46 protein-coding genes, 2 tRNA genes and 1 pseudogene (1 of these 49 only partly in view) are annotated in these 57671 nt (G+C 60.7%); 27 read left to right on the forward strand and 22 right to left on the reverse strand.

Features of this window, described 5'->3' with window-relative positions; translation table 11 throughout:
* Positions 1-37: 37 nt before the first annotated feature.
* Both B3N48_RS06130 and B3N48_RS06135 read right to left on the reverse strand, forming a co-directional pair.
* Positions 38-511, reverse strand: a complete 474-nt coding sequence (locus tag B3N48_RS06130) for a cyclic nucleotide-binding domain-containing protein (RefSeq protein ID WP_296180744.1) — start codon at positions 509-511, stop codon at positions 38-40.
* 93 nt (positions 512-604) lie between these two features.
* Positions 605-2662, reverse strand: coding sequence for a S9 family peptidase (locus tag B3N48_RS06135; RefSeq protein WP_296180745.1), 2058 nt, complete (start codon positions 2660-2662; stop codon positions 605-607).
* Positions 2663-2803: 141 nt separating this feature from the next.
* On the opposite strand from B3N48_RS06135, the gene B3N48_RS06140 reads away from it, so the two are divergent.
* The 6 genes from B3N48_RS06140 (at position 2804) to B3N48_RS06165 (ending at position 7441) form a co-directional block, all read left to right on the forward strand.
* Positions 2804-3310 (forward strand): MFS transporter, encoded by a 507-nt coding sequence (locus B3N48_RS06140; protein WP_296180746.1) that lies wholly within the window; start codon positions 2804-2806, stop codon positions 3308-3310.
* Positions 3311-3450: 140 nt separating this feature from the next.
* The gene (locus B3N48_RS06145) at positions 3451-4227 is read left to right on the forward strand and encodes a class II glutamine amidotransferase (protein WP_296180747.1); all 777 of its coding nucleotides are present in this window, start codon (positions 3451-3453) and stop codon (positions 4225-4227) included.
* 9 nt (positions 4228-4236) lie between these two features.
* Positions 4237-4761 (forward strand): DUF2937 family protein, encoded by a 525-nt coding sequence (locus B3N48_RS06150; RefSeq protein ID WP_296180749.1) that lies wholly within the window; start codon positions 4237-4239, stop codon positions 4759-4761.
* 303 nt (positions 4762-5064) lie between these two features.
* On the forward strand, positions 5065-5817 hold the full coding sequence (locus tag B3N48_RS06155) for a 5-oxoprolinase subunit PxpA (RefSeq protein ID WP_296180752.1): 753 nt from the start codon (positions 5065-5067) through the stop codon (positions 5815-5817).
* Complete coding sequence (locus B3N48_RS06160) at positions 5814-6518, forward strand: 5-oxoprolinase subunit B family protein (protein WP_296180754.1); 705 nt, start codon at positions 5814-5816, stop codon at positions 6516-6518. Before B3N48_RS06155 ends, B3N48_RS06160 begins: the two co-directional genes overlap by 4 nt.
* Positions 6515-7441 (forward strand): biotin-dependent carboxyltransferase family protein, encoded by a 927-nt coding sequence (locus tag B3N48_RS06165; protein ID WP_296180757.1) that lies wholly within the window; start codon positions 6515-6517, stop codon positions 7439-7441. Before B3N48_RS06160 ends, B3N48_RS06165 begins: the two co-directional genes overlap by 4 nt.
* A 143-nt stretch (positions 7442-7584) precedes the next feature.
* Here B3N48_RS06165 and B3N48_RS06170 read toward each other — a convergent pair whose 3' ends face one another.
* Together B3N48_RS06170 and B3N48_RS06175 are read right to left on the reverse strand one after the other, a co-directional pair.
* The gene (locus B3N48_RS06170; protein ID WP_296180760.1) at positions 7585-8763 is read right to left on the reverse strand and encodes a vWA domain-containing protein; all 1179 of its coding nucleotides are present in this window, start codon (positions 8761-8763) and stop codon (positions 7585-7587) included.
* 143 nt (positions 8764-8906) lie between these two features.
* Positions 8907-9749, reverse strand: a complete 843-nt coding sequence (locus B3N48_RS06175) for an AAA family ATPase (RefSeq protein WP_296180763.1) — start codon at positions 9747-9749, stop codon at positions 8907-8909.
* A gap of 193 nt (positions 9750-9942) precedes the next feature.
* On the opposite strand from B3N48_RS06175, the gene B3N48_RS06180 reads away from it, so the two are divergent.
* The gene (locus tag B3N48_RS06180) at positions 9943-10173 is read left to right on the forward strand and encodes a DUF4160 domain-containing protein (RefSeq protein WP_296181629.1); all 231 of its coding nucleotides are present in this window, start codon (positions 9943-9945) and stop codon (positions 10171-10173) included.
* Positions 10170-10676, forward strand: coding sequence for a DUF2442 domain-containing protein (locus B3N48_RS06185; RefSeq protein WP_296180766.1), 507 nt, complete (start codon positions 10170-10172; stop codon positions 10674-10676). The genes B3N48_RS06180 and B3N48_RS06185 overlap by 4 nt, the downstream gene beginning before the upstream one ends.
* 8 nt (positions 10677-10684) lie before the next feature.
* Here B3N48_RS06185 and B3N48_RS06190 read toward each other — a convergent pair whose 3' ends face one another.
* A complete protein-coding gene (locus B3N48_RS06190; protein ID WP_296180768.1) occupies positions 10685-11761 on the reverse strand; it encodes a DUF748 domain-containing protein in 1077 nt (358 codons plus the stop codon).
* A gap of 142 nt (positions 11762-11903) precedes the next feature.
* Between B3N48_RS06190 and cysK the strand changes: the two genes are divergently transcribed.
* The 4 genes from cysK to B3N48_RS06210 all read left to right on the forward strand — a co-directional run bounded on the left by cysK (position 11904) and on the right by B3N48_RS06210 (position 15401).
* Positions 11904-12878 carry a cysteine synthase A gene (gene cysK, locus B3N48_RS06195; protein ID WP_296180769.1) on the forward strand — a complete coding sequence of 325 codons (975 nt, stop codon included), beginning with the start codon at positions 11904-11906 and terminating at the stop codon, positions 12876-12878.
* A gap of 355 nt (positions 12879-13233) precedes the next feature.
* Positions 13234-14172 (forward strand): aspartyl/asparaginyl beta-hydroxylase domain-containing protein, encoded by a 939-nt coding sequence (locus B3N48_RS06200; RefSeq protein ID WP_296180771.1) that lies wholly within the window; start codon positions 13234-13236, stop codon positions 14170-14172.
* A 100-nt stretch (positions 14173-14272) separates the two neighbouring features.
* The gene (locus tag B3N48_RS06205) at positions 14273-14440 is read left to right on the forward strand and encodes a hypothetical protein (RefSeq protein ID WP_296180773.1); all 168 of its coding nucleotides are present in this window, start codon (positions 14273-14275) and stop codon (positions 14438-14440) included.
* A 106-nt stretch (positions 14441-14546) separates the two neighbouring features.
* Entirely contained in the window at positions 14547-15401 is an 855-nt protein-coding gene (locus tag B3N48_RS06210; protein WP_296180775.1) for a DMT family transporter, read from the forward strand.
* Positions 15402-15679: 278 nt separating this feature from the next.
* On the opposite strand, the gene B3N48_RS06215 is transcribed toward B3N48_RS06210, so the two are convergent.
* Together B3N48_RS06215 and B3N48_RS06220 are read right to left on the reverse strand one after the other, a co-directional pair.
* The gene (locus B3N48_RS06215; protein WP_414704208.1) at positions 15680-17290 is read right to left on the reverse strand and encodes a methyl-accepting chemotaxis protein; all 1611 of its coding nucleotides are present in this window, start codon (positions 17288-17290) and stop codon (positions 15680-15682) included.
* Between the two features lie 272 nt (positions 17291-17562).
* The gene (locus B3N48_RS06220) at positions 17563-21036 is read right to left on the reverse strand and encodes a hybrid sensor histidine kinase/response regulator (RefSeq protein ID WP_296180778.1); all 3474 of its coding nucleotides are present in this window, start codon (positions 21034-21036) and stop codon (positions 17563-17565) included.
* A 371-nt stretch (positions 21037-21407) separates the two neighbouring features.
* Here B3N48_RS06220 and B3N48_RS06225 point away from each other — a divergent pair, with 371 nt between their 5' ends.
* The 4 genes from B3N48_RS06225 (at position 21408) to B3N48_RS06240 (ending at position 27463) form a co-directional block, all read left to right on the forward strand.
* The gene (locus tag B3N48_RS06225) at positions 21408-22556 is read left to right on the forward strand and encodes a TDT family transporter (protein ID WP_296180780.1); all 1149 of its coding nucleotides are present in this window, start codon (positions 21408-21410) and stop codon (positions 22554-22556) included.
* A gap of 238 nt (positions 22557-22794) precedes the next feature.
* On the forward strand, positions 22795-24666 hold the full coding sequence (locus B3N48_RS06230) for an MFS transporter (protein ID WP_296180782.1): 1872 nt from the start codon (positions 22795-22797) through the stop codon (positions 24664-24666).
* Positions 24667-24866: 200 nt separating this feature from the next.
* Complete coding sequence (locus B3N48_RS06235; protein ID WP_296180784.1) at positions 24867-25364, forward strand: CesT family type III secretion system chaperone; 498 nt, start codon at positions 24867-24869, stop codon at positions 25362-25364.
* 11 nt (positions 25365-25375) lie between these two features.
* Entirely contained in the window at positions 25376-27463 is a 2088-nt protein-coding gene (locus B3N48_RS06240; RefSeq protein WP_296180786.1) for a hypothetical protein, read from the forward strand.
* Between the two features lie 103 nt (positions 27464-27566).
* Here B3N48_RS06240 and B3N48_RS06245 read toward each other — a convergent pair whose 3' ends face one another.
* Both B3N48_RS06245 and rdgC read right to left on the reverse strand, forming a co-directional pair.
* Positions 27567-28520 carry a bile acid:sodium symporter family protein gene (locus B3N48_RS06245; RefSeq protein ID WP_296180789.1) on the reverse strand — a complete coding sequence of 318 codons (954 nt, stop codon included), beginning with the start codon at positions 28518-28520 and terminating at the stop codon, positions 27567-27569.
* A 656-nt stretch (positions 28521-29176) separates the two neighbouring features.
* On the reverse strand, positions 29177-30097 hold the full coding sequence (rdgC, locus tag B3N48_RS06250; RefSeq protein ID WP_166593397.1) for a recombination-associated protein RdgC: 921 nt from the start codon (positions 30095-30097) through the stop codon (positions 29177-29179).
* A 160-nt stretch (positions 30098-30257) separates the two neighbouring features.
* Between rdgC and B3N48_RS06255 the strand changes: the two genes are divergently transcribed.
* Both B3N48_RS06255 and B3N48_RS06260 read left to right on the forward strand, forming a co-directional pair.
* Positions 30258-30333 (forward strand) — tRNA-Val (locus B3N48_RS06255).
* A 19-nt stretch (positions 30334-30352) separates the two neighbouring features.
* Positions 30353-30429 (forward strand) — tRNA-Asp (locus B3N48_RS06260).
* A 333-nt stretch (positions 30430-30762) separates the two neighbouring features.
* Here B3N48_RS06260 and nirD read toward each other — a convergent pair.
* Both nirD and nirB read right to left on the reverse strand, forming a co-directional pair.
* The gene (gene nirD / locus B3N48_RS06265) at positions 30763-31140 is read right to left on the reverse strand and encodes a nitrite reductase small subunit NirD (protein WP_296180793.1); all 378 of its coding nucleotides are present in this window, start codon (positions 31138-31140) and stop codon (positions 30763-30765) included.
* Positions 31137-33698, reverse strand: coding sequence for a nitrite reductase large subunit NirB (gene nirB, locus B3N48_RS06270; RefSeq protein ID WP_296180796.1), 2562 nt, complete (start codon positions 33696-33698; stop codon positions 31137-31139). Before nirB ends, nirD begins: the two co-directional genes overlap by 4 nt.
* Positions 33699-34352: 654 nt before the next feature.
* On the opposite strand from nirB, the gene B3N48_RS06275 reads away from it, so the two are divergent.
* The 5 genes from B3N48_RS06275 to B3N48_RS06295 all read left to right on the forward strand — a co-directional run bounded on the left by B3N48_RS06275 (position 34353) and on the right by B3N48_RS06295 (position 41029).
* On the forward strand, positions 34353-38153 hold the full coding sequence (locus tag B3N48_RS06275; protein WP_296180797.1) for a bifunctional nitrate reductase/sulfite reductase flavoprotein subunit alpha: 3801 nt from the start codon (positions 34353-34355) through the stop codon (positions 38151-38153).
* A gap of 352 nt (positions 38154-38505) precedes the next feature.
* The gene (locus B3N48_RS06280) at positions 38506-39294 is read left to right on the forward strand and encodes an FKBP-type peptidyl-prolyl cis-trans isomerase (protein WP_296180799.1); all 789 of its coding nucleotides are present in this window, start codon (positions 38506-38508) and stop codon (positions 39292-39294) included.
* A gap of 411 nt (positions 39295-39705) precedes the next feature.
* The gene (locus B3N48_RS06285; RefSeq protein WP_296180803.1) at positions 39706-40155 is read left to right on the forward strand and encodes a YkvA family protein; all 450 of its coding nucleotides are present in this window, start codon (positions 39706-39708) and stop codon (positions 40153-40155) included.
* A gap of 155 nt (positions 40156-40310) precedes the next feature.
* The gene (locus B3N48_RS06290) at positions 40311-40658 is read left to right on the forward strand and encodes a helix-turn-helix domain-containing protein (protein ID WP_296180806.1); all 348 of its coding nucleotides are present in this window, start codon (positions 40311-40313) and stop codon (positions 40656-40658) included.
* Positions 40655-41029 carry a hypothetical protein gene (locus tag B3N48_RS06295; protein WP_296180808.1) on the forward strand — a complete coding sequence of 125 codons (375 nt, stop codon included), beginning with the start codon at positions 40655-40657 and terminating at the stop codon, positions 41027-41029. Before B3N48_RS06290 ends, B3N48_RS06295 begins: the two co-directional genes overlap by 4 nt.
* Before the next feature lie 96 nt (positions 41030-41125).
* Here B3N48_RS06295 and B3N48_RS06300 read toward each other — a convergent pair.
* Together B3N48_RS06300 and B3N48_RS06305 are read right to left on the reverse strand one after the other, a co-directional pair.
* Positions 41126-42094 (reverse strand): annotated as a pseudogene (locus B3N48_RS06300) (EAL domain-containing protein); the annotation flags it as partial.
* A 310-nt stretch (positions 42095-42404) separates the two neighbouring features.
* Positions 42405-44486, reverse strand: coding sequence for a carboxy terminal-processing peptidase (locus B3N48_RS06305; RefSeq protein ID WP_296180811.1), 2082 nt, complete (start codon positions 44484-44486; stop codon positions 42405-42407).
* Between the two features lie 219 nt (positions 44487-44705).
* On the opposite strand from B3N48_RS06305, the gene B3N48_RS06310 reads away from it, so the two are divergent.
* A complete protein-coding gene (locus tag B3N48_RS06310; protein ID WP_296180815.1) occupies positions 44706-45668 on the forward strand; it encodes an NAD(P)H-quinone oxidoreductase in 963 nt (320 codons plus the stop codon).
* A gap of 147 nt (positions 45669-45815) precedes the next feature.
* Here the strand turns inward: B3N48_RS06310 and B3N48_RS06315 are convergent, their stop codons facing one another.
* The 6 genes from B3N48_RS06315 to B3N48_RS06340 all read right to left on the reverse strand — a co-directional run bounded on the left by B3N48_RS06315 (position 45816) and on the right by B3N48_RS06340 (position 51285).
* Complete coding sequence (locus tag B3N48_RS06315) at positions 45816-46469, reverse strand: HAD family hydrolase (protein WP_296180819.1); 654 nt, start codon at positions 46467-46469, stop codon at positions 45816-45818.
* Positions 46470-46594: 125 nt separating this feature from the next.
* Positions 46595-47584, reverse strand: coding sequence for an ABC transporter ATP-binding protein (locus tag B3N48_RS06320; RefSeq protein ID WP_296180822.1), 990 nt, complete (start codon positions 47582-47584; stop codon positions 46595-46597).
* 1 nt (position 47585) lies between these two features.
* Complete coding sequence (locus B3N48_RS06325; protein WP_296180824.1) at positions 47586-48383, reverse strand: ABC transporter permease; 798 nt, start codon at positions 48381-48383, stop codon at positions 47586-47588.
* Positions 48370-49155: an ABC transporter permease gene (locus B3N48_RS06330; RefSeq protein WP_296181633.1), complete on the reverse strand. Its 786-nt coding sequence runs from the start codon at positions 49153-49155 to the stop codon at positions 48370-48372. Before B3N48_RS06330 ends, B3N48_RS06325 begins: the two co-directional genes overlap by 14 nt.
* Positions 49156-49208: 53 nt before the next feature.
* Entirely contained in the window at positions 49209-50015 is an 807-nt protein-coding gene (locus tag B3N48_RS06335) for an alkaline phosphatase family protein (RefSeq protein ID WP_296180825.1), read from the reverse strand.
* 202 nt (positions 50016-50217) lie between these two features.
* On the reverse strand, positions 50218-51285 hold the full coding sequence (locus B3N48_RS06340) for an ABC transporter substrate-binding protein (RefSeq protein ID WP_296180828.1): 1068 nt from the start codon (positions 51283-51285) through the stop codon (positions 50218-50220).
* Between the two features lie 383 nt (positions 51286-51668).
* Here B3N48_RS06340 and B3N48_RS06345 point away from each other — a divergent pair, with 383 nt between their 5' ends.
* Complete coding sequence (locus B3N48_RS06345; protein ID WP_296180831.1) at positions 51669-52388, forward strand: UTRA domain-containing protein; 720 nt, start codon at positions 51669-51671, stop codon at positions 52386-52388.
* Positions 52389-52558: 170 nt separating this feature from the next.
* Here B3N48_RS06345 and B3N48_RS06350 read toward each other — a convergent pair whose 3' ends face one another.
* The 3 genes from B3N48_RS06350 to B3N48_RS06360 form a co-directional block, all read right to left on the reverse strand.
* Positions 52559-53701: a hybrid-cluster NAD(P)-dependent oxidoreductase gene (locus B3N48_RS06350; protein ID WP_296180833.1), complete on the reverse strand. Its 1143-nt coding sequence runs from the start codon at positions 53699-53701 to the stop codon at positions 52559-52561.
* A 9-nt stretch (positions 53702-53710) separates the two neighbouring features.
* The gene (locus B3N48_RS06355; protein ID WP_296180834.1) at positions 53711-54967 is read right to left on the reverse strand and encodes an aromatic ring-hydroxylating oxygenase subunit alpha; all 1257 of its coding nucleotides are present in this window, start codon (positions 54965-54967) and stop codon (positions 53711-53713) included.
* Between the two features lie 302 nt (positions 54968-55269).
* Positions 55270-56226, reverse strand: coding sequence for a LysR substrate-binding domain-containing protein (locus tag B3N48_RS06360; RefSeq protein WP_296180836.1), 957 nt, complete (start codon positions 56224-56226; stop codon positions 55270-55272).
* 114 nt (positions 56227-56340) lie between these two features.
* Here B3N48_RS06360 and B3N48_RS06365 point away from each other — a divergent pair, with 114 nt between their 5' ends.
* Both B3N48_RS06365 and B3N48_RS06370 read left to right on the forward strand, forming a co-directional pair.
* Complete coding sequence (locus B3N48_RS06365) at positions 56341-57045, forward strand: TetR/AcrR family transcriptional regulator (protein ID WP_296180839.1); 705 nt, start codon at positions 56341-56343, stop codon at positions 57043-57045.
* Positions 57035-57671: the 5' portion of a pyrroline-5-carboxylate reductase family protein gene (locus tag B3N48_RS06370; RefSeq protein ID WP_296180842.1), read on the forward strand. 143 nt of this gene lie beyond the right edge of the window; only the first 637 of its 780 coding nucleotides appear in the window; its start codon is at positions 57035-57037; its stop codon lies off the right edge, out of view. The genes B3N48_RS06365 and B3N48_RS06370 overlap by 11 nt, the downstream gene beginning before the upstream one ends.

Here is a 57671-nt window from a genome sequence, read left to right on the forward strand (position 1 = left end):
AAGCTCACTCCCACAGGTGGAAGTGAGCGAACCCGGACTACTCCTGCTGCGCCAACACCTGCCCATCCATCATTCGCAGGCGCTTGGACATGGCGATGGCAATTGCGCGAATGATCTTGGCCGCGACTTTCGGCGCTTCGTTGAGCATCTTGTCCAGCGAGTCCTTGCCCAGATTCAACAGGGTGCAGGCTGAGGCCGCGACACAACTGGCCGAGCGGCGTTCGCCATCCAGCACGGCCATTTCGCCAAACGCCCGACCGCTGCGCAGGGTCGCGGTCTCCACCGGTTTTCCCTCGCCGTTGCGTTTCTGCACCGACACCGTGCCCGAATGGATGATGCACATGAAGGTGCCCGCGTCGCCTTCACTAAAGATCGCTTCGCCTTTGTCGATGCTGCTGATGCTGAAGTAACCCGCTGCCGCGGAAAAGTCCGCCGGGGTGAGTGCGAGGAACAGACCGCAGTCCATCAGCATCTCGCGGATTTCATTGTTCAGTGAGGATGAAGTCGGCATGGCATGTTCTTGTTCAATGTTGAAAAAATGACCTCTGAAGCGGCGCAGGGCGACTGGCTGCCTCGCGCCGCCCGATCGGCCCGGCGGGGGGCCTCAGGCCAACTGCAAGACCTTGAAGATAAAGCCGTATTCGAGCGCTACGTCACGCAATCCCTGATACCGCCCGCTCATCCCGCCATGCCCGGCGCCCAGTTCGGTCTTGAGCAGCAGCAGGTGATCGTCGGTCTTGGTGTCGCGCAATTTGGCCACCCACTTCGCCGCCTCCCAATACTGCACCCGGCTGTCGTTATACCCGGCAATCACCAGCATCGCCGGGTACGCCTGCGCGCTGACATTTTCGTACGGCGCGTAGCCCTTGATCCGAGCGTAGACCTCGGGTTCCTGGGGGTTGCCCCATTCATCGTATTCGGTCACGGTCAGCGGCAGGTCAGGGTCGAGCATGGTGTTGAGGACGTCGACGAACGGCACCTCGGCAATCGCTGCCTTGAACAACTCAGGGCGTTGATTCACTACCGCGCCGATCAACAGGCCCCCGGCACTGCCGCCGCTGATCACCAGTTTTTCGGCCGAGGTCAGGTTTTCCGCAATCAAATGTTCGGCACAGGCAATGAAATCGCTGAACGTGTTCTGTTTGTGTTCCTGTTTGCCACTTCGGTACCAAGCCTCGCCCAGTTCGCCGCCACCGCGCACATGGGCGATGGCGAAGGCGACGCCACGGTCCAGCACGCTCAAGCGTGCGTGAGAGAACCACGGGTCCAGGCTCTCGCCATAAGCCCCATAACCGTACAGATACAGCGGCACCGGCTGGCCGGCCAATTCGCGTTTGACCACAAGACTGATCGGCACCTGCGTGCCATCGGCGGCGGTCGCCCACAGGCGCTGGCTCACGTAGGCATCGGCGTCGAATACGCCAAGCACCGGCGTTTCCTTGAGGACGATTTGTTCCCCGGTGGCGAGGTCCAGCTGTCGCACCTGTGGCGGACGGTTCAGCGATTGATAGCGCAGACGAATCCTGTCGCTCTCGAATTCAAGGGTGTCTTGCACATAGAGGTTGTAGGCCGCGTCCGGCAATTGCACGCGATAGGGCGACCCACCTTGTGGGTGAACTTCGACGATCGGCAGGCCGCCTTCGCGCAGGCTCAAGGTCAAACCACGGGCGTTGAGGCTGAAACCGTCGAGCATCACGCTGTCGCTGTGGGGGATCAGCGTCTGCCAGTCCTTGCGCTCTGGCACGCCGCTCGCCTGCTCAGGCGCGTGGAAGAGGGCGAAGTTGATGCCGTCCTGGTTGCTGCGAATCAGCCAGCTCCAGGCACCGTCGATCAAACCGTGATCCACCGAATATTCATGACCTTCGCTGCGTGGCGCGATGCACACGAACGGCTGATCCGGCGTGCTGGCGTCCAGCACCCAACTTTCGCTGGTGGTCTTGCTGTCCAGGCCCAGTACCAGTTGGCGCTCGGAGCTGGTGCGGTAGCAATGCAGGAAGAAACGTCCGTCCGGCTCGCTGAACACCAGGTCTGCCGAGTCGTTGCCCAGCGTGTGCCGATACAGCTTGTGCGGGCGGTGGGTGTCGTCCAGTTCGCCGAAGAACAGGGTTTGGCTGTCGTTGGCCCAGGTCATGCTGCCGTCGCACGCTTCGAACGGCAGCGCAATGACATCACCGCTGCTCAGTTCTTTGACGTACAGCTGGTAAACCTCTTCGCCGCTGGTGTCGAGGCTGTAGCCCAGTCGCTGGTGATCCGGACTGATGCTGAAGGCGCCGAGAGAGAAAAAGCCGCCATTGGCCAGCACGTTGGGGTCGAGTAGCAGTTCTTCGGCGGTGTCGTCGACGGCCAGTGAATCGTCGGCCGGGCGCGGGCAGCGGTAGTGGCGGGCGTACTCATCGCCCTCAGTGGTGCGGGTGTAATACAGATACGGGCCCCACGGCGAGGGCAGCGACAAGTCGGTTTCCAGGATGCGACCCTTGATCTCTTGAAAGAGGGTTTCGCGCAGGGCCTGCTGATCGGCCAATTGCTGTTCTTGATAAGCGTTTTCGGCCTTGAGGTAAGCGAGGACTTCATCGGTATCGCGATTTTGAAGCCAAGCGTACGGGTCGGCCCCGTCGGCCTTGCGAGCGACAGGGGCGCGGAAATCTGTGTTGGACGATGACATGCTGGGCTCTCTCAAAGGTGAAACAGACCGCTCCGGCGGGTGCCTGCGAAGGCGTGCGGACCGATAACTGAAGCCGGGTAAGCCAGGCTGTCGAAAAGTCGTTATCATAAGCGCCTCTTTACCTGCCTTACCACGGACGTCATGACCGACAACGACTATCTCATTGCCTGGGGCCTTTACGCATTCGCTGCGTTGGGCTGTCTGTTGGTGTGGTTCAAGCTGACCGGCTGGATGTGGCGCTACCTGCGTGAACCGCTTCGCGTGATCGGTGCGGTCCTGCTGTTCTGCCCGACCATCGTCGACCCGGCCAAGGAAATCTACGCCCCGGCGCTGGCCATCAGCGTTCTGGACCTTGGGCTCAAGGTCGGCAACAACGTCTGGCGGGCGGCGCTCGACCTGTCCACTTACGGCGCGATCGCCTTGGGCCTGTACGTCGTGTTTGCGCTGATCCGCTTGCCCTTCCTGCGCAAGAAAAAAGCCCGTCAGGCCCACGCAGACGCCGCTGCCGCACAGGCGGCTGCCGAGCAGAAGCCGCATGCCGACGATGATGAGCCGTTCGCTACGCAAGGCCCTTCACGTTTCGCCAGCCCTGCGGCGCCTGCCAACGGCGGCAATGTTGGCCGTCATAGGGTCGAACCCAAACTTTAAGCGTGGCGAGTACGCCTGTAGGCGCGCGCTCGCCCGCGATGCAGTTCTCCAGACACCCGTGTGGTGACTGGCACAACGATTCGCGGGCAAGCCGCTCCTGCAAAAATGATGTGTGTCGTTGAGCGCACCGGGATCCGAGCATGTGTGAACTTCTGGGCATGAGTGCCAACGTACCGACCGACATCGTGTTCAGCTTTACCGGGCTGATGCAGCGCGGCGGTCGCACCGGCCCCCACCGCGATGGCTGGGGCATCGGCTTCCATGAAGGGCGCGGCCTGCGTCTGTTTCAGGACCCGGCCGCCAGCAGCGAATCGGAAGTCGCGCAACTGGTGCAGCGTTACCCGATCAAGAGCGAAGTGGTCATCGGTCACATTCGGCAGGCGAATGTCGGCAAGGTCTGCCTGTCCAACACCCATCCCTTCGTGCGCGAGTTGTGGGGGCGCAATTGGTGCTTCGCCCACAACGGCCAACTGGCGGACTTCCACCCGACCGCGACGTTCTACCGACCGGTGGGGGATACCGACAGCGAAGCGGCGTTCTGCGACCTGTTGAACCGGGTGCGCGAGGCGTTCCCCGAGCCGGTCGAGATCGAACAGCTGTTGCCGACATTGGTCGAAGCCTGCAATGAGTATCGCAGCAAAGGCGTGTTCAATGGCTTGCTCAGTGATGGCGATTGGCTGTTTTGCTTCTGTTCGACAAAGCTCGTGCACATCACCCGACGCGCGCCGTTTGGCCCGGCACGGCTCAAGGATGTCGACGTGATCGTCGATTTTCAGGCCGAAACCACCCCCAACGACGTGGTCACGGTGATTGCCACCGAACCGCTGACCGAAAACGAAACCTGGAACCGCTATGCGCCCGGCCACTGGAGCCTGTGGCGGCGTGGCGAATGCGTGGCCGAAGGCCAATCCGACTGAGAGGGACCTATGCTGCGAAGCTATCTGCGACTGGTGTTGTTCACGGCAGGCCTTTTGATCGGGGTGCAGATTCCCGGCTTCATCAGTGACTACAGCAAACGCGTCGAAGCGCATCTGATGGAAGCGCAACAGAGCCTGCGCGGCTACAGCGACACGGCCGCGCGGTTCTTCAATGGCGACGTGCAGGCGCTGATTCAGCATTACCGCAGCAGCGACGACCCAGTGTTCCGCACTGACGCCAACAACATCAGCAACTTGCTGACCCGCAGCCAAGTGCTCGATCGCGAATGGATGGCCCTGCAAGGCCCTTGGTATCAGCGTGCCTGGCACGTGCTGACCGCCGCCGATTCGGATATCCGCGCCGAGACATGGAATGGTTACACCTGGCAGGTGCTGCTGTCGCCGGAAGTCATCGGCTGGGGCCTGTTCTGCGCGCTGCTGTTCTCGTTCGTGATCGAGAGCTTCGTGCTGTTCATCGACTGGCTGTTCGTAGGACGGCATCACGTGCGCAAAGTGAATCGGGATTGGCAGTAACGAGCGCGGCCGCTCTTGTGTAGGCGTGAGCTTGCTCGCGCTGCGGAGTGTCAGCTTGGGCAACAGTGTCTGACACTGCGCATCGCGAGCAAGCTCATTCCTGCAGTTCGGCGCCATTCTAGACACCGGACCGTTCACTTTTTCTTATCCCCTGCCTCTGCTTTTATTCGTTGGACGCATCATCCCCGTCCGTCCAAGAATGCGCCTGCACACGACAGGCGCATTTCAACGCTGCAAAGCGACGCTTCCCACGCGTAGACTCTAGCCTCGTCCCCAACCTTCAACCGCACAGGAGATCACCCCTTGGGCCGCCTGTTATTGAATTGTGATATCGGCGAAAGCTACGGCGCCTGGACCATGGGTCTCGATGCCGAGGTCATGCCGTATATCGATTGCGCCAACATCGCCTGCGGTTTTCATGCCGGGGACCCCAGTGTCATGCGCAAGACCGTGGCCTTGGCCCTGAGCCACCACGTCACGATCGGCGCGCACCCGGCTTATCCGGATCTGGTCGGTTTCGGGCGTCGCTCGATGGCCTGCTCGCCGCAGGAGATTCAAGACTTGCTGCATTACCAGATCGGCGCGCTGGACGGCGTGGCCCGTGGCCAAGGCGGCCGGGTCAGCTACGTTAAACCCCATGGCGCGATGTACAACGACATGATGGCCAACCCGGTACAACTGCGCGCAGTCATCGAAGGCATTGCCCGTTATAACGCCGAACTGCCGCTGATGCTGCTGTCCATGCGCGACAACAGCGCAGCGCAAGCCATTGCCGATGAGTTCGGCGTCACCCTTTGGTTCGAGGCCTTCGCCGACCGCGCCTACGACAGCGCAGGCCGTCTGGTCTCCCGCAACTTGCCGGGGGCTGTGCATCACGATCCTGAGCGGATCATCGATCAGGCCATGACCTTGTCCCGCGGCGACGCGCTGATTGCCAGCGATGGCAGCGAGTTGCTGCTTCACGTCCACACCCTGTGCGTGCATGGCGACAACGCCAGCTCCATCGCGGCGGTGCAACGCATTCGCGAAGCCTTGGACCAGACGTCCGCCTCATGAATCTGCGCATTGAAGTCGTCGCGATCGATTGCCTGATGGTGCGCCTGTTCGATGCCATCGATGAAGCCAACATGCCGTGGATGCTTGCCGCCAGCGTGCGTCTACGCGAAGGTTTCGGCGCGCACTTGATCGATCTGGTGCCGTCGTACACCACGCTGATGGTGCATTACGACCTGATGGCGCTGAGCCCGCAACAGGCCCGCGAGCTTATTGCTCAAGCGCTGACTGGGCTTTCCCCCGATGCCGCCAAGGCCGGGAGACAGCATGTGTTACCCGTGTGGTACGACCTCAGCGTCGGCCCCGAACTGACGCTGCTGTCCCGACGTAGCGGGCTGCCGGTGGACGACGTGATCCAGCGTCACAGTCAACGTGAGTATCAGGTGTTCGCCTTGGGTTTCGCCCCGGGGTTCGCCTTCATGGGGCTGGTCGAAGAAATCCTCGCCGCCCCTCGCATCAACACCCCGCGCAAGCGCGTGGCGGTAGGCAGCGTGGGCATCGCCGAGCGCCAGACAGCGGCTTATCCGCTTGAGTCCCCCGGTGGCTGGAACATTCTCGGTCGCACCCCCGCGAAATTGTTCGACCGCGACATCGACGGCTACAGCCTCATGCAACCCGGCGACACCGTGCGTTTCGCACCGATCGATCACGCCGAATTCATTCGTCTGGGCGGAGACGACACTCCCTTGGAGGCCCTGGCATGAGTCTGCTGACGGTCAAAAACAGCACGCCGCTGTGCCTGCTACAGGACGCGGGGCGCTTCGGCGTCCGCCATCTCGGCGTAACTCAGGGCGGCGCGCTGGACTGGGTATCAATGGCGTGGGCCAACCGCTTGCTGAGCAATGCGCTCGACGCCGCTGTCATCGAAATCACCCTCGGCGGGCTGACCTTGAGCGCCGAATCCGATTGCTGTCTGGCGCTGGCCGGTGCCGATCTGGGCGCCATGCTCGACGATCGCTCTGTCGCCCCGTGGCGCAGCTTTTTCGTCCGTAAGGGCCAGCAATTGCGCTTCACCCAACCGGTGTCCGGCGCCCGCGCCTACCTCGCCGCCCCTGGGGGGTTTGATGCCTTCGACGTGTTGGGCAGTCGCGCGACCGTGGGAAGGGAAGGGCTGGGTGGCCTCGACGGAACAGGCAAAGCATTGCGCGAAGGCGATCAACTGCGCTATTGCGGCCTGTCGTTCGAACTGCACACGTTGCCTGATCATCTGATCCCGAACGTCGACGAAGCACGCCCGCTGGACGTCGTCCTCGGCGCGCAGATCGGCCAGTTCAGCGGCCTGAGCCTGTTCGACGCGTTCAACAGCAACTGGACCCTCGACAGCCGCGCCGACCGCATGGGCCAACGCCTGCTCGGCCCGGAGCTGATCTATCAGGGCAAACCCATGATCTCCGAAGGCATCCCCCTCGGCGCCATTCAGGTTCCACCGGATGGCCAGCCGATCGTGCTGCTTAATGATCGCCAGACCATCGGCGGTTATCCCCGATTGGGCGCATTGACCCCGCTGTCGCTGGCGCGACTGGCGCAAAAGCTGCCGGGGAGTGAAGTGCGAATGAAGGCGGTGGTGCAGGAGGTGGCGTGGCGGGAGCAGGTGGAGGTTGTGCAGCGATTGGCCAAGCGGGTCTGAGTCTGGTGCCGGACATGGATTTGATGGGTGGGAGCCGCCTTTTGTGGTGAAGGCGGTGTGTCAGCTGATCTCAATGTCTTTGGCCTGACGCATTCGCCACCAAGGCGGCTCCCACAGTTGATTGCGTTCAGGAAGCCATGGACCTATTTCGCCAGATACCGCATCCCTTCCTCCAACCCCCGCAGCGTCAGCGGATACATCTGGTCTTCGATCAGATCCCGCACGATATTGGTGGACGTGGTGTAAGCCCAGGCGTCTTTGGGGTAGGGGTTGATCCAGATGATTTTCTTGAACTTGGCCATGAAGCGGTGCATCCAGACGTAACCGGCTTCTTCGTTCCAATGTTCGACGCTGCCGCCCGGTTGGGTGATTTCGTAGGGCGCCATGGCGGCGTCGCCGATGAAGATCACTTTGTAGTCGGCGCCGTATTTGTGCAGCAAATCCTGGGTCGAAGTGCGTTCGGACGTGCGGCGCAGGTTGTTCTTCCACACCGATTCATAAATGAAGTTATGGAAGTAGAAATACTCCATGTGCTTGAACTCGGTCTTGCAGGCCGAGAACAGTTCTTCGCAGATCTTCACGTGGGCGTCCATCGAGCCGCCGATGTCGAACAGGAGTAACAGCTTGATGGTGTTGCGGCGTTCCGGACGCATCTGGATGTTCAGCAGCCCGGCATCGCGGGCGGTGTGGTCGATAGTACCGTCGATATCCAGTTCGTCCGCTGCACCCTGACGCGCGAATTTGCGCAGGCGGCGCAGGGCGACTTTGATGTTGCGTGTGCCAAGTTCGACCTGGTCGTCAAGGTTCTTGTACTCGCGCTGATCCCAGACCTTGGCGGCTTTGCCCTGCCGCTTGCCCGCATCGCCGACACGAATGCCTTCCGGGTTGTAGCCGCCGGAGCCGAACGGGCTGGTGCCACCCGTGCCGATCCACTTGTTGCCACCGGCGTGACGTTCTTTCTGTTCTTCCAGACGCTTCTTGAATGCTTCGATGAGCTTGTCGAGACCGCCCAACGATTGAATCTGGGCGCGCTCTTCATCGGTCAGCGAGCGTTCGAATTCCTTGCGCAACCAGTCTTCAGGAATCAGCGCCTGCAGGTGATCATCGAGCTTTTCCAGCCCGTTGAAATAGGCGCCGAACGCCCGGTCGAACTTGTCGTAGTGGCGCTCGTCCTTGACCAGAATCGCCCGCGACAGGTAGTAAAACTCGTCCATGTCGGCGAACGTCACCCGCTGCTTCAGGGCGTTGATCAGGTCCAGCAGCTCACGCACCGAGACCGGCACCTTGGCTGCGCGCATTTCGTTGAACAGGTTGAGCAACATGACGAGGCCCTCAATAAAACGCTTGGCGATAAGTCGGCGAGCTAAGATCAGGCAAGGCGAAAACAAGCGAAGAAGCGGAGTTTAGGCACCTAAATGAGCATTCCGAGCTTGTTTTCAACGCAGCATGATCGACGCGCAACCACTTAGCGAGCGCGACGGCTCATGAAGGCCAGACGTTCGAGAAGCTGCACATCCTGCTCATTCTTCACCAATGCCCCGGCCAACGGCGGAATGGCTTTGGTCGGATCACGCTCGCGCAAAACCGCTTCGCCGATGTTGTCGGCCATCAGCAACTTGAGCCAGTCCACCAGCTCGGAGGTCGAGGGTTTTTTCTTCAGGCCTGGCACTTTGCGCACGTCGAAAAACACGTCCAGCGCTTCGCTGACCAGGTCCTTTTTGATGTCCGGGTAATGCACGTCGACGATCTGCTGCAGGGTGGTGCGATCAGGGAAGGCGATGTAATGGAAGAAGCAGCGGCGCAGGAAGGCGTCCGGCAGCTCTTTTTCGTTGTTGGAGGTAATGATGATGATCGGGCGTTTCTTGGCCTTGATCGTCTCGTCGATCTCGTAAACGTAGAACTCCATCTTGTCGAGTTCTTGCAAGAGGTCGTTGGGAAATTCGATGTCGGCCTTGTCGATCTCGTCGATCAGCAGAATCACCCGCTCTTCGGCCTCGAAGGCCTCCCAGAGCTTGCCTTTCTTCAGGTAGTTGCGCACGTCGTGGACTTTATCAACGCCCAGTTGCGAGTCGCGCAAACGGCTGACCGCGTCGTACTCGTACAGACCCTGATGGGCCTTGGTAGTCGACTTGATGTGCCAGGTGATCAGCTTCGCACCGAAGGATTCGGCCAGTTGCTCGGCGAGCATGGTCTTGCCGGTGCCAGGCTCGCCCTTGACCAGCAGCGGACGCTCCAGGGTGATCGCCGCATTGACGGCCAGCTTCAGGTCGTCGGTAGCGACATAGGCGCGGGTGCCTTCGAACTTCATCGGAAAATCCTCGAACAAGGCGTGGCAGCATGGGCCCGAACGCCGAAAAGAATGCAGCGACTATAACGCGCCCCCCGCCCGAGTGTGAACGCAGACGCTTTATTCAGTCTCTGAATGGCGGGTCGGGGTTTGACTGAAGGAAAAATTGTAACGCGCATTGATGTATCGCCAAATTGGCTATACATTCCCCGCCATGTCGACCAAACATAGATTCAGAGACAAATACAGGATTCAACTGCGGGAAAAGGACCACCTGCCGCCTCACGTTCACCTGACCGGTGGAGGCTTGGACGTTCTGATTTGCCTGCAGTTGGTTGAACCCATGCGCGGTCATGCCCCGGCCGCCGTGCTCAAGGAAGCGCTGGAATGGGTACGGGCTCACCAGTGTGAATTGATGGAGGAATGGAAACGATGGCATCCATGAAACGACCCCGCCTCAAAGCCGTCGAGGCCCTGGCCAATCGCAGGCTGGCGCTCACGTTTATAAACGATCAACGTTTCGTGCTCGACTTGAGCGCAGACATTCGCAGCCACCCTGGCCTCAAGCCTTTGCAGGACACCACTGTCTTTACGCAGGCACAGATCGGCGATGACGGCTGGACCGTTGAATGGCTCGACCCGGACATTCAACTCGGGGCGGACACGCTCTATCTGGATGCTCAGGCTCAGGCAGCCACTGACGAGAACACCCGGATCTTCATCGGCTGGCGTGCCAGAACAGGTTTGCCCCTGGCGCTGGCGGCTGAAGCCTTGGGGGTCAGCACGCGGAGCATTACCCGGTACAGCAACGGTCGCGAAGCTGCACCGCGAACGTTGGCACTGGCCTGCCTTGGGTGGGACGCTCTGCAGGAGCAAGGGCAACGTGGTTTTCTGGTTGCCGAAAAGCGTGCGGCTTACGGTGTCGAGCGGGACAACGAATCGGAGTGAGCGTAGCCTCACTGCGCCTCACTCTTCCCACTGTCATACCGCGTGTTGAACGCCTGGATGAACGCGTTCTGCAGGATCTGCAGGAATGCCTGGAATGCGCTGACGTCCTGTTTGTGGACGCTGCCGCTCAGTTCGACGCGGGTGGCGAACTGGTTTTTTCGCTGGTTCTTGAGCACGGTTTCGCTGGCGCCGACCATCGCTTCCCACACCGAGCGGAAGAAACCCTTGTTCTTGTTCTCGACGTCCTGCTGCCAGTTGAAGATGTCGACGTCCCGCAGCAGCGGTTTGATATAGCCGCTGAGTTGGCCTTTGTTGGCCTGGGCTTCGATGACGATATCGCCGTTGCCGGCATTGAAGTCGAACTTGCCGTAGGCCGCCGCGAAATCGTTCATGCTTTTGAGTTGCAGGTTGGTCGCCCGCAGCTTGAAGTCGAAGTCTTCGAAATTGCTGAACGGGTCGAACGTGGCGCTGGATTCCAGGGGCGCCTCGCCTTGCAGCAGGGCTTTGCCCTCGAAGCGAGCGTCGCGTTTGCCGGCGGTGTCGACCACGTTGGTGAGGTTATAAATGCTGGCGTTAACCTTGTCGGCCTCGATCTTCACCTTCGGCGTAGAGGTGAAGTTGCTGAAGGTAATTTTGCCGTCGGTGACGCGCACCTCATTGAGGGTGATCGGCAGCAGCTTGTTCAGCTGCGCCTGCCAGTCGGTGCCCGCACCGGTCTGGGACTGTTGCTTGTTAGTGCCGCCGTCGACGAAGTTCAGCTCTGGGCTGAGGAATGCGGCTTCGGCGACCACGGCATGGTCGTACCAGAGGGAATGCCAGCTGACCGCAATGTCAATCACCGGCACCTTGAGCAACGGAACCGGCACCTTGCCGTCCACTTTGACGATGTTCAGGCCATTGATTCTGTACGCCCCGCGCCACAGCGCCAGATCGACATCCGCGACCTCGCCACGATAGTCGCCCATGTCGGCGAGTTTTTGATTGAGGTAGTTGCGCACCACGTAGGGCAACGCGAGGTGTATGACGATCAACAGCACAACGAGGCCCACGACTGTCCACAGTGGCCAGCTATAGCGACGTTTCATGGCTGATGTCTCCGGGTTCGGGATGGGGTGACTGCGTGATGTGTTGACTGCTGGCGATGGCATCCGTTCGCTATGACTGGACGCCAGTTATGCCCAGGCTTAGGCTTTGAGCTTTTCCGCCACCTGCACAAAGGACCCGGTCATGAGCCGTATCTACGCTGACAACGCCCATTCCATCGGCAACACTCCACTGGTGCAGATCAACCGCATCGCGCCGCGCGGGGTCACGATTCTGGCCAAGATCGAAGGGCGTAATCCGGGGTATTCGGTCAAATGCCGGATCGGCGCGAACATGGTCTGGGACGCTGAAAGCAAGGGCAAGCTCAAGCCGGGTATGACCCTGGTCGAGCCTACGTCCGGCAACACCGGCATTGGTCTGGCGTTCGTGGCCGCAGCCCGTGGCTATAAATTGGTACTGACCATGCCGTCGTCCATGAGCATCGAACGACGCAAGGTGCTCAAGGCGCTGGGTGCCGAGCTGCTGCTGACCGAGCCGGCGCAGGGCATGAAAGGCGCCATCGCCAAGGCCGAAGCTTTGGTCGCCAGCGATCCCGAGAAATACTTCATGCCCGCGCAGTTCGAGAACCCGGCCAATCCGGCCATTCACGAAAAGACCACGGGCCCGGAAATCTGGAATGACACCGATGGCGCCATCGACGTGCTGGTGGCGGGCGTGGGCACCGGCGGCACCATCAGCGGCGTGTCCCGCTACATCAAGCACACCATGGGCAAGCCGATCAGATCGGTGGCCGTCGAGCCGCTGATTTCGCCGATCATCACCCAGGCCATGGCGGGGCAGGAGATCACGCCCAGCCCGCACAAGATTCAAGGGATCGGCGCCGGTTTCATTCCGAAGAACCTCGACCTGTCGATCGTCGATCAGGTGGAATTGGTCAGCGACGAGGAAGCCAAAGCCATGGCCCTGCGGCTGATGCAGGAGGAGGGCATTCTCTGCGGCATCTCGTGTGGCGCGGCGATGCAGGCGGCGGTGCGTCTGGCCGAGAAGCCAGAAATGCAGGGCAAGACGATTGTCGTGATCCTGCCGGACTCGGGGGAACGTTACCTGTCGAGCATGCTGTTCAGTGATCTGTTCACGGAGCAGGAATTGACCCAATAAACGCCGTGGCGTGTGCTTCGGCTTTTTACCAGGACGATGAAGGCTTATGATGGCGCCATCCAGACCTGCCGAGACGTGACATACGTCATTCGGCAGGGTCGTTGATTGATTAGAATACCCAGCGATCAGGTTGCGATGTCTGTGGGAGCGTGGCTTGTCTCTGGGCCGCACTCGGACGATCGGCGACGCGATGGTCGTAAATCCGGGGCGCACGGCGTGTCAGGCGCGCAGCGTTGCCAGGGTTTGCTGCCGGTTCCCGGCAGATCGTCCGAGTGCGGCCCAGAGACAAGCCACGCTCCTACAGGTGGCTGTTCGCGACAATGGTTCGACATCTGCCTGTTCCAAGGAGAGCTTCATGACCCTTTCTTTCGCTGCCAAAGCGGCGATTCTGCTGCTGTTTATCGGCAGCACGCTTTACGTGCATTTGCGCGGCAAGGCGCGTTTGCCGGTGTTGCGCCAATTCGTGAACCACTCCGCGTTGTTCGCGCCTTACAACGCCCTGATGTACCTGTTCTCCAGTGTGCCGTCCAAGCCCTACCTTGACCGCAGCAAATTTCCCGAGCTGGACGTGTTGCGCGACAACTGGGAAACCATTCGCGACGAAGCGATGCACCTGTTCGATGAGGGATACATTCGCGCTGCCGCCAAGGATAACGACGCCGGTTTCGGTTCGTTCTTCAAGAAAGGCTGGAAGCGTTTTTACTTGAAGTGGTACGACAAACCGCTGCCCTCGGCCGAGGCGCTGTGCCCGAAAACCGTCGAGCTGGTCAGCCGCATCCCCAACGTCAAAGGCGCGATGTTCGCGCTGTTGCCGGGCGGCAGCCACCTGAACCCGCACCGCGACCCGTTTGCCGGATCCTTGCGTTATCACTTGGGCCTGTCCACGCCGAACTCCGACGATTGCCGGATTTTCGTTGACGGCAAGGTCTATGCCTGGCGCGATGGGGAAGACGTGATGTTCGATGAAACCTATGTGCACTGGGTCAAGAATGAAACCGACGTGACCCGCGTGATCCTGTTCTGCGACATCGAGCGTCCGTTGAGCAACCGCTTCATGACCTCCGTCAACCGCAGCGTCAGCGCTTTTCTTGGCCGCGCTACCGCACCGCAGAACACCGATGACGAACGCGTGGGTGGCATCAACCAGGCGTATGCCTTCAGCAAGCGTTTCAGCAACGCGTTCAGTGGCAAGGTCAAGCAATTCAAGCGCGCCAATCCGAAGGCCTATCGCATCTTGCGTCCGGTGCTCGCAGTGGCCGTGCTGACGCTGTTGGGCTACTGGTTGTTCGGCTGATAACTAAACGTTGCATCCAGCACCGTGCGCTGGTTATATTCAGCGCCGGTGTTGAAACAGTTTGAAACACCGACCTCTTATTCCGATGAAGATCAGCGCCATGCCTGCTTCCCACTCGCCATTCGTGTTCGACACTGCAGCCTTCGCTGCGGGTGAGCCGCGTGGGTGCCAGCAAGCGTTCTACATCACGCGTTACCCCCCACCTTCTCCTGTGACCGGCCCGGTCGCGAGCGTTGTCTCGCCGCCCGCCGTGGTTGCGCTTGGCTGACCGACTGCGTTGACGCCGTCGTCTCACGCCTGCCCATCCTCAACAAAACATCCGTGAATCCGGTCTTTGCGCCGGGTCCGATTTTGTCTGAATCACAGGTGACACCATGTTTACCAATAAAACCCTGGTCTCGATGGCCACGACCACGCTGTTCGTCCTGCTGTGGAGCAGCGGCGCAATCGTGTCCAAATGGGGCCTGACCCACGCTTCGCCCTTTGCCTTTCTGCTGTTCCGCTTTTTGCTGGCGCTGATCGCGCTGGCGATTCTGATTCCCACCCTTGGCTACAAATGGCCTGCCACACGCCAGTCCATGGGCTATGCCCTGGCGACCGGCGCGGTACTGCTCGGTGCCTATCAGATCTGTTACTTGCTGGCGCTGGACATGCACGTCGCTCCCGGTGTCATGGCGACCATCATGGGGGTGCAACCGATCCTCACGGCCGTGCTTGTCGAACGCAGCCGTGCCTGGTCGCGGATGTTCGGTCTGGGGTTGGGGCTGGCCGGGCTGATCCTGGTCGTGTTCCAGGGCATCGGCGACGGCGGCTCGCTGGCGGGCATGCTGTTCGGTGTGCTGGGCATGTTGAGCATGACCTGCGGGTCGATCATGCAGAAGCGCATCACCGCCAACCCCCTCGGCACGCTGCCGGTTCAGTACTTCGCCGGCACGCTCGTGTGCGCGGTGTTCGTGCCGTTTCAGCCGTTTCACTTCGAACACAGTGTGGGTTTCTATGTGCCAGTGCTGTACATGGGGCTGGTGGTCTCTGTGCTGGCGACCTTCCTGCTGTACCGGTTGATCGCCCAGGGCAATCTGGTCAATGTCACCAGCCTCTTTTATCTGGTGCCTGCCGTGACGGCGATCATGGATTACCTCATCTTCGGCAACCGGCTGGCGCTGCTGAGTGTGCTGGGCATGATGCTGATCGTGGTAGGGCTGATCTTTGTGTTCAGAAAGGTGAAGTAACGCGTTTTAGCGGCGTACGCTGAGGGCTTGTGTGGAGACGCTATGTTGGCTGGCAAACCGCCTTTGTCCGATCACGGTCCGCACCAAGCCGGCTCTCACAAGGTCGTGCATAGGTCATAGAATCTGTGACCGACGTTGCACTGTGGGAGCCGGCTTGCTGGCGAAAGCGGCATATCAGTCAATTGAGGGGTGAATGACACGACGCCTTCGTCCAACCACGGCCTGCACCAAGCCGCCTCCCGCAGATTCAGCGGTGCATTGCCGCCGTTGAGTGTCAGTCACAACACAAACCGCGTCACCAGCCCGTTCAAATCCACTGCCAGCCGCGACAGTTCCTGGCTGGCGGCGGAGGTCTGGGTGGCGCCGGCTGCCGTTTGTGTCGACAAGTCGCGAATGTTCACCAGGCTACGGTCCACCTCACGTGCCACCAGCGATTGCTGTTCCGCAGCACTGGCGATGACCAGGTTGCGCTGGTTGATTTGCGAGATCGCGGCCGTGATTTTTTCCAACGCCAGGCCTGCGCCGCTGGCCCGTTGCAGCGTCTGCTCGGCCCGGCTGGCGCTGTTCTGCATGGCGTCGACGGTTTTCTGAGTGCCAGTCTGAATGCTGCTGATCATCTGCTCGATTTCCTGAGTGGAGTCCTGGGTGCGCTGCGCCAGCGACCGAACTTCGTCGGCCACCACCGCGAAACCGCGTCCCGCTTCACCCGCCCGTGCCGCTTCGATGGCCGCGTTGAGCGCCAGCAGGTTGGTCTGTCCGGCGATGCCGCGAATCACTTCCAGCACTTTGCTGATGTCTTGAGCCTGCACCGCCAACCCCTGCGCCTCTGTCGACGCGTTCATGACATCTCCCACCAGCCCCTGAATGGATTCGATGGTGTCGGCGACCTGACGATGGCCATGCCGGGTGTCTTCGTCAGAAGCCTTCGAGGCCTCGGAAGTCGATACGGCATTGTTCGCCACTTCATCGACCGCTGCGCTCATCTGGGTGACGGCCGTGGCCGCAAGCTCGATCTCGTCGTTCTGCGACTGCAGGCTGCGGGTGCTTTGGTCCATGACCGAACTCATTTCTTCTGCGGCCGACGCCAGTTGCTGGGAGGAGTCACTGATGCCGCGAATGGTCGAGCGAAGATTCTGTTGCATGACGGCAAGGGCCTGGAGCAACTGCGCAGGTTCGTCCTTGCCGACCGGGGTGAGGGTGGTTGTGAGTTTGCCTGCTGCAATGATTTGCGCGACCTCGAGCGCCTGGCCGATGGGTTTCACGATACTGCGGGTCAGAGCCACTGCCAGCGCCAGCGTCAGAAACAACGAGGCGACGATGATCGCGATCACGATCATCTGGGTGCGCTCATACAAGCGCGCGGCCTGCCTGGCGGCATGTTCCGCGCCCTGTTGGCTGTAGCCGATCAGCGCGCGCAAGTGGCCGTCCAGCTTGCCGCCTTCAGGGGCCAATTCCTCGCTCAGCACTTTGTACGCCTGGCCCTGCTGCTGCGCATCGATGTTCGCGATCACTTGGTCGAGAATCTTCAAGTAACGCTCAACGGAGCCTTCGATCTGGCTGACCAGCTGGCGTTCTTCTGGCGCAGAGACCTCGCTTTTATAGGCGCTCAGTTGCTTGAGCAACCGGTCGCGGTTGTCGTCAATGGCGCGCTTGGTGTTGCGCTGCACGTTCGCCTCGGGAATGGCGATCAGGCGCAGAGCCTCCATTCGAAGGGTGGTCACGCGGTCGGCCATTGTGTGGGTGTCTTCGATGTGCGGCATCCAGGTCTGTTCGATCACCTCGGCGCTGGCACGCAGCACCGACATTTGGCCCAGAGAAAATAATCCAACGGCTGCCAACAACAGGCCGACCAACCCGAAACCCAGGCTTGCTCTGCGGCCAATACGCATGTTTCTGATCACTATGTTTCGCTCCTCGGTACGACAAGTCGGGGTGCACCCAACGCCTTTTTATCTCTGAGGCGTCTTGGTAGGGATGGTTTCGATATCAAACTGATATCACGCACGGATCTTGACTGTCGTGGATGAAAACCGTTCCGAAGGGCAACCGAATACGCGTTCGGGCGCCGCCTGCGAACGATGACCAGATATTTCAAACGAGCAGGCGACGCTGCCCTGTGGCGAAGGGGCGCGTTGTAACGATGCGCAGTAAAGGCGTGACGTCAGCTCAAGCTCACATGCCGGCTCAACAGCGCGCGCAACGCCGCTGGCTTCACTGGCTTGGCCAGATAATCCAGCCCCGCCGCGTGCACCTGCGCTATCAGCTCCGGGCGGCCATCGGCGCTGATCAGCACGCCGGGCACCGGTTCGCCCAATTGGGTGCGCAGCCAGGCCATGAGTTCGGTGCCGGTTTCGCCGTGGTCCAAGTGGTAATCCACCAAGGCCAAATGCGGACGAATGCCCTCGTCGAGCAGGGTTTGGCATTCCTCGCGATTGCGTGCGGTCCACACCTGGCAACCCCAACGACTGAGCAGGCTGTTCATGCCGATCAGAATGCTGTCCTCGTTGTCGACGCACAGCACCTGTGTGCCGTTGAGCGCAACACGTTGGGGTTCAAGGGCCACCGGCAGCGCCGGGGTTTGCGTGCGCGCCCGTGTCACCGTGACGCTGAACACACTGCCCTTGCCCGGCCACGAGCGCACTTCGAGGGTATGGCCGAGCACCCGGCACAAGCCGTCGGCAATCGCCAGGCCCAGCCCCAGGCCTTTCTCAGCGCGGGTCTGATGGCTGTCGAGACGTTTGAATTCCTCGAAAATCACTTGGCGTTTGTCTTCGGGAATGCCCGGTCCGCGGTCCCACACCTCCAGGCTCACGTTCGCGCCCTTGCGCCGCACGCCCAGCACAATCGGGCCCTTGGCGTATCGAAAGGCGTTGGTCAGGAAGTTCTGCAACACCCGGCGTAGCAGCTTCACGTCACTGGCCACGCGCAGCTGACTGCCTCTCACGCGGAAGCTCAGCCCCTGTTCCTGCGCCAGCGCCTTGAATTCCGCGCCAAGGGTGTCGAACAGGTTGTTGAGGGGGAAGGGGGCAATGGTCGGCGTGAATTTGCCGTTTTCCAGACGGGAAATGTCCAGCAGGTCGCTGATCAGGTCTTCGGCGGAACGCAGCGAGCTGTCCAGGTGCTGAATCAGCTTCTGCGCCTCATCGGGGATGCTGTCCTCGACATGCAGCAGTGCGGCGGAGAACAGACGGGCGGCGTTCATTGGCTGCATCAGGTCATGGCTGACGGCGGCGAGAAAACGGGTCTTGGACTGGTTGGCCGCTTCGGCGTGGGCCTTGGCTTCAGTCAGAGCGACATTGAGCTGCGACAGCTCGCGCGTGCGCTCGGCCACGCGCTGCTCAAGGCTTTCGTTGACGCCCTTGAGCGCCTGCTCGGCCTCGCGGAACGCGGTGATGTCGGTGAAGCTCATGACGAATCCGCCGCCGGGCATCGGGTTCCCGATCAGCTCGATCACCCGACCGTTGGGAAACAATCGCTCGGACGTGTGGGCGCGGCCCTGACGCATCCAGTGCAAACGGCGGGCGACGTGAACCTCGGCCTCGCCCGGCCCGAGCAAGCCGCGTTCGGCGTTGTAGCGGATGATGTCGGCGATGGGCCGGCCGACGCTGATCAGGCCTTCCGGGTAATTGAACAGCTCAAGGTAACGGTCGTTCCAGGCCACCAGCTTCAGCGATTGGTCAACCACGCTGATACCTTGGGTGATGTTCTCGATGGCGCCTTGCAGCAAGGCGCGGTTGAACTGCAACACCTCGGACGCTTCGTCGGCGATGCGCACCACGTCTTCGAGCTGCATGTCGCGGCCTTCGATGGCGGCCTTGACCACAGCGCGGGTCGACGAGGTGCCGAGCACGCCCGCCAGCAGCCGCTCGGTGTGGGCGATCCATTCGCCGTTGGCATTCTGGTTCGGGTTGAAACCCTTGCCTTGTCGATAGGCGAAGCGGATGAAGCTTTGCCGGGCCCGTTCTTCGCCGACGAAACGCGCCGACAGCTTGAGCAGGTCTTCGATCTGCACCGCCAGCAGCGAGCGATTATTGGGCCGCGCCTGCAATTCCTGCCCGATGAAACGCCCGGCCTGCCAGTGTTCCGAGACCCGCGTGCGCGACAGCAGCGACACCCAGACGAACAGCGCAAAGTTGCCCGCCATCGACAGCAGCACGCCTTGGGTCAGCGGGCTGATAGGGAGGTTGAACGGGTTGCTGTGCAGCCAGGCCAGCAGCGGGAAACTGCTCAACGCCCAGCCCATGCTGTGGGCGGTAAGTGGCAGTACCAGGGTGTAGAACCAGATGAACACGCCGGCCGCCAGCCCCGCGAACACGCCGCGACGGTTGGCGGGTTTCCAGTACAGCGCGCCGATCATCGCCGGGGTCAATTGGGTGATTGCTGCGAAGGCGATCTGGCCGATGGTCGCCAGACTTGCGGTCGAGCCCAGCAGGCGATAGCTGACGTAGGCCAGCAGCAAAATCACCACAATGCTGACCCGGCGCACCGACAGCATCCAGTAGCGGAACACCTCGAACGGCCGCTCGGCGGTTTTGCGGCGCAACAGCCACGGCAGCAGCATGTCGTTGGAGACCATGGTCGACAGCGCGACACTGGCCACGATGACCATGCCGGTGGCCGCCGACGCGCCGCCAATGAATGCCAGCATCGCCAGGGCCGGGTGCGCATGGGCCAGCGGTACGCTGATCACGAAGGAATCCGGCAGTACCGAGCTCGGCAGCAGCATCTGTCCCGCCAACGCGATCGGCACTACGAACAGCCCGGCCAGCAGCAGGTAAACCGGGAACACCCACTTCGCCAGACGCAAATCCTGAGGGTCGATGTTTTCGACCACGGTCACGTGAAACTGCCGAGGCAGACAGACGATCGCCATCATCGCCACGCCGGTCTGCACCACCATCGACGGCCAGTTCACCGTCTCCTTCCAATACTCTTCGAGACGCGGCGCGAGCATCGCCTGATTGAACAGGTCGTCCACGCCGTCATACAGGCCGAAGGTCACGAACACGCCAACCGCCATGAACGCGAACAGTTTGACCAGCGACTCGAAAGCAATCGCCAGCACCATGCCGCGGTGGTGTTCGGTAGCGTCCAGGTTGCGCGTGCCGAACACGATGGTGAACAGCGCCAGCACCAGTGACACAATCAGCGCGGTGTCCTGCGCCCGAGTGCCTGCGGCGTCGGCCCCCGCGCCGATCAGGATATTCACCCCCAGCACGATGCCTTTGAGTTGCAGCGCGATGTAGGGCAAGACGCCAATCAGGCAGATCAACGCGACGACGATCGCCAGCGACTGGGATTTCCCGTAGCGCGCGGCGATGAAGTCGGCGATTGAAGTGATGTTTTCCTGCTTGCTGATGAGCACCATTTTTTGCAGCACCCACGGTGCCAGCACCAGCATCACGATGGGGCCAAGGTAGATCGGCAGGAACGACCACAGTTGCTCGGCCGCCTGACCCACGGCGCCGAAAAACGTCCAGCTGGTGCAGTAGACCGCCAGCGACAGGCTATACACCCACGCACGCAAGCGCGGCGGCAAGGCACCGCTGCGACGATCGCCATAAAAGGCGATGGCGAACATGATGGCCATATAGGCCAAGGCAACGGCGGCGATCAGTCCGCTGGACAGCGACATGGGAACTCCAGATTCAAGCAGAGACGATTTCGGCTGCGATCCTTCGCATGCCACACAGTCTCGCACGGCGGCTGGCGTTCGTCTGTTTCGACCATGGTCGGAGCGGGCGCTTGACTATCCAAGGTTGCCGCTGACTCTGGCCACCGTGATGACCTGTAGGAGTGAGCTTGCTCGCGATGGCGTGATACCTGTCAACCTATGCTGATTGGCGGATCGCCATCGCGAGCGAGCTCACTCCTACAGGTCGGTGGTGAGCGCGGGCATTTCCCATATCTGCAACATCTATGACCTATAGCGAAATTACCCGTTTAGTCGATATCAGCTGACGCCCTAACATGGAGACCACCTCACCCGAGGACAGGAGCCATGCCATGAGCCACACCTTTATCTCCGTCCCGCGCAAACCGTTCAGCCAACTGAGCCACCCGCGGGAAGTCATTCGCCAATTCACCCCCAACTGGTTCGCCGTGACCATGGGCACGGGCATTCTGTCTGCGGTGCTCACCCAACTGCCGGTTCACACTGCCGGCCTGCAAGCGCTCGCCGAAGCCTTGTGGATGCTGAACATCTTGCTGTTCCTGACGTTCAGCATTCTCTACCTCGCGCGTTGGCTGATGTTTTTCGACGAAGCGCGGCGGGTGTTCGGGCATTCCACGGTGTCGATGTTCTTCGGCACGATTCCCATGGGCCTGGCAACAGTCATCAATGGCCTGCTGACCTTTGGCCCGGCGTGGCGGGGAACCGCAATCCTGCCCCTTGCCGAAGCGCTCTGGTGGCTGGACGTGGCGATGTCTGTGGGCTGCGGCGTGTTGATCCCGTTCATGATGTTCACCCGCCAGCAGCACAGCATCGACCAGATGACCGCGGTCTGGCTGTTGCCCGTGGTCGCTGCGGAAGTGGCTGCGGCCAGTGGTGGGCTGCTGGCCCCGCATCTGACGGACGCGCACAGCCAGTTCAGCGTGCTGATCACCAGCTACGTGCTGTGGGCGCTGTCGGTCCCCGTTGCCTTCAGCATTCTGACGATCCTTCTGCTGCGCATGGCGTTGCATAAGTTGCCTCACGAAAGCATGGCTGCATCGAGTTGGCTGGCGTTGGGACCCGTCAGCACAGGCGCGTTCGGATTGATGGTACTGGGCGCCGATTCGCCGGTGATCTTCGCCGCGAACGCATTGCCCGGCGTGGGTGAGATCGCAGCGGGACTGGGGTTGATCGCAGGGATCATGCTGTGGGGCGTCGGTGTGTGGTGGCTGTTGATGGCCGTGCTGATCACGACGCGTTATCTGCGCAACGGCATCCCGTTCAACCTGGGCTGGTGGGGCTTCACGTTTCCGTTGGGGGTGTTTGCGTTGACCACGCTGAAATTAGGCGCTGTGTTGAATCTAGGCTTTTTCTCGGTCTTGGGCAGCCTGCTGGTCGCGGGTCTGGCGGCGCTGTGGCTGGTGATCATGATGCGCACCGTGGCAGGGGCCTACAAAGGAGCGCTGTTCGTTTCGCCATGTATCGCAGGACTGAAGCCCTGATCGCATTTTCCGGCTGACATTGTTCCACGCTGTGGAAGTCGGCTTGCTGGCGAAAGCAGGGTGTCAGACACCTCTGTGGTAAATGACACGCCGCTTTCGCCAGCAAGCCGGCTTCTACGGGGTCTGTACGCTCTCGCCTATCGACAATCCGTCCTTCAACGTCTTCAATGTGGCTCGGATCGGCTTTCCAGCGTTCCAACCCTAAAGCCGATAGTGGCGCCATCAAGGACCTTGGCCGATGAGTCAGTCGCAGTTCAGTTTGTTGGGCAAACGGCGTTTCCTGCCGTTTTTCGTGACCCAGTCCCTCGGGGCGTTCAACGACAACATCTTCAAGCAGTCGCTCATCCTCGCCATCCTTTATAAGCTGACCATCGACGGCGACCGCTCGATCTACGTCAACCTCTGCGCGCTGTTGTTCATCCTGCCTTTCTTCCTGTTCTCGGCGCTCGCCGGGCAGTTTGGCGAAAAATACCCGAAAGACAAACTCATCCGCATGATCAAGGTGCTGGAGATCGCCATCATGCTGGTCGGCGCTGCGGGCTTCCTGTTGAATCACCTGTCGCTGATGCTTGCCGCGCTGTTCGCCATGGGCACTCACTCGGCGCTGTTCGGCCCGGTCAAATACTCGATCCTGCCGCAGCACCTGCACGAAAACGAGCTGGTCGGCGGCAACGGCCTCGTGGAAATGGGCACCTTTCTGGCGATTCTGGCAGGCACCATCGGCGCCGGGATCATGATGTCGGCCACGCATTACGCGCCCATCGTCTCAACGGCAATGGTGCTGGTGGCCTGCCTTGGGTATCTGGCCAGTCGCGGCATCCCTCCGGCAGCGGCCGCCAGCCCCGAGATGCGCCTGAACTGGAACATTTTCAGCGAATCCTGGACCACACTGAAGCTCGGTCTGAACCAGACCAAAGCGGTGTCCCGCTCCATCGTCGGCAACTCGTGGTTCTGGTTCGTCGGGGCGATCTACCTGACGCAGATTCCTGCCTACGCCAAGCAATTTCTCTACGGTGATGAAACCGTCGTCACCCTGATCCTCACGGTGTTTTCGATCGGCATCGCTGCCGGTTCGATGCTCTGCGAGCGGCTGTCGGGGCGCAAAGTCGAAATCGGCCTGGTGCCTTTCGGTTCCGCCGGTCTGACCGTGTTCGGCCTGCTGCTGTGGTGGCATTCAGGCGACTTCCCGCAAAACGTTCAGGCCAACGACTGGCTGGCGATTCTTGGTTATGGGCAAGCGTGGTGGGTGCTGTTGGACATCCTCGGGATCGGCGTTTTTGGCGGCTTCTACATCGTCCCGCTGTACGCATTGATTCAGTCGCGCACCCCGGAAAAAGAACGCTCGCGGGTCATCGCCTCGAACAACATCCTCAATGCGCTCTTCATGGTGATCTCGGCGATTGTCTCGATCATTTTCCTCAGTGTGGTCAAGCTGTCGATCCCGCAGCTGTTCCTTGTGGTCTCGCTGATGAACGTCGCGGTCAACACCTACATTTTCAAGATCGTCCCGGAGTTCACCATGCGCTTCATGATCTGGCTGCTGAGCCATTCCATGTACCGCGTGGAACACCGCGACCTCGACCGCATCCCTGACGAAGGCGCGGCCTTGCTGGTCTGCAACCACGTGTCGTTCGTCGATGCGCTACTGATCGCGGGCTCGGTGCGTCGGCCGATTCGCTTTGTCATGTACTACAAAATCTTCAACATCCCGGTGCTGAACTTCATCTTCCGCACGGCGGGCGCGATTCCGATTGCGGGGCGTGGCGAAGACCTGCTGATCTACGACGCCGCCTTCAAGCGCATCGCCGAGTATCTGAAGGACGGTGAACTGGTGTGCATCTTCCCCGAAGGCAAACTGACCACCACCGGGGAAATCGACGAGTTCAAAGGCGGCATGACCCGCGTCCTTCAAGAGACCGATGTGCCAGTGATCCCCCTGGCACTGCAAGGTCTGTGGGGCAGTTTCTTCAGCCGCGACCCGAACAAAGGCGTGTTCCGCCGGTTGTGGTCGCGCGTGACCCTGGTCGCAGGGCCTGCGCTCGCAGGGGAGGAATCGCAACCGGCATTGGTGCGCGAGCGGGTGATGGCATTGCGCGGAACGGCGCAGTAACCGGCTCCAAGGGGGGGCGGCAGCGTGGTCGATCAAAGGCCTGGAACCGTTTGAGTTTTCTGACCACGCATGGATGAGAGGGGAGGGTCCGGGTGATGCGGTTTTTCGCGCGGACTCCCCACTGACCAGGCCACTCAGGCTGCCACATGCGATACAACGGCTGCTTGAGGTGCTCACTCATCAATAAGAGTCCCCAAACCATGGCTGCTGAACATTATCGACAGTTCGTCGATCAGCTCTGCGAACACACCCTCATTTCTGATCCTGCCGCGCTTTACCACGACACGCACCTGGCGGTGCGCGACGTCAACTTTTCTCTGTTCTACCTTGATGACGCAGGGCCGGGAACCGTCTCGGTGCTCTGTGATTTCGGGCCGCTACCGGCGCGAAGAAGTGAAGAGGTCATGAAGCGCCTGCTCGAGACCAACTTCTATCTGTTCGACAGCCCCGGTTCTCCGGGCCTGTCGTTCAACGAGGTCACTCAGCGTGTGGTCCTGGCCTGTCGAGTCCCCCTGCGAAGTGTCGATGCGCCGACCTTTCTAGAGATGCTCGGACAATTTTCCGACATGGCGAAGGGCTGGCGTAAGGACTATTTCCTCAATGATCAGGCAAAAGCCTCTCCGACCCGCACAACCGCGCCGATGAACGCTACACAGCGGGCTATTCAATCCAAAGCAGCGCTGAGGAGTACGTTATGAGCTTCCCGGGCATGAATCCACTTCACCGTAGCGGCAGTGTCGGCAGCATCAGCCCGGTCAAGGTCGAAGACGCCAGCACCGCTCGCCAGGCGCCGCTTATCGAGGCGCGGGTGTCGAACCAGCCGGTGGCTTCCGGTAGTCAGCTACGTTCTGCGCCGCTGGAGCCCAAAAGTGCCAAAGCTGAGGGTGAACTGCGCGAGGCTGCGGGTGTATTAGCCGCCAAGTTCAAAAACGCTGAAGTCAACCGGGTGGAGGTGTACACCGAGCTGCTGGCCTTACAAGGCAAGTTGCTGGAGGCACAGCCCGACCTGTTGTACGAGGATTTGGCGAGTCATCTGCACGAAGGCTTGAGCAGTGTTCACGACGAAGAACAGTTGGCCCTTGTCGAAAGCCGCCAACGGGCCGGCGCTGCGTTCGAGACCTTAGGAGCGCAAAAGGGCTCGGATCTGCAGATTCGGGACGTCGTTGACGCGTTGGTTCAGCATGACCAGGCAACGCTTCAATCGCTGGAGATTCGTCACTCCCGCTACGAAGAGGCGCTCAATTCTCCGGGGTTGAGCCCCGAGACCAAGCGCGACATAGAGCGCAGCCGGCAGGCATTCATTGATCATGCGGTTCACCTTGGAAGCAACACCTCACGTCGGATTGACGAGTGCGTAAGCGCCAGTCAGCTTCGGTTGGACAAGCTCGATGAACAGCTAAAGGAAGCCAGCGCTCAGCCGTCGGGCTCTGCGCCAAGGGCGGAGGGAGAGATTGCCAAACTGCAACAGGAGCGCGCTCACATGGTGTCAGCCCATCGGGCGATGGTGAAGATAAAGGATGCCTACAAGCCGCCGGAACAGATGCAAGCGGCGCTGGCCAACGTCAAGCTGCCGCAAATTCTGGCCAAGTATGAGCAGCAGCGCAGCTACATGAACATTTTCCGCGCGGCGACGCCTGCCGCACTCGCTCAACTCATCGCGTCTTCCCTGCATTTTGGTGCCACCCGCGGTTCAATCGAAACGTCCCTTGCGGACCAAAGCTTCGCCAGGCGCGTCGGAGCAGCAGGGGTGGGGTTGGGCGTGGCGCACGAATTGGTCAATAACACAGTGCGTCCCGCCAGCCAGGAAATAATGGGGTCGCTGGGCGCCAAAGGTGTGCGCCCGGTGAATGTCAACGAGGTCATCCCCAACCCCGTGCAGACCTACACACGTGACGGCGTGGTGCACACCCGCACCGAGCAGCAGATGATCGACGTCCAGGCGAATATCGATAAGTTGCGGACCACCTTCATCGAGGCGCAAAACAACCACAAGTTCGGCACCATCAAAGGCGAGCTGACGGGCTACGGCTCGTTTGGTGCTGCGCAATTGGTGCTCGAAGCGTTGGTCGACGCGGGTGTGCTTCCGAAAAAAAGCATCCCCGCCTTGATGCTCGCCTCAGCGTCGGGCGGTTTTTTGATGGCGCTGCTACAAACGCTCAACCAACTGACCACCACCGTTGAGGATGATCAGGGGCGCAAGCTTCCGACCCATGTGCCCAAGGATGTGGCTGGCAAATTGTCGGATCGGCTGGCCAAGGTTGGCAGCGATGCCCTGAAATCAGTGGACTTGCGTGACAGGAAGGTGCTGGAAGCCTTTCTGAGCAAGATCGCCGGTTCGATTCAAGGCATCGGCATATCCACAGCCGTCTCCGACAATGTCAAACACCTGAGCAACGACACAGCGGGGCACATCGCTAGCAAGCTTTTGGTGTCGAGTTTCGGTCCCACGCTCACCTTGTCCTCATTCTTCGCCGCCATGCAGACCCAACCGGAAGCCACCAGAGGGGGAACGGGGCGCTTGGGTAACGTTGGCAACAATCTGGTGGCGCCGGGTCGCGATACATTGCCCCATACCACCGCAGCAGGCACGAAGTCCCGAGCAGTGGAAGACACCGTTCACCGCGTGCGGGGTGGCTTGCAGGCCCCTTCGCAGGCGGCGGTCGTCGCCACGAGCGCTGGCGTGCGTGGGGCCGTCAAAGGTGCGCAGAAGCTCGGTGACCTCATGAAAGGACCGTCACCGGATACACAGCAGGGCGATCTGGAAATGGATCGGATGGAACGGGGCGTCGCGTCCTAGAGCTTGCAGAAGGCTCATAGCCGTAACGCAAAGCTCTTCGTGGCGCTAAAGAGGGTTCGACTTGCCGCGCTCGCGGCAAGTCGATGACCCGGTCCTTGTACGGTCAGTTGACGACTGTCTCGTCTCGCGACTCTGGCGCCATCTTTCTGAAATACGTCGACAGCAACGCACCGGAGATGTTGTGCCACACGCTGAACAGCGCGCTCGGCACCGCCGCCAGTGGCGAGAAGTGCGCAGCCGCCAGGGCGGCGCCGAGGCCGGAGTTCTGCATGCCGACTTCCAGCGACAGCGACTTGCGCTGGGGCAGCGGCAGCTTGAACAGTTTGCCGGTGAAGTAACCCAGCCCAAAACCGAAGCTGTTGTGCAGGATCACCACGGCCATGATCAACAGGCCTGATTCGGCGATCTTCGCCTGACTGGCCGCGACCACCGCACAAACGATCATCACAATGCTCACCACTGAAATCAGCGGGAGCACATCGACTGCGTATTGCACTTTTTCGCCCAAGACTTTTTGCGCGATGACGCCGAGCACGATCGGCAGCATGACGAACTGCAGGATCGACCAGAACATGTCCATGAAAGACACCGGCAGCCATGCCGACGCCAACAGCCAGATCAGGGCCGGGGTCAGCAGCGGGGCGAGGAGGGTGGTGACGGCAGCGATGGCCACCGACAGCGCCAGATCGCCCTTGGCCAGCCAAGTCATCACGTTCGATGACGTACCGCTCGGGCAGCAGCCGACCAGAATCACGCCGACGGCGATTTCCGAAGGTAGGTGAAACACCTGACACAGCAACCACGCCACCCCCGGCATGATCACGAAATGCGCGACCACGCCCAGGGCCACACGCCACGGATGGCGCACGACTTCGGAAAAGTCTTCGAGTTTGAGGGTCAGGCCCATGCCGAACATGACCAGCCCCAACAGCGGCACGATCAGGGTTTTCAGCGCAATGAACCAACCCGGGAACAGGAACGCCAACACGGCGAACAGCAGCACCCAGTACGCGAAGGTGTTACCGACAAAACGACTTAATGCAGCCAGCGCACGCATGGCTTGCTCCTTTTATTGTTGGGTGACCCGGGATTTCAAACCGTAGGAGCCGTCTTGCTGGCGAATGCGGTGTGTCAGACAACCTTTATCGTCCTGACCCTCCCAATCGCGAGCAAGCTCACTCCTACAGCATCCGGCTAACCTTAGAATTGCGCCAGATCGAACTCGTGTAGGAGTGAGCTTGCTCGCGATGGTGGTATGCCTGCCTTGGATCAATCAGCTGACACACCGCCTGCGCGGACAAGCGCGCTCCTACAACATCCGGCTAACCTCAGAATCGCGCCAGATCGAACTCTTGTAGGAGTGAGCTTGCTCGCGATGGTGGTATGCCTGCCTTGGACCAATCAGCTGACACACCGCCTGCGCGGACAAGCGCGCTCCTACAACATCCGGCTAACCTCAGAATTGCGCCAGATCGAACTCTTGTAGGAGTGAGCTTGCTCGCGATGGCGATAGGCCTGCCTTGGATCAATCAGCTGACACACCGCCTGCGCGGACAAGCGCGCTCCTACAACATCCAGCTAACCTCAGAATTGCGCCAGATCGAACTCTTGTAGGAGTGAGCTTGCTCGCGATGGTGGTATGCCTGCCTTGGATCAATCAGCTGATACACCGCATTCGCCAGCAAGCCGGCTCCCACAGAACGGCGGCGTCGCTTAGATCCCCTGCGGAATCTCTTCACCACCCAAAGCTTCAAACAGCTCCGGCAGAAATTCGCCGAAGGTCAGCATCATCAGCGTAAAACTGGCGTCCAGTTGGCCCAGCGCATCGTCGCCCCCGTCCTGCTCCGCCTGATCCTGCAGCAGGTCTTCGAATTTCAGGCGCTTGATGCCCAATTTGTCGTCCAGCACGAAGGACAGCTTGTCCTGCCACGCCAGCGACAGCTGGGTCACAACCTTGCCGGTGCTCAGGTGCAACTGGATTTCGTCGCTGGTCAGGTCCTGACGCTTGCACTTCACGATGCCGCCGTCTTCGTGGGTGTCGCGCAGTTCGCATTCGTCGAGGACGAAGAAGTTGTCGGCGGTCTGGCCGGTCTTGACCCAATCGGTCATGACGGCGGTCGGCGCGGTCTTCACGGTGACCGGACGCACCGGCAACGAGCCGACCACTTCACGCAGGGTGGAGAGCAGGTCTTCGGCGCGTTTCGGGCTGGAGGCATTGACCAGAATCACGCCTTGCTTCGGCGCGATGGCGGCGAAAGTGGCCGAGCGGCGAATGAACGCGCGGGGCAGGAAGGCCTGGATGATTTCGTCCTTGAGCTGATCGCGCTCCTTTTTATAGACCTTGCGCATTTGCTCGGTCTCGATCTCTTCCACTTTCTCTTTCAGCGCGTCGTTGACCACGCTGCCCGGCAGAATACGTTCTTCCTTGCGCGCCGAAATCAGCAGGAAATCGCCGCTGACGTGCACCAGTGGCGCGTCTTCGCCCTTGCCGAACGGGGCGATGAAACCGTAGGTGGTCAACTCCTGGCTGGCACAAGCGCGTGCAGGCTTGGTCGCCAAAGCAGTTTCCAGCGCCTCCGCGTCAAACGGCAGGTCTTGGGTCAGGCGATAGACAAGCAGGTTTTTGAACCACATGGGGAACAGCTCTCCTTTATACAAAGGGGGGCATTATTCGCTGCCGCGACCCTGCGGCCAACCCTGATGTAAGCCTTTGGTTGGATTATAAAAATTATTTGAAAAAGTGCTTGCCAGCGGTAGGACCGCTCCGTAGAATGCGCGCCACACCGAGAGACAAGGGTGATTAGCTCAGCCGGGAGAGCATCTGCCTTACAAGCAGAGGGTCGGCGGTTCGATCCCGTCATCACCCACCACTCGTTGAAGGTGTTACGCGCAGCGGTAGTTCAGTCGGTTAGAATACCGGCCTGTCACGCCGGGGGTCGCGGGTTCGAGTCCCGTCCGCTGCGCCATATTGAGTTACGAGGCCCTTGAACTCCTCGTAACGACAGAGAAAGCGACCTTAGGGTCGCTTTTTTTGTGCCCGGGATTTAATGGGCAAGGCGGGGGGCCTGAGGGAGAGCGTTGGTGGGAGCCGGCTTGCTGGCGAAAGCACCGTCGCAGGCGACAGATCTCTGTCAGGCAGATTGCCTTAGACAGCAAGCCAGCTCCCACCGGTAGGACGTCGGTCGCAGATTTCATGGCATGGGCATGACCCTTGTGCGAGCCGCCGTGGGGTGGGCGGCGAGCCGGCGAATGGGGTTTGCCGGCCAGCATGGAATCCCCCACAGGTTATCTACCGACACTCATCCCACATCCACCTCAACCACATCCCCCGTCAACCTCACCGGCCAGGTCCGCAGTTTCAGCGACGGATCTTCCAGGCACGTGCCGTCTTCCAACCGGTAATGCTGCTTATATAAAGGTGAGGCGATCACCAGATCCCCGGCGAGGCTGCCGATCAGCCCTCGGCCGATCACGTTCACCCCCGATACCGGATCGCGGTTGTCCACGGCGAAGAGTTGCGGGGTGCCGCTGATTGACGCGACGTAGAACAACGCCACTTGCACGTTGCCCACCAGCGCCACGACGCCGGAGTTGAGCACCAGGTCCTGGCGGGCGCAGACGGCGCGCCAGGCTGGGGTGTGCGACAGGTCTTTCATCAACGCATGGACCTGGTTCATCGTGCGATGTCCTCCACAGAAATAAGGTTGAGTTCGTGGCTGCGCGCCGGGCGTCGTTGGCTGCGCTCTTTAACGAAATGAATGTCCGGGTCGGCGCGTTTGTCGTTAACGAAGGTGCGGAAGCGCTTGAGCTTTTCCGGACTTTTCAGAGCGTTGGCCCACTCGCATTCATAACGATCGACCACCTGCTGCATTTGTGCCTCAAGCTCGCCAGCCAGCCTCAACTGGTCGTCGATCACTACGGCTTTCAGGTAATCCAGCCCGCCTTCCAGCGATTCGCGCCAGACCGACGTGCGCTGCAGCTTGTCGGCGGTGCGGATGTAGAACATCAATACCCGGTCGATGTAGCGAATCAACGTCTCGTCATCCAGATCAGTGGCGAACAGCTCAGCGTGACGCGGGCGCATGCCGCCGTTGCCACACACATACAAATTCCAGCCGTTTTCGGTGGCGATCACACCGATGTCCTTGCTCTGCGCTTCGGCGCATTCACGGGTACAGCCCGACACCGCGAACTTCAATTTATGCGGCGAGCGCAGGCCCTTGTAACGGTCCTCGATGCGCAGCGCCATGCTTACGCTGTCCTGCACGCCATAGCGACACCACGTACTGCCCACGCAGGATTTCACGGTGCGGGTCGACTTGCCGTACGCATGCCCGGTCTCGAAACCGGCGGCGATCAACTGGGCCCAGATGTCCGGCAGTTCATGCAACTGCGCGCCAAACAGGTCAATGCGCTGGCCGCCGGTGATCTTGGTGTACAGGTCGTATTTCTTCGCCACGGCGCCAATCGCCAGCAGCCCGTCCGGCGTGATTTCCCCGGCGGGAATACGCGGGACCACCGAATAGGTGCCGTTCTTCTGCATGTTGGCCATGAACGTGTCGTTGGTGTCCTGCAATGGCACCAGCGAGGGGTCCATGATCGGCTTGTTCCAGCAGGACGCAAGGATCGAGCCGACCACTGGCTTGCAGATGTCGCAACCAAGATGGCCTTCGCCGTGCCGAGCCAGCATGTCCTCGAACGTCTCGATGTTTTCCACCCGAGCGAAGGCGTACAGCGCCTGTCGGGTGTAGGCGAAGTGTTCGCACAGGCGCTTGTCCACCGCGACGCCCCGGGCGGTCAGTTCGTGTTCGAACACGCTTTTGAGCAGGGCCGAGCAGCCGCCACATCCGGTAGCTGCCTTGGTGCAGGCCTTGATGCCTGCGAGGTCAGTGCAGCCACCGTCGATGGCCGAGCAGATCGACGCCTTGCTGACGTTGTGGCAGGAGCAGATGGTCGCTGTCGCGGGCAAGGCATCGGCGCCGAGGGTGGGCGCGCCTTCGCGCTGGGGCATGATCAGGCTCGACGGGTCGGCGGGCAGGGTGAGGCCGTTCTGCGCGTATTGCAGCAGGGTGTCGTAATAGCTGTTGTCGCCCACCAGCACGGCGCCGAGTACCTGTTTGCCATCGGCGGAAACCACCAGACGACGATAACTGGCCGTGGCTTCGTCGATGAAACGGTAGCTGCGTGCGCCGGTCAGCGCGCCATGGGCGTCGCCAATCGATCCCACGTCCACGCCCAGCAGCTTGAGTTTGGTGGACATATCGGCACCGAAGAATGGCTCGGCGTCCAGATCGCACAATTGCGCGGCAACATTGCGCGCCATCTGATACCCCGGCGCGACCAGGCCGAACACGCTGCCGTTCCAGGCCGCGCATTCACCGATGGCGAAAATGTCAGCATCGCGGGTGCGGCAGTGTTCGTCGATGGCGATGCCGCCGCGCGGACCCAATTCCAACTCACACTGGCGAGCGAGGGCGTCCTGCGGACGGATGCCAGCGGAGAACACGATCAGGTCGGTTTCGAGGAATTCATCGCCCGCGAAATTCATCCGGTAGCGGTATTGCTCGCCTTGGCTGATCGACTGCGTGGCGCGGGACAGGTGTACGCTGACACCGAGCGCTTCGATCCGTGCCTTCAGGGCAGCGCCTCCAAAGTCGTCCAACTGCACGGGCATCAGACGCGGCGCGAATTCGACAACGTGGGCTTCCAGCCCGAGGGATTTCAGCGCGTTGGCGGCTTCCAGCCCGAGCAACCCACCGCCGACCACAACGCCTCTTTTCGCCTGACTGGCAGCCGCGCGAAGGGTGTCCAGGTCGTCCAGCGTGCGATAGACCAGACGCGAATGGCCCTCTGCGCCTTCAATGGGCGGCACGAACGGATACGAACCGGTCGCCAGCACCAATTTGTCGTAGCCAAAACAGCCGTGGGCGGTGATCACCTCGCGACGCACCCGGTCGATCTCCAGCACCGGAACGCCCAAGTGCAACGTCAGCCCGGGCTGCTCGTATAAAGAAGCACCGCTCAGTGCCAGCGACTCGGCATCGCGCCCGCCGAAATACTCGGACAGGTGCACGCGGTCGTAGGCCCGCTGGCCTTCTTCGCCGAAGACGTGAATGCGATAGCGACTGAGGGCGCCGGCCGCGATCAGTTGCTCGACGCAGTGGTGACCGACCATGCCGTTGCCGACGACGATCAGGGTTTGCACATCATCAAGAGAGGCGACAGTGGTGTTCATATCGATTCCCGGCCTAAGCCAATCAGGTTTTTCAAACGCAAAAAAAAAGGCGCCCGGAACCTCTCGGTTCCAGGCGCCTTTGCCTGTTCTTTATGGTTGTCACGCGACAGCTTTGTCGGCGGCAACGTGCTGAGCCCGACGGCAGATCGTCGTTGACCCGCCAAGGCCGCCAACCGCGCATGTGTGGCTGGACTTGGATTGGATGAAGCAATGGCTGTGCCACACCTCTGGCACAGCCACCGTCGTAGGAGCGTGGGTTGTCTCGCGATCTGGCGCCCAGCGGCAGCAAACCCGGCCAATGCGGCGTTATCTAACAGGAGCGAATTGCCGATTTTCACGACGACTGCGTCGCCGATCGCGGGACAAGCCACGCTCCTGCACGGTGATCGAACGGCACGCTAACGGTGCGATTTCGCCGTCGTCGCCCCAACCTGTTGCAGCGCGCCGTGCCAGCGGTGGCGCGCTTCAAGCCGCCAACGCCAAGCCTCCATGCACCTTCAGGCAATGTCCAGGACGCTGGCCTGTCCCTTGCAATGTCCCACTGCAAAGGCAATCGACGCAGGTTGCCGACCTTCACGACAAAGGCGCCGTGTACTCCCCGTTTTCATGACGGAGGAGGACAGGGCGCTTTTTTTGGCCTCGGGAAATATATAGATGGCGAGCAGCAGTGTGCGAAGTGTGTGTCCGTATTGCGGCGTCGGCTGCGGGATCGTCATGCAGGTCGAGAACAACCGGGTGATCAAGGTCAGCGGCGACAAAGACCACCCCAGCAATCACGGGCGTCTTTGTACCAAAGGCAGCACTTGCGGCCAGGCAATTGCTGACGCAGGGAGGATGAAATCGGCATACCTGCGTCACGGGCGTCAGCATGAACCGGTACGCATCCCCATCGAGTCGGCGATCCGCGAAACCGCCCAGCGCCTGCGAACGATCCTTGACCGCGACGGCCCAGACGCGCTGGCGTTTTATGTGTCCGGTCAACTGTCGCTGGAGGCGCAATACCTGGCCAACAAACTGGCCAAAGGCTTCGTGCGCACGAACAACCTCGAATCCAACTCGCGGCTGTGCATGGCCAGCGCCGGCAGCGGCTACAAACTGTCGCTGGGCGCCGATGGCCCGCCCGGTTCCTACGACGACTTCGACAAGACCGACCTGTTCTTCGTGATTGGCGCGAACATGGCGGACTGTCACCCGATTCTCTTTCTGCGCATGATGGATCGGGTCAAGGCAGGGGCGACGCTGATCGTCGTCGATCCCCGGCGCAGCGCCACGGCAGATAAAGCGAACCTGTTTTTGCAGATCAAACCGGGCACCGATCTGGCGCTGCTGAACGGCCTGCTGCACCTGCTGCTGGAGAATGGCGACGTCGATGCCGACTTCATCGCGTCCTACACCCAAGGTTGGGAGGTCATGCCGGAATTTCTCGCCGAGTACACCCCGGCCCGGGTGTCCAACATCACCGGCCTGGCCGAAGCCGATATTCGTCAGGCCGCGACGATGATCGGCCAGGCGCCGGAATGGATGAGTTGCTGGACCATGGGCCTCAACCAAAGCACCCATGGCACTTGGAACACCAACGCGCTGTGCAACCTGCACCTGGCCACCGGCGCGATTTGTCGCCCCGGCAGCGGCCCGTTTTCCCTGACGGGGCAACCTAATGCCATGGGCGGCAGGGAAATGGGCTACATGGGGCCGGGACTTCCCGGACAGCGTTCTGTACTCGCCGAAGCCGACCGTTCCTTTATAGAAGCGCTGTGGTCGATCCCCCAGGGCAGCCTCGGCCAGACCCTCGGCGGCGGCACCATCGACATGTTCGAGCGGATGCGCGACGGCGCGATCAAGGCCTGCTGGATCATCTGCACCAACCCGGTCGCCAGTGTCGCCAACCGCGCAACCGTGATCGAAGCGTTGCAGGCTGCCGAATTGGTCATCGCTCAGGACGCCTTCCTCGACACTGAAACCAACCGCTACGCCGATATTCTGCTGCCGGGCGCGCTGTGGGCAGAGGCCGAGGGGGTGATGATCAATTCCGAGCGCAACCTCAACCTCACGCAGAAGGCCGTCGAGCCGCCGGGCGAGGCCATGCCCGACTGGGAAATCATCGCCCGCGTGGCCTGTGAAATGGGCTTCGCCGACGCCTTCGATTACGCCTCGGCAGAGGACGTGTTCGAGGAAATCAAGCAGGCCTGGAACCCGAAGACCGGCTACGACATTCGCGGGGCCAGCTATGCGCGCCTGCGTCAACAGCCGCTGCAATGGCCCTGTGCGCCAGATGAACTCGGCACCCGCAACCCGATCCGCTACCGCAACGACGGCGTCAGCCAGACGTTGAAACGGGACCAACACGGCCAGCGCCCTGCCATCGTGTTCGCCACCGAGAGCGGCAAGGCTGTGTTTCTGCCGCGCCCCCACATGCCCCCCGCCGAGTTGCCCAACGACACCTTTCCGATGGTGCTCAACACAGGGCGCGTGCAGCACCAGTGGCACACGCTGACCAAGACCGGCAAGGTCGCGACGCTGAACAAACTCAACCCCGGCCCCTTCGTCGAGATTCACCCTGACGACGCTGCCGCGCTGGGTATTCGCAACCACGACGCCGTCGAGATACGTTCGGCGAGAGGGCATGCTGTGTTGCCCGCCGTGATCACCGACCGCGTGCGTCCCGGCAATTGCTTCGCGCCGTTCCATTGGAACGACGTCTACGGCGAACACCTGGCGATCAACGCCGTGACCAGCGACGCCATTGACCCGATTTCTCAACAGCCGGAATTCAAGTACTGCGCGGTCGCCTTGAAAAAGGTCGCGCTGATCGACCATCGCTTTCTCGACCTGCCGCAGACAGAAGACGACGCAACGGAAATGGCCGACAGCGAGCCACTGCTGACTGTGCTGTGGGCCTCGCAAACCGGCAATGCCGAGACTCTGGCCAAAGGGTTCGGCGCGCGTTTGCGATCAGCCGGCATACCGGTTCAGGTCGCGGCCATGGACAGCTTTCCCGCCAGCCGCCTGGGGGGCGTGAGCAACGTCGCGCTGATCAGCAGCACCTTCGGCGACGGCGATGCCCCCGACAACGGGCAGCGCTTCTGGCAAGCGTTGAGCGCGCAATCCCAGCGTCTGGAATCGCTACGCTATGCGGTGTTGGCCTTGGGCGATCCGAGTTACGACGGTTTCTGCCAGCACGGCAGGCATCTGGATCAGCGCTTGTCGGACTTGGGTGCAACGCCGTTGGTGGGTCGAGTCGATTGTGACGGGGATTTTCAGCGTTTAGGGGAGGACTGGTTCAAGACGTTGCAACAGGCGCTCGACTTGGATCTTCCTGCTGGCAACGCGCAGGAAACGTCTCGCGATCAGCCATCCCGTGCACGTCCACATCACGCCCGGTTGGCGATCAATCGACGACTGAACGGGGAGGGCGCGTCCAAGGACACTCGCCACGTCGCGCTGACGCTCGGGGATTCGGGCATGTCGTACGAGGCAGGCGACGCCTTGGGCGTATGGCCGCGCAATTGCCCCGGGCTGGTCGATGAACTGCTCGACCTCACAGGGCTCAGGGGCGAGCAGGCGGTACACGTCGCCAAGGCCGGGGACGTCTCCCTGCGACAGGCGCTGACCGAACACCTGGAAATCGCGCGTCCTACATCAGAAGTCTTGAGCTTCATCGCCGAACGCACTGGTAGTCAGGCCCTGAAAGTCCTGCTCGGTGAATCACTGCGGGGCGAGCTGAAAAGCTGGTTGTGGGGTCGACAACTCGCCGATGTGCTGCGGGAGTTTCCGCTCCGGTGTTCGGCTCAAGAATGGCTGGAAACACTCAAACCCCTGCAACCGCGCCTGTATTCCATCGCCTCCAGTTCAAAAGCTCATCCCGACGAGGTTCATCTGACGGTGTCGGCCGTTCGGTATGGTCAGCGCAAAGGGGTGTCTTCGACCTTTCTCGCGGACCGCGCGGACCACTGCGAGGTGCCCGTTTTCCTGCAACCGACGCAGCACTTTCGACCACCCGCCGATGGCGATGTGCCGATGATCATGATCGGACCGGGCACTGGCGTGGCGCCATTCCGCGCGTTTCTCCAGGAACGGCAGGCGCGGGGCGATCGCGGGGCCAACTGGCTGTTCTTCGGCGAGCAGCACGCCGCAACCGATTTCTACTACCGCGATGAGTTCGAAGGCCTGCAGAAGAGTGGGCTGCTGACGCAACTGAGCCTGGCGTTTTCCCGCGATCAACGGGAAAAAATCTACGTCCAGCATCGCATCCGTCAACAAGGCGCAGAGCTGTGGCGCTGGTTGCAGGAGGGCGCGCAGCTCTACATCTGTGGTGACGCCACGCACATGGCCAAAGATGTCGACCAGGCCCTGCGCGATGTCATCGCCGAGCAGAGCGGTGTGAGCGAGGAGCGGGCCAGCGAGTATTTGCGGGAAATGGCCGGGCAAAAACGCTACGTGCGTGATGTTTACTGAGGGTTCTATTAGATCGTGTCGGCAACCGTTCTACCGCCTTCGTCAGCAAGCCGGCTCCCACAGATCTGGGTCGTGGCTGAATGGGGCGGCATGTCAGGGATAGCGCACGAGAGCTGTGTCGGCTGTGTGAGAGGCGGGGCAGCCCGCGCGGGCACAGGTCAAGCAAGTACGCTCATCCCGAGGGCCGCCTGAACCCGAACTGAACCGTTTTCTCGATAGAACGAGAAAACCTTTGGATACCTGAACTTATCTGCCTTTTCCCCCTCTCATGCCGGTAGCCATTGATCGCGGCGGCCTGATAAGCTCGCGGCTTTACTCGTTTGCCCTATTGGCGCATGAACAAGGAAACAGGATGAAACAGCATCGGTTGGCAGCGGCGATTGCCCTGGTCGGTCTGGTACTCGCGGGCTGCGATAAGCAAGCCAGCACCGTTGAGCTGAAAACCCCGGCACAGAAAGCGTCTTACGGCATCGGCTTGAACATGGGCAAGAGCCTGGCTCAAGAGGGCATGGACGATCTGGATTCCAAAGCCGTCGCGCTGGGTATCGAAGATGCCGTCGGCAAGAAAGAGCAGAAACTGAAAGACGAAGAGTTGGTTGCAGCCTTCGGCGAACTGCAAAAGCGCGCTGAAGAGCGCATGGCCAAGATGAGCGAAGAGTCGGCCGCCGCTGGCAAGAAATTCCTCGAAGAAAACGGCAAGCGCAAGGAAGTGACCACCACCGCTTCCGGCCTGCAGTACGAAATCATCAAGAAAGCCGACGGCCCTGTGCCGAAGCCCACTGACGTCGTGACCGTTCACTACGAAGGCAAGCTGACTGACGGCAAAGTGTTCGACAGCTCCGTCGAGCGCGGCAGCCCGATCGATCTGCCGGTCAGCGGTGTGATTCCGGGTTGGGTCGAGGGCCTGCAACTGATGCACGTCGGCGAGAAGATCAAGCTCTATATTCCGAGCGATCTGGCGTACGGCGCACAAAGCCCGAGCCCGATGATCCCGGCCAACTCGGTTCTGGTCTTCGACCTGGAACTGCTGGGCATCAAGGATCCCGCTGCCGCAGGCAACGATGCTGCAGGTGCTGGCGCGGACGAAGAGGAAGAAGGCGCACCGGCTGCCGAACCGGCCAAGCCTGCTGCCAAGCCGTAATCGCCTTACCGATTGCCGCATGAATAGAAATGCCCCGTCTCGACGGGGCATTTTCGTTTTCGTCCCAAAAAGATCGAACGGGGTATGTCGGCGACAGTCCCAATAGCGGTGGCAGACGGAGCAATGTCGAGATTTCTGAGAGAGCAGTCAGGTTTTCACATGTGTTGGCTAGCGTTGGACTGGCCTCAAGTCAACGCATTTTTGCGTTTAATGATGTGAGTAAAAAACGCGCTATTTGACCCAGGCCCCGGTAAAACGGGCGTTCCAGCCTGGCTAAGCGGCTCTGTTCACAAGGTTATCCACAATTTGTGTGGATAACCTTGCAGAGGGGCCAGCGGCCTGTGCGGGTAGGCAGTTCCATCGAAGGCAATGGGCGATGAGCCGATTTTTATCGATATCGTTGGAGTGAATATGAAAGCACCCTGGAGTTTCATTCGTTACCTGCCGATGGCCAAGCGCCTGATGGCGGCAGGTCGTTTGCCTGCTTTGCTCTTTGCGGTGGCGGGCAAGGCTGCCAGCGAAGGCAATCGATTGGGCAAGCTCAAAGACGATCTTAAACTGTTGCAGGCCCTGTGCCTGGCGTACTGGCGTGGCGAGTACCGGGCCATCAGCGGTAAAGCGATTTTGTCCGTGGTGGCCGGGTTGATGTATTTCCTTAGTCCGCTGGATGCGATCCCAGACTGGATTCCGGGGCTGGGCATGCTCGATGACATTGCCGTACTGGCGTGGGTCATGAAGCACCTTGAAGCGGAACTCAGCGCTTTTCGGGCATGGCGTGAGCGGCAAGCCCCGGAAAAGCTCGCGGTGGTGGAACGTTTACCGTCCACGCCAAAGATCCTTGAGCATGAAAAGAAAGATTGAACGGGCGCCTACCCCTCGCCCGCGTTTTCAAACGCCGCCCCTCAGCAGACTCTGTTGATCTCCCATACGCCCTTGTGCCTCATCCGCTGGTAAGATGCCGCCATTGCAGAGAAAAAGACTACAAGTAGCAGCTATTCGTCTTACAGGGGGTGGTGATGGATCTTCAGGTTATCTCACGCGACGGAGAGCCCGAATACGCGGTGCTGCCATGGGCGCAGTATCAAGCGCTGTTGAAGGCAGCGGGGGTGTCCCGTACGTCAGCGGGAGCGCCGTCCTCTCAGCCTGCCACGTCCACCGCCGCCGCGTCCGATCTGCCATCCCTTGATCAGCTGCGGACGTTGCGCCTAGCCAAGGGCATTGAACGGGACACACTGGCGCGAGCGGTGGGCATCAGCCCTTCCTACCTCGAAGCTATTGAAAGCGGAACTCGCCAGCCTGATGCGGCAATCCAGCGGAGTCTGGCATGGGAGTTGGGTGTGCCGGGCTGGCGAGGTGAAGCATGAGCGTGCGCATCAGTCGTCAGCATTGGGACGCGCTGTTGAATGAGCTTGACCTCGCGCGCCGCCAGCGTCATCTGGTCACTTATCGCGCGTTGCTCGAACGCCTGCAGTTGCCAACCCCGGCAATGCAGACCCTGACCGCAGCCCTCGAACACCTTGCTGCCATCGACGCTCGCGCCGAACAGCCGTTGCGCAGCTCGCTGGTCATCAGCCAGGGTGCCAGTCGTTTGCCGCGTACCGGCTTCTTTGAATGTGCCGAACGCCTCGGCCGTTTCACCGGCCCCTCCGACGGCGTCGCTGCCGCTTCCTGGCACGCCGCCGAAATCGTGCGCGTGTTTGAGTTCGACTATGCGCAGGCGGTCAAGCCGGAGTAGATCGTCGCGGCCTGGCAGGCTTGCCGTCGCCCGTGAACCTGCCCTCATCACATGCAAGGGTCACTCCTGAGCGGGTTGGCGAGGCGTTTTCGCAGGCAGGCGAAGGTCCGACAAGGCGTGGCGATGGACGACGCCGATGGGACGGTGTCGCACGTCGACGATGGCCAAGGCCTGCAGGCTGCCATGGCGTCGAAAGAGCTCCAGTACGTCGACCAGCGGCGTGGATTCAGACACCACGGGCTGGGTGTTCATGAGCAAAGCAAGGTCGCCCACCACTTCGCAGAAACCTCCTGCGCTCGGATCCAGCATCGGCAAGAGTGCGCGAGCGTCGCGCGGCGGGTGTTCTTGAGGGCGGCACAGCAGATAACCCTGCACCAACTCCACACCCATGTCGATCAGCACCGCCAGTTCTTCCTGCAACTCAATCCCTTCTGCGATCACCACGGCGCGCGAGGCCTTGGCCATTTGCAGCATCGAGCCGACGAATTCGCGCTTCACCGCGTCTTCATGGATGCCGTCGATGAAATGGCGGTCGATCTTCACGTAATCCGGGCGCAGTTCAGACCACAGCCGCAGGCTGGAATAGCCTGCGCCCAAGTCGTCCAGCGCAATCGAAAAACCCATGTCACGGTAGTGATACAACGCGTTGTAGAGCAGGCCGAAATCGTCGGTTGGGGTTTGTTCGGTGAGTTCGATGACCACTTGGCTCGGCGGAATGCCGTAGCGCTGCAACAGCTGCAATGTGCGTCCCGGCGGGTGCGAGGGCTCCAAAAGCGATTCGGGCGAGATGTTGAGAAAGAGTTTGCCTTCCAGCTTCTGTTCGCTGAAACGCCGACACGCGGATTCGCGACAGGCCAGCTCCAGTTCGCTCAGGCGACCGGTCTGACGCGCAACGGCGAACAGGCTGATAGGGGAGTGCAAGGCGCTGTTGGACGGACCGCGGGTGAGGGCTTCGTAGCCGAGGATGTGGCGATCTGACAGCGACACAATCGGCTGGAACAGGCTGTGCAGGTCGCGGTGAGTCAAAATCGCACTCAAGGCGCTCAGCTGTTCGGTCACGGTCATGGCAATCTCGGGGCAAGAAAAAGGGGCTCGACGCCTGGCGCCGAGCCCCGTATTTCACGACAGGTGCATGACTGTTTGATGACGCTTTGCCACCACGCCGTCAGGTTTCACGAGAGAGATGTGAATCCTGTAGCAGTCTGGCGGCAGGGCCTCATGGCTGGACGCCGTGCAATTGGGAGCCGGCTTGCTGGCGAATCCGTTATGTCAGTTGGCGCATCTACAACTGATCCAACGCTTTCGCCAGCAAGCCGGCTCCCACAGGGGCGCGGGGGTGACCAGGCCAGAAACGAGGCCGCACCGCACCACCGACTCATTTCTTTGCCACAGAACCGCTCAGACCCAGGTAGTCGAGGAGAATCCGGCCGGTCTCCGCCAGGTACGCATCGTCTTCCGGTTTGGTCTTGTCGTCGTCCACCGGCAGTGCGTCCTCGTCTTCTTTTTTCAGCTCCTTGAGCGGTTCTTCACCTTTGGCCTTGCGACGGGTGTTTTCCATCGCCAGCTGTTTGGCGTCGATGTCCGCATGCTCGGTGCGACGTTCCGCTTCGTTGAGGCTGACGGTCTTCTCGCTCATCAGCTTTTTCGCCAGCGCCAGTTTCTGTTCGACGAACACGAACTCAGCGTCTTTTGCAGACCGTTCATCGTGACGCGATTGCAGCTGGGCCAGGAACGGTTTGAACGGGTCCACCGCCGGCTTGATCGCAGGCTTGATGGTGTCGTAGGTCATCGCTTCCGGCAGCGCACTTTCGCCGATTTCCTTGGTGTCGATGATCGACGGGTAAGCGATGTCCGGCAGGACGCCCTGGTGCTGCGTGCTCTGCCCGGAGACCCGGTAGAACTTGGCCAGTGTCAGTTTCAGTTCGCCGTGGTTCAGCGGCTGAATGGTCTGCACGGTGCCCTTGCCGAACGTCTGACCGCCGATGATCAACGCGCGGTGATAGTCCTGCATGGCGCCGGCGAAAATCTCCGACGCCGAGGCCGAGAGGCGATTGACCAACAACGCCATCGGGCCTTTATAGAACGCGCCGCTGTTTTCATCTTCCAGCACGTCGACCTTACCGTCGGCGTTACGCACCAGCACCGTCGGGCCTTTGTCGATGAACAGGCTGGTCAGTTCGGTGGCTTCCTGCAACGAACCGCCGCCGTTGTTACGCAGGTCAATGACCACACCGTCGACTTTCTCGGACTGCAATTCGGTCAGCAGTTTCTTCACGTCGCGGGTCGTGCTCTTGTACTCAGGATCCCCGGCACGGTAGGCCTTGAAGTCCAGATAGAAGGCAGGAATCTCGATGACGCCCAGTTTGTAATCCTTGCCGTTCTGATTCAGGTGCAGGATCGATTTCTTGGCTGCCTGCTCTTCGAGCTTCACGGCTTCGCGGGTGATCGACACGATCTTGGTGGTCTGGTCGTTCGGCGCATTGCTGGCCGGGACGATTTCCAGGCGCACCACGGAGCCCTTCGGACCACGAATCAGCTTGACCACTTCGTCCAGACGCCAGCCGATCACGTCGACCATCTCTTTGTCGCCCTGGGCAACGCCGATGATCTTGTCAGCCGTCGCGACCTGCTTGGTCTTCGCCGCCGGGCCTGCTGGCACCAGGCGCACGATCTTCACGTTGTCGTTGTCGCTTTGCAGGACGGCGCCGATGCCTTCCAGCGACAGACTCATGTTGATGTCGAAGTTTTCCGCACTGTCGGGCGACAGATAATTGGTGTGCGGGTCGTAGGACATGGCGAAGGTGTTGAGGTACGCCTGGAAGATGTCTTCGCTGCGGGTCTGACCGAGGCGCGCCAGTTGGTTCTTGTAGCGCTTGGTCAGGGTTTCCTGAATCTTCGCCGGGTCTTTGCCGGCGATCTTCAAGCGCAGGACTTCATCCTTGACGCGCTTGCGCCACAGGTCGTCGAGTTCGGCCTCGTTTTTCGGCCATGGCGCGTCTTTGCGATCAACCAGCAACGTTTCGTGGGTGGTCAGGTCGATCTTGTCGACGCCTTTATCCAGTTGGGCCAGCGCAAAATCCAGGCGCGACTTGATGCGGTCCAGATAGCGTTTATAGATAGTGAATCCCGGGTTCAGATCGCCGCTCTTGAGGAAGTCGTCGAACTGGAAGCGCCATTTGTCGAACTCGGCGATGTCGCTGGCGAGGAAGTAGCTGCGCGCAGGATCGAGAAGTTTCAGGTAGCTCTGATAGATGATTTCCGAGCGTTTGTCGTCCAGCGGCGGCTTGCTGTAGTGGTGGCGTTTAAGCAGCTCCACGACATTCAAACTGGCGATGACTTCATCGCGATCAGGCTGAAGATTATCCCAGCTGTTGGCTGCGAACGAACTGGCCGACATTGGCAGCGCAGCCAGGCCAATGAGGAATGCAAGGGTGGTGCTGGGTAAAAAATGCTTCATGCTGATTCGACGCGGGGACAATTGATAACGCATATTAGGCCGTCTTTGAGGTCGCCGGTTCCCTACAGGCTCCGTGAAAACCACTGCGTTCGGCTGCCTTTTCTTGCCGTCGCGCGTGGCGTCTTCACACAACCTGATGCGAAACCCGGTCGCATAATGCAAAAAGCCCGAATGGCCACGTGGCCATCGAGCTCAGTCAAGACTCACTATGGAGGCACCGTGAAAGCATTGCAAGGCGTTGAAGGTCATGTGGAATGGGTTGAACAACCGTCACCGACGCTCGATGTGGGCCAGGTTCGCATAAAGGTCGCAGCGGCGGGGCTCAATCGGGCCGATCTGTTGCAGCGCGCAGGTCTGTACCCGCCACCTCCGGGCGTTACGGAAATCCTGGGGATGGAGTGTTCCGGGGTGATCGCCGAAGTGGGCCCGGGCACGTCCTGGACCGTGGGAGACCGCGTCTGTGCGCTGGTGGCAGGCGGTGCAATGGCCGAAGAAGTCGTGGTCGACGCGCGGCATGTGTTGCCGGTCCCTGCGGGTTTGTCGCTGCACGAAGCAGCGGGCATTCCCGAAGTCTATGCAACGGCGTGGCTCAACCTGTTTCAGCTGGCCAGTGTGAAGCCGGGCGAAAAAGTCTTGTTGCACGCCGGAGCAAGTGGCGTTGGTTCAGCTGCCATTCAGCTGTGCAAGGCGTTCGGCAGCCCGTGTTGGGTGAGTGTGGGGTCGGCCGAGCGTCTGAAATATTGTGAAGACCTTGGAGCGCAGGGTGGGGTGATCCGCAGCGAAAGCCTGGACGGCCTCAGTGACCTCGGACCGTTCAACGTGATCCTGGATCCGGTGGGCGCGAACTACGCGGCGCTGAACCTGAAGGTGCTGGCAAACGACGGGCGTCTGGTGCTGATCGGTCTGATGGGCGGACGCAAGGCCGAGCTGGATTTCGCTCAGGTGTTGAGCAAGCGCATTCACATTTTGGGTTCCACCCTTCGCAGCCGCGACGATCAGTTCAAAGCTGACCTGCTCGCCGATCTGGGGCAACACGTCTGGCCGCTGTTTACCGAAGGGCGTCTCAAGCCTCAACTGGCGCGGACCTTTCCGATCTCGGAGGCTGAAGAGGCCTACGCGGAACTGGCGACCAATCAGGTGTCGGGGAAGGTGGTGTTGGTGATTGATCCGAGTCTGGTCTGACGCCAACGCTGGCCAATGACACGAACAGCTGTGGGAGCGAGCTTGCTCGCGAAAGCGTTAGCCCAGGCGCTATCTAATGCTTGGGCCGGCGCGTTCGTGAGCAAGCTCACTCCAACCGGAGAATGTGCGCTCAAGTGAGCGCAGTCGTCATTTCCAGCTGTGAATCGGCCACCCGGCCTTTTCTGCTGCTTCTTTGAGCACCGGGTCGGGATTGACCACCTGGGGGAAATCCACTTTTTGCAACAGCGGCAGGTCATTGCGCGAATCAGAATAGAAACTCGCGCCTTCCAGATTTTCGCCTTCCTGATCCAGCCACTCCATCAACCGCGTGATCTTGCCTTCTCGGTAGGTCAGTACCCCTTCGGTCTTACCGCTGTAGACGCCGTGGGCGATCTCCAGATCGATGGCCAGCACCTCGTCCACGCCAATGCGTTCGGCGATGGCTTTCACCAGATGCACGCCTGAAGCGGAGATGATCAGGATGCGGTCGCCGTTGGCGCGGTGTTCGGCGATGGCTTTGGTGGCGTCGCTGAAAATGATCGGTTCGATGCAGTCCTCGACCCACGGGCCGATTAGAAAATCCACTTCTTCGGGCGTGCGGCCGATCATGGGTTCCAGGCTGAAGGCCATGTAGTCCTCCATCGCCAGATCGCCTTTGCTGTAGGCCTCCATCAGTTCATGGTCTTTCTTCATGAACGACTCGGGATCGACCCAGCCCAGACGCCCCATTTGCTCGCTCCACAGGCTGGCGCAGTCGCCGTGAATGAGGGTTTCGTCCAGGTCGAAGATGGCCAGTGCCATGGTGTTGTCCTCTTTATCCAATGCTGCGCGATCTGTGGGATGCACGCTTTTGCAGGTCTTGCGCAAATTCCCTGTGGGAGCCAGCAAGCCGGCTCCCACACGTGAGATAGGTGGCGCTTTGGTGACTACGCCACTTCGCAGAGCGCCGACGCTTCGATGTTCAGGGTGACGCGGCGGCCGTTCGGGTGCAAGTCGGCGGCGGAGCGGTTGAGGACGTCGACCACCAATTCCACCCCACGCGCCTCGACGCGATAGCGAATCACGTTGCCCAGCAAACTGTGGCTGCGCACTTCGCCTTCCAGCGCGCCGGTGAGGCTGAGTTGAATGGCCTCCGGACGAATCGCCACGCGGCTGTTGATCGGTCGTTGCATCAGGCGGCTGGCGTCGTCGGGCTCCAACAGGTTGTAGTTGCCGATAAAGCCTGCGGCGAATGCATCGACCGGCGCGGTGTACAGGGTTTCGGCGTCGCCGCTTTGCACGATCCGGCCCTGATTCATCAGGAAAATCCGGTCGGACATGGTCAGCGCTTCTTCCTGATCGTGGGTCACGAAAATCGTGGTCAGGCCCAGTTCCTGCTGGATCGCGCGGATCTGTTCGCGCAGGTGTTTGCGAATCCGCGCATCCAGTGCCGACAGCGGCTCATCGAGCAGCAACAGGCGAGGGCGGGTCACCAGCGAGCGCGCCAACGCCACACGTTGGCACTGGCCGCCCGACATCTGGTGCGGATACCGCTTGGCCAGTTCGTTCAGCTCAACCAATTTCAAGACCTCCGCCACGCGCTGCCGGGTTTCGTCGGCGCTGACCTTTTGCATGCGCAAGCCGAACGCGACGTTCTGCTCCACGTTCATGTTCGGAAACAGCGCGTAGCTCTGGAACACCATGCCGATGCCGCGCTTCTGCGGCGAGACCGGGACGATGTTCTTGCCGTCGAGAAAGATCTTGCCGCGGGTGACTGAGGTCAGTCCGGCGATACAGCGCAGTAGCGTGGATTTGCCGCAGCCGGACGGGCCGAGCAGGGTGACGAATTCGCCTTGGTTGATTACGCAGTTGATGTCGCTGAACACAGCGGTGCTGGCGTAGTTCTTTTGCAGGTTTTCGACAGTGACGAAGCTCATGTCAGTCTTTGTCCTTGTTCAGTCGATTGGCCGCCCAGGTCAGCAGCAATACGAAGAGGAAATAGGAAATCACCAGCGCGCTGTTGAAGTGGCCGCTGCTGTTGCGCATGTTGTTGAGGTACACCTGCAACGTCTCGTACCGCGTGCCGACCAGCAGGTTGGCAAACACGAACTCGCCGAACAGGAACGAGAACGACAGCAGCAGGGCGATCATCAGGCCCTTGCGCAGGTTGGGCAGCACCACCAGAAACGCCGCCTGGAACGTGTTGGCGCCGAGCAGTTGCGCGGCGTCCATCAGGTCCACGAGATTGATCGCTTGCAGGTTGTTGGTGATCGCCCGGTACATGAACGGCAGGGCCACGGTGAAGTAGCAACCGATCAGAATCCACGGCGTGCCGACCATCGCCAGCGGGCCCGAGCCGTAGAGCTGCAACAGTCCCACCGATGACACCACCGGTGGCACCGCAAAGGGCAGCAGGATGAGGATGTTCATCAGCGCGTCGAGTTTCGGGAAGTGGTAATGCACCACGAACAGCAGCGGCAGGATCAGCACCACTGACAATATCAGCGCGCCGACGCAGACCAGCAGCGACTGAGCGAAGGCCATCAGAAAGCGCGGGTCGCTCCACAGCGCCACGTACCATTTATAGGTAAAGCCCGCAGGCAGAATGGTCGCCGACCAACTGGTGGCGATCGAATAGACGAACGTGCCCAGCAACGGCGCCAGCAGCAATAGAAACAGGATGTACACCACCACGCGGTGGTAAAGCCCGACCGGGCCGCGTTCAGCGCGAGACATGGTAGCTCCTCTTCAACAGCCACTGATGAACGACGGTCACGAGGGTCATCATGCCCACCAGAATCATCGCCAGGGCGCTGGCCATGTTCGGGTCGAGGGTGATGTCGCCGGCCACCATCGCAGCGATGCGGATCGGCAGCACGTTGAAGTTGCCGGTGGTCAATGCGTAGACGGTCGCGTAGGCGCCGAGGGCATTGGCCAGCAAAATCACGAAGGTGCCGAGCAGGGCAGGGGTCAGCACCGGAATCCCAATGTGCCGCCAGAAATCCCAGCCGCTGGCGCCGAGTAACGAGGCCGATTCGCGCCAGTCGTCCCGCAGCGCGTCGAACGCCGGGTACAGCAGCAACACGCCGAGGGGAATCTGGAAGTAGGTGTAGAGGATGATCAGGCCGGTCTTCGAATACAGGTTGAAGTCATCGATGATCCCGGCCTGCTTGAGGATCAGCGTCAGCGCGCCGTTGAAGCCCAGCAGAATGATGAAGGCGAATGCCAGTGGCACGCCGGAGAAGTTGCTGGTCATGTTGGCGAAGGCGCTGACGAAGTCCCGCAACCGCGAGGGGACTTTGCGCAGTGAATAACTGCCGAGGATCGCGATGACGATGCCGATCAGGCTCGACCAGAAACTGATCTCCAGGCTGTATTGCATGGCCTGCCGGTAGAAGCGCGAATTGAAGGCTTTGACGAAGTTATCGATGCCCCAGCCGGCGTCCGAATGCAGGCTGTTGATCGCGACCCACGCCAGCGGCGCGATCTGAAACGCGATGAAGAACATCGCAAACGGCACCAGGCACAACAGCCCCAGCCATTTGCCGCGACGCTGTGAACTCACTTGAGCACCTCTCTGCAGACGGGTTTGTCGTGGGGCACGCCGAGCAGCTCGCAGACCGTGCCGCAAATCTCGGTCTGTTTCGGTTGCGCCCCGGGGTCGAGGCTGAACGCGTCGCCGATGACGAACAGCGGCACCTCGCGCTCTTCGGGCAGGATGCCGTTGTGGGAGCGGTCGTTGTTCATGCCATGGTCGGCGGTCACCAGCACCTGGTAACCCGCGTCGAGCCAGCGTTGCAGGTATTCGGCGAGGATGATGTCCGCCGAGCGCGCGCTGTTGCGGTATTGCGGGGTGTCGAGGCCGTGCTTGTGCCCGGCGTCGTCGATGTTCATCGGGTGGATGAACAGGAAATCCGGCTGGTGCGCGGTTCGCAGATGCTCGGCATCGTCGAACAGGTGGGAATCGGGGTAGTGATCGACGTAGTAGAAGTGACCGTGCTGAATGGGCAGATCAACGTCATCGGTGTGGCGATCACGTGAGGCAATGAAGGGGCTGCGGTTGTACAGCTCGCTGACCCAGTGGTAGGCCGCGGCGGCAGTGCTCAGCCCGGCGGCGGCGGCGTAGTGAAAGACGCTGCGCTGGTTGGACAAACGCGAAACGTGGTTGTGCACGATGCCGCTGTCGATCGGCGCCACGCCGGTCAGGATGCATTCATAAAGAGGGCGGGACAGGGCGGGCAACTCGCATTCGAGCTTGTACAAAGCGGCCCGGCCCGCGTTTCGGTAAGCCAGCAAATGCCCCATGGCATGCTGCGCGACGCTGTAACTCAGGCCGTCCAGCAGGATGAGGATGACGTTGTGTTTCATGCGCGCTCCGTGGGGGCTTGGGTTCTGTATTTCTATGGCAGACCTGACACCGATCTTCTGTAGGAGTGAGCTTGCTCGCGATCTCGGTGGGTCAGGCTCGGTTGAGGTGTCTGGACTAACCGCATCGCGAGCAAGCTCACTCCTACAGGGGATGTGTGGCATTACACATGGCGCTTCGTCCCTGAAGCGCCAACGGGGGGGCTTACTGCATCTCGACGATGACCTGCTCGTTCCACTGCTGTGGCAGGGCTTTGGAGGTTTTTTCCCAGGCGTCCGGGTTCTTGATCGGGGTCACGTTCTTGTACTGCTCGTTCGGCAGCAGCTTGGCCTGAACTTCCGGCGGCAGCTTCAGGTGTTCGGCACGGATCGGACGCGCATTGCCGTTGGCCAGGTTGATCTGGCCAGCGTCGCTGAAGATGTACTCACGCGCCAGCTTGGCCGCATTCGGGTGTTTGGCGTATTTGTTGATGATGGTGGTGTAACCGGAAATCACCGAGCCATCGGAAGGGATCAGCACCACGTAATCATCCGGGTTGGTCATCTTGGCCTTGTAGCTCAGGCCGTTGAAGTCCCACACCACGCCCACTTCCACTTCGCCTTTTTCCAGCGTTTGGATGGACGGGTTGTTGATGCCCAGGCGCTTCTGCTTGGCCAGTTCAGTGAACAACTGCAGGCCCGGCGCGATGTTGGTTTCGTCGCCTTTCATGGCGATGGCGGCAGCCAGTACGCCGTTGGCTGCTTGAGCCGCGGTGCTGACGTCGCCAATGGTGACTTTGTACTTGCCGGTTTTCAGGTCAGCCCAGGAGGTCGGCACGTCGGAACCGTGCAGCAGTTTCTTGTTGACGATAAAGGCGATGGTGCCGGTGTAGGCCAATGCCCAGTGGCCTTCCTTATCCTTCGCCCAGTCCGGAACCTGATCCCAGGTGGTCGGTTTGTAGGGCTGGGTCACGCCCTTGGCGACGGCAATGGGGCCGAACGCGGCACCCACGTCACCGATGTCGGCGCTGGCGTTGTCTTTCTCTGCATCGAATTTGGCGACTTCTTGCGCCGAGCTCATATCGGTGTCCATGTGCACCAGACCGTACTTGGCGGTCAGGTCGGTCCAGGTGCCTTTCCAGTTCGCCCAGTCATCGGGCATGCCCACACTGTTGATCGCGCCTTCGGTCTTGGCCGCGGCTTCGAGGGTCTTGAGGTCAGTTTCCGCGGCCATGGCCGATGTGCTCAGCGCGATGGCCGAACCCAGGAGTGATGCCAGCAAAAGGTGTTTCATTCGAAGCTCCTTTGGTCACTTCTCGACCTCATTGGGACAGGGTCGGTGAAGGGAGGTTGCGGGTGGGTAGGTCTTTGAGTTTGGTCTAGGTCAGCAATACCTGAGCCAAGTTAGGCGAGTCACATGACACTTTCGTGTCTGGACCGCCTTTTGCTTGAGTGACGACAGTCAATGGGCACGGCCGCGACATAAGCGTAGACCATGGCCAAGTGGCTGATCCGAAAAGATTAATGCCGCGTAAAGGCCAGGATTTCAGAGCGGATCGCGCTGGAATGTCACGGAACAGTCATCTAGCCTGCCTAGGCTTTGATGCACATTAACGGGCTTTCGAGCGGTACGCCGTGCCCCCGAATAGCGCTGGTCTAGTCCAGATGGGTAACGCAATGCGCCAAGATGTGCCTCGAGCGGTGACGACCATTTGCAATGCCTTGCAGGAGCAGATCGAACACGGTCTGTTGCCCCCCGGCAGTAAATTGCCTGCCGAACGCAAGCTGAGCGAAGTGTTCGACACCACGCGAATCACCCTGCGCGAGGCCTTGGTGCAACTGGAGGCCCAAGGGCTGATCTATCGCGAAGAGCGTCGGGGCTGGTTCATCTCGCCGCCGCGTCTGGCCTATGACTTGATGCGCCGCAGCCATTTTCACGCGATGGTCAAAGCTCAAGGTCGTGTGCCTGCGACGCAAGTGATCTCGGCGCGACTGCAACCTGCGTCAGCGGCGATCTGCGGGTTGCTGCAGTTGCCCGCGTTATCCAGCGTGATCCAGATCTGCCGCGCTCGCCGCATCGACGAGCGACTGGTTTTGTACGTCGAGCACTACCTGAACCCCGATTACTTCCCGCAGATGCTCGACTTCGATCTGAACCAGTCGCTGACCGAACTCTACGCCCGCCATTACGACATTCGTTACGGCCAAGTGCGTTTCGAGATGGTGCCGACGGCATTACCTGTTGAAGCCGCCGCGGCGTTGAAGGTGTCGATCGGCAGCCCCGGCTTGCGGATTGCCAGGGTCAACCATGACCAGCGCGGAAGGCTGATCGATTGCGACCTGGAGTATTGGCGGCACGATGCGATCCACGTGAGCGCGGTGGTGGGGGAGTTGTAGGGGCATTGATGAACAGCGCAACTCCGCTTCTGGCCGTAGGCGGTGGGAGCCGGCTTGCTGGCGAATACGGTGGATCAGCGACATCGTTGGTGACTGACCCACCGCTTTCGCCAGCAAGCCGGCTCCCACGGGGATATCAATTGCGGGTCGTGCTGTGTCGTTTCGATGACCTACAAATCAATCACCAGATCCGACGTCGGCTTGCTGCAGCACAACAGTCGCAGGCCTTTGTCGATCTCGCGCTGACGAATCCCGCCGTTGTGCTTCATGTCCACGGTGCCGTGCAAGAGCGCCGTCTTGCAGGTGCCGCACACGCCTTGGCTGCACGATGACGGCACGATGGCGCCGGCCTTTTTCGCGGCCGACAACACGGTCTGCGTGGCGGGCATGCTGAAGGTCTTGCCGGAGCGGGACAGAGTGACGGTGAACCGCTTCTCCCCCTGCTCGACACTTGGCGCGGCTTCGATCAACGGCGCTTCCACCAACGCCGTAATGTCGAAGCTCTCTTCGTGATAATGGGCGAAATCGAAGCCGCCGTTTTTCAACAGCGTCTTCACCGCATCCATGTAGCCCTTCGGCCCACAGGTGAAAATTTCGCGGTCTCTGAAATCCGGCACGGCCTCGCTCAATAACTCCAGGCTCAAGCGCCCGAGCGGCCCCTGCCAGCCCACATCAGCCCCTAAGCCCTCGCACACATTCAGCACCCGCAGGCCGGGCATCAGCGCCTGCAGGCGGTTGAGTTCATCGTGGAACACGATATCGGCAGGCGTGCGCGCGTTGTGGACGAAGGTGATGTCCAGATGCGCCGACAGGTCAAAACCCGCGCGGGTCATGGACATCAAGGGTGTGACCCCCGAGCCCGCCGACAGGTACAGCAACTTGGTGGCAGGATGGCCGACCGGGGTGAAACTGCCTGCCGGCCCTGACGCGCTAAGGGTGTCGCCCGCCCGCAGGTTGTCATGCAGCCAATTCGACACCACCCCGCTCAGCACCCGTTTGACCGTGATCGAAAACGAGAAGGGCCGCGTCGGCGATGATGACAGCGTGTAGCAACGGGCGAGGGTCTGACCCTCGATGACCGGTGCAATCGTGATGAACTGACCCGGCTCGAAACTCAGCGCGTTGAAGTCAGGGCAACGAAAGCTGAAGGTCTTGACGTCATGGGTTTCGTCGCGCACATCGCAGCACAGCAGGGCTTTCTGCTCGCCGCTGTTCCACTGCGCGCCATACGCGCTCCAGGTGTCTACGTCGGTAAAGCGCTGCCGGGAAGACGCGTTACCGAGCTGGGTAGGCAAAGTCTCGAATCGTGTCATGATCATTCCTCACACACCGTGGGCCGCAAGCCGCGCGGCGTACCAGCGTGAAAACTGATCGACGTAGGATTCGGTAAACGCTGAAAACGGGCCGGGTGAGTACGCGGGGTCTTGGGTGCCGCTGTGGGTGATCGCCACCAGATTCGCGTCTTGCTGGTTGGTGGCATTCCACACCTCAACCAGCTTGTCGACGTGGTAATCCACGCCTTCGACGGCATCGGCGTTGACCAGCCATTTGGTGCGCACCAGGGTTTTGCCCGGCTCCAGCGGAATGATGTAGGCAATCACCGCGTGATCGCTCATGACGTGGGTCCAGGAGTTGTGGGTCCACAGGTGCACATCGCCCAGATCGCGGCGGGACAAATCGCCAAACAGCTTGGTGCAGGCGACGCGGGTGTCGAGGGTTTGCGATTCGCCATTGCCAGCGATCACCAAACGCTGCGTACGAAATTGCGTCACGGCGTCCACGTCCAGATGCTCGACGGTGTCGCAGATGAAGCCTTCGTCCTCCCAGCTTTTTTTCGCGGCGGCGTTGCGCTGTTCGTATTCGTCCAGCGCTTTAAGGGATTCTTCACTCAGCCCATCGGCGCAAAAGCCGAAGTCTTCTGGCAGGAATGAAGCGGTGAGTTCCGGGTGAGTGCCCGCGCAGTGATAACACTCGCGATTATTCTCGATCACGAGTTTCCAATTGCCGTTTTCGATGATTTCCGATTCATGGGCAATTTTGCTGTGGGTCATGTTGTACGGCGCGAATCGCGGGTTCATGGTTTGTTCAAGGTGCGCAATGTCTTCCGGCGGGTGTTCACCTAGACACACGAATATATGTGCGCCGACCACTTGGGTATGAACGGGAATCAGACTTCTGCAATTGGCATTGAAGTCTTTGCCCATGTGCGCGGCATGTTTGAGGCTGCCGTCCAGGTCGTATGTCCATTGGTGATAAGGGCAGACCAACATGCCCACCGTGGACTTGCCCGCCGGTTTCAACCGCGCCCCGCGATGGCGGCAGACATTACGAAATGCCTGTATCTGCTCGTCGTCGTCGCGCACCAGCAGGATTGAAGATTTGCCAATGTCGATGGTTGAAACATCGCCCGGTTCGGGAATGTCCGCGGTCACGCCGACCAATATCCAGTGTTGGTTGAAGAAGATATGCACATCGTTTTCAAAGATATCTTCACGCCCGAACAACGCGCCGTTCATGCCATGACCGGGCGTTCGCGTGGCAACTAACTGGCGATGAAAATCGACGGCGGCAATGCTCATGGCTGCACCTCAAAAGGCGGGGTCTTATAGGGGATGTGATCGATGGGCCCAGTATCGAGAGGGCCGAAAAAGGCGTCAACGCGCTATATTTTCACGTTCGCATAGCTGGAAGTTATGGGAGATCAGGGCGCCGACTCTTTTGGACGTCTACAGAGCGGTTAGCGTTAGGTGCTCTGAAATTGTGGAAGCCGGCTCGCTGGCGAATACGCTGGATCAGCGACATCGTTGGTGACTGATTCACCGCTTTCGCCAGCAAGCCGGCTCCCACAGTGCAAGGTGCGCCAGATGGTTCTGCCGCATCCTCAAGATCCGTCACGTAACCAGTTGACCAACCCCTGCACCAGCGGCGTGGCCTTGCGCCCATTCGGCACAACCACGTAATAGGCATCCTTGGGTCTGACCACATAGGACGTCAGCCGCACCAACTCCCCTCGCGCCAGCAACGGTTCCAGCAGCCTGTTCCAGCCCAGTGCCACGCCGTGTCCCTGCAACGCGGCCTGAATGGTGTCGGTGTACGAACTGCACCGCAGGGCGTATTTGAGGCGAGGACGTTCGTCACCCAGGGCCTTGAACCAGCCGTTCCAGGTCATCCAGCCTTCCAGCGTGGCGTCGGAATCGATCAGCTCCACATGCATGAAGTCTTCCGCCGAGACCGGCGCGGTGTGGGTCGCCAACCAGCCCGGCGAACACACCGGAAATACCTCTTCGTCGAGCAGGAAGATCGACGTGCCGTCATCCCATTTGCCGTCGCCGTAACGTACGGCCAAGTCAATATCGTCGCTGCGCAGATCCGGGGTCAGCATGTGGGTGACCAGCCGCAGGTGCAGGTTCGGTTGCTCCCGTCGCAACGCGCCCAGTCGCGGCAGAATCCGCAGTTGCGAAAACGCGGCAGTGCTGGCGAGGACGATTTCCTGCTCGCTGATACCTTCGTGGATTTTGTCGAACACCCCGGCGACCCGTTGCAGGGATTCAGAGGTCACCGAAAACAGCGTGTAGCCCTCGCTGGTCAGCTTGATCGCCCGGTGCAGGCGATGGAACAGTCGGGTGCCGAGGGTTTCTTCCAGAAAACGAATCTGCTTGCTGACCGCCGCCTGCGTGACCCCCAGTTCCTGCGCCGCAAGGGTGAAGCTGCTAAGCCGGGCCACAGCCTCGAACACCAACAGTGCCGTCATCGACGGGATCAGGCGGCGATAGCCTTTGACCTTCATCGATGGCGCTTCCTTTTCCAGCGCGTTTTGAGGGGGTGAGTCGGACTGCATGGGCGCGCCAAATGCGGTCGATTGACAGAGCGTCGCTCGAATGTACACGGATGTACATCAAACGAGCGGGGGCGTACAGTTCATTCACTCATAATCGAACAAAGGCGACATCCGATGTCGGTATCAGGCAAGGAACGAGGCAAAACCCAGGACTCCGGATGGCGTGGGTCGCCCGAAGGATGGCTGGAAGCCGCTTACGATGCCTTGAAGGAGTCCGGTGTGGACGCGGTGCGCGTCATGCCGCTGGCCAAGCGTCTGAACCTCTCGCGCACCAGCTTCTACTGGTTCTTTCAGGACCGCGAACAACTGCTCGCCGCCTTGCTGGCCCGCTGGAAGGACAACAACACCGGCGGCATGGTCAAGCAGTCCGAAAGCTACGCGGAAAACATCACCGAAGCGATCCTCAATGTCTTCGAGTGCTGGCTGAACCCCGCGCTGTTCGATTCGCAATTCGAGTTCGCCGTGCGCAGCTGGGCGTTGCAGTCCGAAGAAGTCGCGTCAGAAATTGCCGCTGCGGACGACGCACGCATCAGCGCCTTGGCCGCCATGTTCCGACGTTTCGGCTACGACGCCGACGCCGCTGACACACGCGCGCGGACGATTTATCTGACGCAGATCGGTTATATCTCGATGAAGACCAACGAAGACATCACCGAGCGTTTCCGACGCATCCCGCATTACGTGGCGATCTTCACCGGCAAGGCCCCGAAACGCCGCGAGCTGGACCGTTTCTATGGCGCCTTCGGTTACGCCGAAAAAGAACCGGGCGAGTTCGTGCCGCTGGCCGAGACCTTCGAAGAGACCGTACATGGCAAATGAGCGCATCGGCATTATCGGCGGCACCGGGTGGTTGGGTGGCGGCCTCGCGCGAGCGCTGCTCGAGACCGGGTTCATCCCTGCGGATCAATTGATCGTCTCGAACCGCTCCGGGCGTCACCCGCTGGCGGGCACTGGGGCGCAGGTGATGGCCGACAATCAGGCGTTGGTGGACGCCAGCGATGTGGTGATCCTGTCCGTGCGCCCCGAGCAATTCAAGGCGCTGAACATTCAAACGTCGGGCAAGCAGGTGATCTCGTTGATGGCGGGGGTTACGTCTCGGGCGATCCGTTCAGCCACCGGGGCTTGCGTCGTTGTGCGCGCGATGCCCAACGCTGCGATTGAAATTCGCCAGTCGTTCACGCCATGGCATTGCGCTCAGGGTTTGAACGACGCCGATGTGGCGTTCATTCAAGGGCTGTTCGAATGCGTGGGCACAGCCAGCCGGGTGCCGACGGAGGAGGGCATCGATTACCTCAGCGCGCTGTCGGGCACAGGACCTGCGTTTCCCGCCCTTTTGATGACGGCGCTGACACGGCACGCCGTTAGCGCAGGCATTCCAGAAGAAGTTGCACGGCAGGCCGCGAGAGGAGTGGTGGTGTCGGCGAGTCAGTTGCTGGCCAATCATG

Source organism: Pseudomonas sp. UBA1879, from assembly GCF_002338065.1.
GTDB lineage: Bacteria > Pseudomonadota > Gammaproteobacteria > Pseudomonadales > Pseudomonadaceae > Aquipseudomonas.

What these genes read in the sequence shown, in the direction of transcription:
- B3N48_RS06130 (WP_296180744.1), bottom strand. Translation starts at nt 511, where the DNA reads ATGCCGACTTCATCCTCACTGAACAATGAAATCCGCGAGATGCTGATG.
- B3N48_RS06135 (WP_296180745.1), bottom strand. Translation starts at nt 2,662, where the DNA reads ATGTCATCGTCCAACACAGATTTCCGCGCCCCTGTCGCTCGCAAGGCC.
- B3N48_RS06140 (WP_296180746.1), top strand. Translation starts at nt 2,804, where the DNA reads ATGACCGACAACGACTATCTCATTGCCTGGGGCCTTTACGCATTCGCT.
- B3N48_RS06145 (WP_296180747.1), top strand. Translation starts at nt 3,451, where the DNA reads ATGTGTGAACTTCTGGGCATGAGTGCCAACGTACCGACCGACATCGTG.
- B3N48_RS06150 (WP_296180749.1), top strand. Translation starts at nt 4,237, where the DNA reads ATGCTGCGAAGCTATCTGCGACTGGTGTTGTTCACGGCAGGCCTTTTG.
- B3N48_RS06160 (WP_296180754.1), top strand. Translation starts at nt 5,814, where the DNA reads ATGAATCTGCGCATTGAAGTCGTCGCGATCGATTGCCTGATGGTGCGC.
- B3N48_RS06165 (WP_296180757.1), top strand. Translation starts at nt 6,515, where the DNA reads ATGAGTCTGCTGACGGTCAAAAACAGCACGCCGCTGTGCCTGCTACAG.
- B3N48_RS06170 (WP_296180760.1), bottom strand. Translation starts at nt 8,763, where the DNA reads ATGTTGCTCAACCTGTTCAACGAAATGCGCGCAGCCAAGGTGCCGGTC.
- B3N48_RS06175 (WP_296180763.1), bottom strand. Translation starts at nt 9,749, where the DNA reads ATGAAGTTCGAAGGCACCCGCGCCTATGTCGCTACCGACGACCTGAAG.
- B3N48_RS06180 (WP_296181629.1), top strand. Translation starts at nt 9,943, where the DNA reads ATGTCGACCAAACATAGATTCAGAGACAAATACAGGATTCAACTGCGG.
- B3N48_RS06185 (WP_296180766.1), top strand. Translation starts at nt 10,170, where the DNA reads ATGAAACGACCCCGCCTCAAAGCCGTCGAGGCCCTGGCCAATCGCAGG.
- B3N48_RS06190 (WP_296180768.1), bottom strand. Translation starts at nt 11,761, where the DNA reads ATGAAACGTCGCTATAGCTGGCCACTGTGGACAGTCGTGGGCCTCGTT.
- cysK (WP_296180769.1), top strand. Translation starts at nt 11,904, where the DNA reads ATGAGCCGTATCTACGCTGACAACGCCCATTCCATCGGCAACACTCCA.
- B3N48_RS06200 (WP_296180771.1), top strand. Translation starts at nt 13,234, where the DNA reads ATGACCCTTTCTTTCGCTGCCAAAGCGGCGATTCTGCTGCTGTTTATC.
- B3N48_RS06205 (WP_296180773.1), top strand. Translation starts at nt 14,273, where the DNA reads ATGCCTGCTTCCCACTCGCCATTCGTGTTCGACACTGCAGCCTTCGCT.
- B3N48_RS06210 (WP_296180775.1), top strand. Translation starts at nt 14,547, where the DNA reads ATGTTTACCAATAAAACCCTGGTCTCGATGGCCACGACCACGCTGTTC.
- B3N48_RS06215 (WP_414704208.1), bottom strand. Translation starts at nt 17,290, where the DNA reads ATGCGTATTGGCCGCAGAGCAAGCCTGGGTTTCGGGTTGGTCGGCCTG.
- B3N48_RS06220 (WP_296180778.1), bottom strand. Translation starts at nt 21,036, where the DNA reads ATGTCGCTGTCCAGCGGACTGATCGCCGCCGTTGCCTTGGCCTATATG.
- B3N48_RS06225 (WP_296180780.1), top strand. Translation starts at nt 21,408, where the DNA reads ATGAGCCACACCTTTATCTCCGTCCCGCGCAAACCGTTCAGCCAACTG.
- B3N48_RS06230 (WP_296180782.1), top strand. Translation starts at nt 22,795, where the DNA reads ATGAGTCAGTCGCAGTTCAGTTTGTTGGGCAAACGGCGTTTCCTGCCG.
- B3N48_RS06235 (WP_296180784.1), top strand. Translation starts at nt 24,867, where the DNA reads ATGGCTGCTGAACATTATCGACAGTTCGTCGATCAGCTCTGCGAACAC.
- B3N48_RS06240 (WP_296180786.1), top strand. Translation starts at nt 25,376, where the DNA reads ATGAATCCACTTCACCGTAGCGGCAGTGTCGGCAGCATCAGCCCGGTC.
- B3N48_RS06245 (WP_296180789.1), bottom strand. Translation starts at nt 28,520, where the DNA reads ATGCGTGCGCTGGCTGCATTAAGTCGTTTTGTCGGTAACACCTTCGCG.
- rdgC (WP_166593397.1), bottom strand. Translation starts at nt 30,097, where the DNA reads ATGTGGTTCAAAAACCTGCTTGTCTATCGCCTGACCCAAGACCTGCCG.
- nirD (WP_296180793.1), bottom strand. Translation starts at nt 31,140, where the DNA reads ATGAACCAGGTCCATGCGTTGATGAAAGACCTGTCGCACACCCCAGCC.
- nirB (WP_296180796.1), bottom strand. Translation starts at nt 33,698, where the DNA reads ATGAACACCACTGTCGCCTCTCTTGATGATGTGCAAACCCTGATCGTC.
- B3N48_RS06275 (WP_296180797.1), top strand. Translation starts at nt 34,353, where the DNA reads ATGGCGAGCAGCAGTGTGCGAAGTGTGTGTCCGTATTGCGGCGTCGGC.
- B3N48_RS06280 (WP_296180799.1), top strand. Translation starts at nt 38,506, where the DNA reads ATGAAACAGCATCGGTTGGCAGCGGCGATTGCCCTGGTCGGTCTGGTA.
- B3N48_RS06285 (WP_296180803.1), top strand. Translation starts at nt 39,706, where the DNA reads ATGAAAGCACCCTGGAGTTTCATTCGTTACCTGCCGATGGCCAAGCGC.
- B3N48_RS06290 (WP_296180806.1), top strand. Translation starts at nt 40,311, where the DNA reads ATGGATCTTCAGGTTATCTCACGCGACGGAGAGCCCGAATACGCGGTG.
- B3N48_RS06295 (WP_296180808.1), top strand. Translation starts at nt 40,655, where the DNA reads ATGAGCGTGCGCATCAGTCGTCAGCATTGGGACGCGCTGTTGAATGAG.
- B3N48_RS06305 (WP_296180811.1), bottom strand. Translation starts at nt 44,486, where the DNA reads ATGAAGCATTTTTTACCCAGCACCACCCTTGCATTCCTCATTGGCCTG.
- B3N48_RS06315 (WP_296180819.1), bottom strand. Translation starts at nt 46,469, where the DNA reads ATGGCACTGGCCATCTTCGACCTGGACGAAACCCTCATTCACGGCGAC.
- B3N48_RS06320 (WP_296180822.1), bottom strand. Translation starts at nt 47,584, where the DNA reads ATGAGCTTCGTCACTGTCGAAAACCTGCAAAAGAACTACGCCAGCACC.
- B3N48_RS06325 (WP_296180824.1), bottom strand. Translation starts at nt 48,383, where the DNA reads ATGTCTCGCGCTGAACGCGGCCCGGTCGGGCTTTACCACCGCGTGGTG.
- B3N48_RS06330 (WP_296181633.1), bottom strand. Translation starts at nt 49,155, where the DNA reads ATGTTCTTCATCGCGTTTCAGATCGCGCCGCTGGCGTGGGTCGCGATC.
- B3N48_RS06335 (WP_296180825.1), bottom strand. Translation starts at nt 50,015, where the DNA reads ATGAAACACAACGTCATCCTCATCCTGCTGGACGGCCTGAGTTACAGC.
- B3N48_RS06340 (WP_296180828.1), bottom strand. Translation starts at nt 51,285, where the DNA reads ATGAAACACCTTTTGCTGGCATCACTCCTGGGTTCGGCCATCGCGCTG.
- B3N48_RS06345 (WP_296180831.1), top strand. Translation starts at nt 51,669, where the DNA reads ATGCGCCAAGATGTGCCTCGAGCGGTGACGACCATTTGCAATGCCTTG.
- B3N48_RS06350 (WP_296180833.1), bottom strand. Translation starts at nt 53,701, where the DNA reads ATGACACGATTCGAGACTTTGCCTACCCAGCTCGGTAACGCGTCTTCC.
- B3N48_RS06355 (WP_296180834.1), bottom strand. Translation starts at nt 54,967, where the DNA reads ATGAGCATTGCCGCCGTCGATTTTCATCGCCAGTTAGTTGCCACGCGA.
- B3N48_RS06360 (WP_296180836.1), bottom strand. Translation starts at nt 56,226, where the DNA reads ATGCAGTCCGACTCACCCCCTCAAAACGCGCTGGAAAAGGAAGCGCCA.
- B3N48_RS06365 (WP_296180839.1), top strand. Translation starts at nt 56,341, where the DNA reads ATGTCGGTATCAGGCAAGGAACGAGGCAAAACCCAGGACTCCGGATGG.